The organism is Pseudomonas sp. EMN2 (genome assembly GCF_009650555.1).
In the GTDB taxonomy this organism is placed as follows: Bacteria; Pseudomonadota; Gammaproteobacteria; order Pseudomonadales; family Pseudomonadaceae; genus Aquipseudomonas; species Aquipseudomonas sichuanensis.
The window spans coordinates 1-43,158 of the sequence record NZ_VZZR01000017.1; the positions used below are offsets into that span (position 1 = coordinate 1).

A 43,158-nucleotide genomic window follows, 5' to 3' on the forward strand; every position below is an offset into this window, starting at 1 on the left:
CTAAAATCTGGCGCAGTCCCTGTGGGAGCGGGCTTGCCCGCGAACACCGGCGCAGCCGGTGCCATCCACCGCGCCGCCTGCTTCGCGGTGGTCCGGCACTCCGGTAAACCCGCTCCCACAGAGGGATCGACAACGGCAAAATTTCCCTCGTCATGGTTTGAACATCGCCCCCTTTCTGGCCTCCAACGTTTGATGCCTCGCCATCTTTCGCCAGGAGCCCTGCCATGCTCACTTGCTCTCCCGCAGCGCCATGAAGATGCCCTGCCGCGCACCCAATGCCTGCCTGCAACTGGATTACGTCCGCGACACCCTGTTCGGCCCGGTGGCCTCGAGCGTCGAATGCCAGGCACAACTCGCCGCCCTCACCCTGCAAGGCCGCCCTGCGTTGCGCCTGCATATCTGCCCGCCGCTGCCGGACAAGGTCGAGCGCGCCCACAGCGTGGCGTTTGTCTGGGATGGCCGCAACTACCGCGGCGTGGTCCGCGAGCAAGGTCGGTGCGGTGATGGTGGGTTGAATCTGCTGCTCGAGTTGCAATAAGGCGTTGTTCAATGGCGGCGAAACCGCCTGAACAGCGCCCGGTCAGCACACCTGGGCCGACCGGGCACGACGCCCTCAGGCGATAGCCTTGAACGTCTGCGCTTGCGCGTGGTGGTGCTGTTTGAGCTGCGCCACCAGCGCCACCAGGTCACGGCAACTGTTGAGGCTGGCCACCGACACCTCGGTGGTGAAGCACTCTCCCAGGTTGTCGCCCTGGCTCAGGCGGATGGTGAGGTGTTCGCCGTCCGGGCAGCTCACCTCACAGTGATCGGGCAGGCAGCCCTGTTCGATCATTTGCCGCATCTCAAGCATCGAAACGCCTATCAACGACATGGTACGACCCTCTCTATGCTGGATGGCCTGTTGTGTGTGGTTACGCCGTAAACCGGCGCAGTGCCAATTGATATTGCCCATGCCCTGGGGTTGGTCCATTCGCCCGGGCAATGATGACGCGCAAGATCCTCTAGCACCTTAGTGGAAGAAAACCACCCTGCAGGCAGGGTTCGATCAATGACGGCAACTTGGCGACAGATGGCAGGCACATGACCGTTCGTCCCCAGTCACCCGCATCGGGTAAAACTTTTCCGCCCTGGGGCGGCTCCCACAATCAGGCATGGACCCGCTTGACCAAAGGAACCCCGATGATCGACGCCAAACTCTACGTGATCGACTACGCACTGCACGGCCAGCACAAGACGTTCATCATCCGCGCCGAGCGGATGGACAACGCCGAGGCCTGGCACTGGGCCAGTTGCGATGCCGGTGTGGGTCGTATCGGTCGCTACGACCGCGAGAAGATCCGCAAAGTCAGCCGGCCGATGGCCGAGCGCTACGGCATCAGCGAAGTCAGCTGGCGCCAGTCGGGCCAGTGAGCGCCAACGATGCCCACAGGTGCTGCGCCGCATAAGCGCGCCATGGCCGCCAGGCCAAGGCCCGCTCGGCCAGCAGCGCCTGCGGCCCCTCCAGCAGGCGCAGGGCCTTGACCAGTGCCACATCGCCCAACGGCAAAGCATCTTTGGCCCCCACCTGGCGCAGGGCCAGGTAGTGGGCACTCCACGGGCCGATGCCCTTCAAGCTGCACAAACGTGCGAGCACCGCGTCCAGGGTTTGCCCAGGGTGCAGCAGGTTAGGCTGCTCGAGCAACGCCCTGGCCAGGGTGCCGAGGGTTGCCGCCCGCGCCCGTGGCATACCCAGCCCTTCGAGTTCAGCCGCTGCCACGGCCATGGCCGATGGAAATACATGGCTCAGCGCCGCCGCCTTCACCTGCAGCAACGCCCCATGCCGCGCCACCAGGCGCCCGGCCAAAGTCATCGCCCCGGCCACGCTGATCTGCTGGCCGAGCACCGTGCGCATGGCCTGTTCGAACGCATCCCAGCCCTGGGGTACTCGCAAACCGGGGCGCGCGGCGAGCAGCCCGGCCATCAGCGCATCACCGGCCAGCCCGGCGACGATTTGTGCAGGACACGCATCCAGGTCGTAGACCCGGCGCAGGCGTGCGATCAACCCCGGCAACAGCGCCGGCGCTACGTGATGCAGACGTACCTGCAGCCAGGGGCCTGCTACCGGGGTCGCTTCCAGCACGCCCTGCCGCCCGCAATGGACGAAACTGCGCCGGTACACGCCATCTATGAAGGTTTCGATACCGGGGATGCAGCGCGCAGCCAGGAACGCCTGGGTCGAGGGCCAGTGATAGGGCGGCTGGTAGCGCAGCCAGAGCAGGTGCACACCGCCCGGGCGCAGGGCGCGGCGGACGGCGTGGATAGAAGAAAGGCGGGTCATGGGAGGTCGATAAGTCCTGACAGGCAGCCTTCGGGGCTGTTGCGTGGCCCAATCGCTGGCAAGCCAGCTCCCACAGGGGATTGGCGCTGTACCTGTGGGAGCTGGCTTGCCAGCGATCGGGCCTTGAGGGCAACACCAGACGGTTGCCCCACAAGCCCCTCAAAAACTGCGCTGTGCCTATGGGCCGGCAAACCGGCGACGAGGGGTCATCATGCGCGCTGCCCAACCTAATGGCGAGCCCTCGTCAGGATCGAACCTCGACCTCCTCATCCCGCCGATGCGCCCACTGGTACAACGCTGGCAGCACCAACAAGGTCAGCGCGGTGGACGACAGGATGCCGCCAATCACCACGGTCGCCAGCGGCCGTTGCACCTCGGCGCCAGTGCCGGTGGCCAAGGCCATGGGGATGAACCCCAGCGACGCCACCAGTGCGGTCATCAGCACCGGGCGCAGGCGGGTCAGCGCGCCCTCCTCGACCGCCGCACGCAGCCCTCGGCCCTCTTCGCGCAGGTTACGGATGAAGGCGATCATCACCAGGCCATTGAGCACTGCCACCCCCGACAGTGCGATGAACCCCACCCCCGCCGAGATCGACAGCGGGATATCCCGCAGCCACAGCGCCAACACGCCGCCCGTAAGGGCGAACGGGATACCGGTGAACACCAGCAGGCCGTCCTTGAGGTTGTTGAACATCATCAACAGCAACGCCATCACCAGCAGCAACGACACCGGCACCACCACCCGCAGGCGCTCGGCGGCCGACTGCAACTGTTCGAACTGGCCGCCCCAGCGGGTCCAGTAGCCCGGCGGGATCTGCACCTTGTCGATCAGCGCCTGCGACGCCTCTTCGACGAACGAGCCAAGGTCACGGCCGCGCACGTTGGCGCTGACCACCACCACCCGCTTGCCGTCCTCGCGGCTGATCTGGTTGGGGCCCAGTTGCAGGTTCAAGGTGGCCACCTGGGACAACGGGATGAAGCCGATCTGCGTGGCGCCGCTGGCGGCACTGGCGGGCACCGGGATCAACAGGCTGGACAGCCCGTCGACATCGGTGCGCAGGGCTTCGGGCAGGCGCACCACCATGTCGAAGCGGCGGTCGCCCTCGTACAGGGTGCCGGCGCTGCGCCCGCCCACGGCGATGGCGATGGCGTCCTGCACGTCGCCCACGTTCAGGCCGTAACGTGCGGCCTTGTCGCGGTCGATGTCGATGGTCAGCACCGGCAGGCCGGTGGTCTGCTCGACCTTCACTTCCGAGGCCCCCGGCACCTGCTGCAGGCCGGCGGCGATCTGCGCGGCAGTGCGGTTGAGCACTTCCATGTCGTCACCGAACACCTTCACCGCGACATCGCTGCGCACCCCGGAGATCAGCTCGTTGAAGCGCAGCTGGATCGGCTGCGACAGCTCGTAGTTGCTACCCGGCACGCTGGCTGCGGCGCGTTGCACTTCGGCGATCAGCTCATCCCGCGGTTTGCCCGGGTCTTGCCATTGCTCGCGCGGCTTGAGCATCACGTAGGCATCGGAGATGTTCGGCGGCATCGGGTCGGAGGCGATTTCCGCGGTACCGGTACGGGCGAACACCCGCTCCACTTCCGGTACCCGCTCGATGATGGTTTTTTCCAGGCGCTGCTGCATGTCCACCGACTGCGACAGGCTGGTGCCCGGCACACGCAGGGCCTGCAGGGCGAAATCGCCCTCGCTGAGGCTGGGGATGAACTCGCTGCCCATACGGTTGGCCAGCACGCCCGACAGCAGCACCAGGGTGGCGGCGCCGGCAAAGGCCAGGTTGCGCCGACCCAGCACCCAGTCCAGCACCGGGGCATAGCGGCGGCGCGCGGCGCGCATCACCACGCCCTCCTCTTCCTTGACCTTGCCGGTAACGAACAGCGCGATGGCCGCCGGCACGAAGGTCACCGAGAGGATCATCGCCCCCAGCAGCGCCAGCACCACGGTGAAGGCCATGGGGTGGAACATCTTGCCCTCGACCCCGGTCAGGGCAAAGATCGGCAGGTACACCACCATGATGATCAACTGCCCGTAGATCAGCGGCCGACGCGCCTCGCGGGCGGCGGCGAACACTTCATGGAAGCGCTCGGCACGGGTCAGGATGCGGCCATGGCGCTGCTGGGCGTGGGCCAGGCGGCGAATGGCGTTCTCGACGATCACCACCGCGCCGTCGACGATGATGCCGAAGTCCAGGGCGCCGAGGCTCATCAGGTTGGCGCTGACCTTGTTGCTGAACATGCCGGTGAAGGTGAACAGCATCGACAGCGGGATCACCATGGCGGTGATCAGCGCCGCGCGGATGTTGCCCAGGAACAGGAACAGCACGGCGATCACCAGGATCGCGCCTTCGATCAGGTTCTTCTTCACCGTGGCGATGGCTTTTTCGACCAGGTTGGTGCGGTCGTACACGGTAACCGCCACCACGCCCTTGGGCAGGCTGCGGTTGATCTCCTCCAGCTTGGCGGCCACGGCCTGGGACACGGTGCGGCTGTTCTCGCCGATCAGCATGAACACCGTGCCCAAGACCACCTCACGGCCGTTCTCGGTGGCCGCGCCCGAGCGCAGCTCCTGGCCCAGGCCCACCTCGGCCACATGGCTGACGCGGATCGGCGTGCCATCGACACTGGAAATGACGATGTTGGCGATGTCCTCGGCCGAAGCCACCTGGCCCGGCGCACGGATCAGCAGCTGTTCGCCGTTGCGCTCGATGTAGCCGGCGCCGACGTTGGCGTTGTTGCGCTCCAGTGCCGCGATCAGGTCGTTGAGGGTGAGTTTGTAGGCCGCCAGGCGCTTGGGCTCCGGCGCGATCAGGTACTGCTTGGCATGGCCGCCGATGCTGTTCACCTCGGCCACGCCCGGCACGTTGCGCAGCTGCGGCTTGATGATCCAGTCCTGAATCACCCGCAGGTCGGTGGCGGTATAGGGCGTGCCGTCGTCCTTCAGCGCGCCGTCCTTGGCCTCCACGGTCCACAAGAATATCTCGCCCAGGCCGGTGGAAATCGGCCCCATGGCTGCCTCGATGCCTTCGGGCAGTTGCTCACGCGCCACCTGCAGGCGCTCGTTGACTAGCTGGCGGGCGAAGAAGATATCGGTGCTGTCATCGAAGATCACCGTCACCTGCGACAACCCCGAGCGCGACAGCGAGCGGGTCTGCTTGAGGCCCGGCAGGCCGGCCATGGCGGTTTCGATGGCGAAGGTGATGCGCTGCTCGGTTTCCAGCGGTGAGTAACCTGGCGCGGCGGTGTTGATCTGCACCTGGACGTTGGTGATGTCGGGCACCGCGTCGATGGGCAGTTTCTGGTAGCTGTGGATGCCCACGGCGGCCATCAGCACCACGGCGAGCATCACCACCAGGCGTTGCTCGATGGCGAACTGGATCAGGCGTTCGAACATGTCAGGCGTTCCCGGTCAGTGGCTGTGTTCGGCCGAGCCTTTACCCAGCTCGGACTTGAGGACGAAGCTGCCGGCGGCAGCCACCTGGGTACCGGCGGCGAGCCCTTCGTGGATCTCCACCTGGCCGCCATCGCGACGGCCTGGTTTTACCGGGCGGGCCTCGAAGCCTTCCTCGGTACGAGCGAACACCACGGTCTGCTCTTCCCAGGTTTGCAGGGCCGCTTCAGGCACCACCACGGCCGCGTCGAAACGCTCGACGGTGACGGCGATGTTGACGAACAACCCCGGGCGCCAGGCGCCATTGGGGTTGGCCAGGGTAGCGCGTACGGTGGCGGCGCGGTTCTGCTCGCCCAGCAGGCTGCCGACGTAGTTGACCTTGCCTTGCACCTGGGCGCCGAGGTCCGGTGCGCTGACGGTCACGCCACGGCCGCTGACCACTTTGTCCAGGTCGCGCGGGGCCACGGCAAAGGTGGCCCAGACTCGGCTCAGGTCAGACAGGGTGAAGGCGTTGCTGGTCTCGTCCACCACTTCGCCCACGGTCAGGTGTTTCTCCACCACCACCGCATCGAACGGCGCGCGCAGCTCATAGCGGTTGCCCTTGCCGGCCGGCGCCACGGCGGCGACCTTCTGCCCGGCGTTGGCGGCGGCGATCTCGGCCTCCTGCAGGGCCTGGCGGGCCTGCAGGTAGTCCTGCTCGGCGCTGATGCGCTCCTGCCACAGCTGCTTTTCGCGCTCGAAGGTCAGGCGTGCCAGTTCCAGACGGCGCTGGGCCGCCTGCTGCTCGCTGCGCAGCTCGGAGATCTGCTGACTGGCGATCACCGCCAGCACCTGGCCGCGCTTGACCGCCTGACCGAGGTCGGCATGCACCGACTCGACCACGCCGGGTACCCGGGGGACCACGTGGGCGGTGCGGTCTTCGTCGAAGCGGATCTCGCCGGGGAAGCTGATGGCGGTGCCCAGGGTTTGCGGGCCTGCGGTGACCAACTGCACGCCGGCGGCTTGGATCTGTTCGGCGCTGAGGTGCAACTGGCCCTCTTCTTCGGCGTGGCTTTCACCTTCGGACGCACCATGGCCGTGGCCATCGTCCTTTGCTTCGGCATGGCCGTGGTCTTCTTCGCCATGGTCATCGTGCTGGGCCTGGCTGCTGGAGGCCTGGCCGAGGGTGCCGGTCCAGGCCAGGCCGCCGAGGCCGAGGGCGGCCAGGGCTGCGGCGAGGATCGCGAGTTTGCGGGGGTTGGTCATGGAGGCTCCTGCTGGGGGAAATCGTCAGTTGCAATTCGGGCCCATCGCGGGGCAAGCCCGCTCCCACGCTGCTGTCTTGCGTGGGAGCGGGCTTGCCCCGCGATGGGCTGCGGCTCAAAGCTCGCCGTAGATGCGCTCCACCTGGGCCCGGGCATCGGTGGCCGAGGCCAGCGCCTTGAGGTACAACCCGCGCGCCTCGATCAAGGTGCGCTGGGCGTCGAGCACATCGAGAAACGCGAACTTGCCCATTTCGAAGCCTCGGGTCGCGGTGTCCACCGCCTGCTGCGCCGCCGGCAGGATGGTGCGGTCGTAGGCCTGCACCTCGCCCATGGCCGTGGCCCACTGGTCGAGGGCACTGCGGGTATCGCTGCGCAGGCGCAGCTCCACGGCATTGCGCAGGTCGCGGGCCTGGTCGGCGCGGCGCGAAGCGGCCAGCACGTTGCCCTGGTTACGGTCGAACAGCGGCAGCGGCATCGACAGCCCCACCACATTGACCCGCTCACGGTCCTCGCGGCTGTACTGGCTGCCGACGCTGACGGTCAGGTCGGGGATGCGCTTGGCCTTCTCCGAGCCCAGGCTGGCCTCGCCGCGCTCGATCTGCGCCGCGGCCAGGCGCCAGTCGGCGGTTTGCTCGACCTTGCCCAGCAACTGCTCGGCCTGGGGTGCCGGGCCGGGTGACAGGGTGGTGCCGTCGAGGCTGTCGAAGCCTGCCTGGGCGCTGCCGGTCAGCCGCGCCAGAGACTGCCAGGCCACGCTGCGCTCGGTACGGGCACGGCGCACCGCCGCCTCGGCCTGGGCCAACTGCACCTGGGCGCGGGTGGCCTCGACCGGTGACGACTGGCCGGCCTTGACCCGCCCTTGCACCACCCGCAGCCCGCGCTCGGTCAGGGTTTGGGACTGCTGCGCCAGCTCTAGCGCGGTCTGTGCGCGCAGGGCGGCGTGGAAGGCCTGGATCACGTCGGCGCGCAGGCCATTGCGCTGGCGCTCAAGTTCCAGTTGGGCGACCGTCTGGCCGGCCTCGGCCACGTCGATGCGCGCCCCGCGCTTGCCGCCCAGTTCCAGCGGTTGGCTCAGGGTGACGGTTGTGGTGCTGGTATCGCGGCGGGTGTCCTCGACCTCCCAGGACAGCTCTGGGTTGGGGATCAGCCCGGCCTGGCGGCGCTCGCCCTCGGCAATGCCGATCTCGCGGCCGGCGGCGGCGAGTTCGGGGTTTTCGGCGAAGGCGGCGGCGAGCGCCTGGTCCAGGCTCAGGCCCTGGGCGCTGGCTGGGCCGGCCAGCAACAGGCAGAGCAAGGCGATCTTGCGGGGGATGGGCACGGCTTGAGTCCTCGTCGACGCGCGGCGGAATACGTTGGCGAGGGACTGTAGGGAGCGGTGGTTATCGGGGGGGTGGCGTGAAGATTACAATTTTGTAATTTCGGGGGGCCTGGCCTGGATCGTAGGTGGGCCACCAGGTGTAGGGCGACAGCCTTGCAGCGCTCGATCTCATAGGCGCAGCAAAAACCCCGGCGAACCCATTCCAGCCCCACCCAGTCCGATAATCGCCCATTTTCCAAACCAGCCATTTGACGAAACTAACCGGGTAGTACAAAACTCAAGGTATCCAAAAACAACAAAGCGATACCCCGCCATGACACCCCGAATCCTCGTGCTCAACGGCCCCAACCTGAACCTGCTGGGCACCCGCGAACCGGCCCAGTATGGCCACGAAACCCTGGCCGACCTGGCCAACCTGTGCGCCACCAGTGCCGCTGAACTGGGCCTGGAGCTGGAATTTCGCCAGACCAACCACGAAGGCGAACTGCTCGACTGGATCCACGCCGCCCGTGGCCGCTGCCACGGCATCCTGATCAACCCCGCCGCCTGGACCCACACCTCGGTCGCCATCCGCGACGCGCTGATCGCCAGCGAACTGCCGGTGATCGAAGTGCACCTGTCCAACGTGCACAAGCGCGAACCGTTCCGTCACCTGTCGTTCGTCTCCAGCATCGCCGTCGGCGTGATCTGTGGCCTCGGCAGCCAAGGCTACAAGATGGCCCTGGCGTACTTCGGCGCGCACTTCAAGGAGCAGGCATGAGCACTCCAGGCATCCTCGCCGGCCTGATCGGCCGTGGCATCCAGGCCTCGCGCACCCCGGCGCTGCACGAACACGAAGGCGATGCCCAGGCGCTGCGCTACCTGTACCGGCTGATCGACGCCGACCGACTGGGCGTGGACGACAGCGCCCTGCCCCAGCTGCTGGATGCGGCCGAACGCACCGGCTTCACCGGGCTCAACATCACCTTCCCGTTCAAGCAGGCGATCCTGCCCTTGCTCGACGAACTGTCGGACGAGGCAAGGGGTATCGGCGCGGTGAACACCGTGGTGCTGCGTGACGGCAAGAGGGTCGGCCACAACACCGACTGCCTGGGCTTCGCCGAGGGCCTGCGGCGCGGTCTTCCGGATGTAGCCAAACGCTTGGTGGTACAACTGGGCGCCGGTGGTGCGGGCTCGGCGGTGGCCCATGCGCTGCTGGCCGAAGGGGTCGAGCGGCTGGTGCTGTTCGAGGTGGACGCTGCCCGGGGCCAGGCGCTGGTGGACAACCTTACCCAACGCTTCGGCGCCGGCCGCGCCGTCCTCGGCAGCGACTTGGCCTGCGCAGTGGCCGAGGCCGATGGCCTGGTCAACACCACGCCGGTGGGCATGACCAAGCTGCCGGGCATGCCCCTGCCGGCCACGCTGCTGCATGCCCGGCTGTGGGTGGCGGAGATCATCTATTTCCCGCTGGAGACGGAACTGCTGCGCCATGCCCGGGCCCTGGGCTGCCGCACGCTGGATGGCGGCACCATGGCGGTGTTCCAGGCGGTGAAGGCGTTCGAACTGTTCAGCGGGCGCACGGCCGATGCCGAGCGCATGCAGGCGCATTTCGCCAGTTTTGAATGAGGAACCATCGCGGGGCAAGCCCGCTCCCACGCTGTCTTGGCTGGTGTGGGAGCGGGCTTGCCCCGCGATGGGCGTTACGCGATCAAGCCTTGATGTAGCGCATCACCGCCTCGCAGATCACCTGCTTGTGGCGCTGCTTGACCTGCTCGTCCGACAGGTCGATCTGGAAGATATCGCCAAAGGTGTGACGGTTGGACACCCGGTAGAAGCAGAACGAACTCATCAGCATGTGCAGGTCGATCACCTCGATCCCCGGGCGGAACACGCCTTCGCGCACGCCACGGGCGAGGATCTTGCCCAGCGCATCGAGCACCATGCTGCTCATCTCACGGATCACCGGCGACTGCTTGACGTACTCGCCGTAGTGAATGTTCTCGGTGCAGACAATGCGCACGAAATCGACGTTGTTGGCGTGGTGATCGAAGGTGAACTCCACCAGGCGCTGGATCGCCTGCTCAGGCTCCAACGACTCCAGGTCGAGGCTGTGCTCGGTCTTGCGGATATCGCCGTAGAGCTTGACCAGGCACTCGACGTACAGCTGCTCCTTGCTGCCGAAGTAGTAGTAGATCATGCGCTTGGAAGTGGCGGTGCGCTCGGCGATGGCGTCCACCCGCGCGCCGGCCAGGCCTTGCTGGACGAACTCGGTGATGGCGGCCTGGAGAATGTTCTCGCGGGTCTTCTCCGGGTTGTTCTTGCGCGTTTTGCGCACCCCTTCGGCTTCTGGCTGGACTACCGAATCACTCATACCGACTCACAGGCTCATTGTAGGAATCCGCCGGATTATCCGTGAGCCGAGCGGCGCAGGGAAGCGCGCTGTTGGTCGGGTGGTCAGGTTTGACCCATCAGGCCTCATCGCGGGGCAAGCCCGCTCCCACGCAGTTGAGACAGTGGCGTGGGAGCGGGCTTGCCCCGCGATGCTTCACAACACCGGCTTGCGCCCTGCCCCGCTACGCGCCTTGGCCATCGCGGCCAAGCGCACCGCCACATTGGCCGCGCCGTAGCCGGCATAGCCACCCTTGCGCTGCAGGATCTCGAAGAAGAACCGCCCTTCGAACGGCTCGGTGTACACGTGGAACAGCTCGCCGCCCTGGGCATCGCGGTCGTACAGCACGTTGTAGTACGCCAGTTCACTCAGGAACTCATCGTCGAAATCGAAGCGCGCCGCCAGGTCGTCGTAGTAGTTCAGCGGGATCTCCAGCAACGGCACCCCGGCCTCCTTGGCCCGGGCCACTTCGCGGAAGATGTCGTCGCAGTCGAAGGCGATATGGTGCACACCCGAACCGCGATAACTGTTCAGCGCATGGGCGATGGCGGTATTGCGGTTCTCGGAGATGTTCAGCGGCACACGCAAAGTGCCGCAGTGGCTGCGCAGGGCGCGGCTCTTGACCAGGCCATAGGGGTCAGGCAGTACCACCTCGTCATCGGCGGTGAAATCGAACACGCTCTTGTAGAACAGCACCCAGCTGTCCAGCGCCTCGGCGGGCAGCGCCAGGGCCATATGGTCGATGCGCTGCAGGCCGCCGCTGGCGCTGACGCCCTGCTCCAGGCAAAAGTCGGTATCGTAGATGCTCAGGCCTGCGCCTTCGGGCTCTACCAGGTACAGCAGGCTGCCATCCGGCGCCCGCACGGACGGGATCTCCCGCTCGTTGGGGCCGACCAGGCCACGGAACGGCTGGCCGCGGTAGGCGGTGGCGCGATGCAGCGCCGCCTGGCCGTCCTTCACCCGCAACGCGGTGGCGCACAGCGACGGGCCGTGGGCCTCGAAGAAGTTGTGGGCGAACGAATAGGGTTCGGCATTGAGCACGATATTGATATCGCCCTGGCGCAGCAGGCGCACGGCCTTGCTGCGATGCGCGCCGGCCTCGGCGAAGCCCAGGCGCTTGAGCCACACGCCCAGGCGCGCGCCGACCGCCTCGTCGACCGCAAACTCAAGAAACTCCACGCCGTCGTAGGCGCTGGCGGCAGGCGGCGCAAACAGCACGCCCGGTTCGACGGCCCGAGCCTCACGCGCCAGCTGCAGGCGGGTCTTTTCTTCCAGGTACAGCAGCGAGCGCAGGCCATCGGCGGCATTCTGCCGAGGGGGCGCGGCGCGAAAACCATCGTTGAACACCTCCAGCGACAACGGCCCACGGTATCCCGTGGCCAGGATCGGCGCGAGGAAACCGGCCAGGTCCATCTCGCCCTGCCCCGGGAAACAGCGGAAATGCCGGCTCCACTCCAGCACGTCCATGGCCAGGATCGGCGCATCGGCCATCTGCACGAAAAAGATCTTGTCGCCCGGGATGTCACGGATGGCGCTCGGGTCGCCCTTGAGCGACAGGGTGTGGAAGCTGTCGAGGATCACCCCCAGCGCCGGGTGGTCGGCCTGGCGCACCAGGTTCCACACCTGCTGGTAGGTGTTGACGTGGCGGCCCCAGGCCAAGGCCTCGTAGCCGATGCGCAGGCCACGGTCACCGGCGTGCTCGGCCAGCAGGCGCAGGTCGTCCACCAGCAGTTGCTCATCGCCCAGGGCATCGGGCTGCACGTTGCTGCATACCAGCACCAGGTCGGTGCCCAGCTCCTGCATCAGGTCGAACTTGCGTTCGGCGCGGTCGAGGTTCTTGTGCAAGCGGTCGCGACGGCAGCCCTCGAAGTCGCGAAATGGCTGGAACAGGGTGATGGCCAGCCCCAGGTCGGCGCACATCTGGCGGATTTCACGGGGGCTGCCGGCGTAATACAGCAGGTCGTTTTCGAAGATCTCGACGCCGTCGAAGCCCGCGGCGGCGATGGCTTCGAGTTTCTCTGGCAGGGTGCCGCTGAGGGACACGGTGGCGATCGAACGCTGCATGGCGGGTGTTCCTTGTTATTGGCGGGGTGAATTGAACTCATCGCGGGGCAAGCCCGCTCCCACGCAGTTGAAGCGGTGGCGTGGGAGCGGCGGTGCGCCGATGCGACTTGCCCCGCGATCAGCTGGCACGATCGATTATTCGCAGGTAAAGTCGCCCCGGCAATGCACTTTGTACGAAACAGTTAGTTTTTGTTCGATTACCGAACAAAACCCGTTTCGACGAATTGATTCACCCCGCCCCGTGAACAACCATGAACACCAGTCGCAGGCCCGCCGGCCTTTCTTGCTGCCACGCCGGTCGTTCGGCGGAACCTGCGCTGTACAGCCCAACGTCACCACATAATAAGTTCAATAAAACGGGTACCGACCTATGCTCAGCTTCCTCGCCCTGCGACCCGCATCGCCTCGTTCGTCTTCTCCCCATAGCCCCGTTGCCGTGCCCCGCGCGCGCTGACCACCGGCCCCTGACAAGAACAACGGAGACAACATGGCCCACTCAAGTTCCCAAGCCAAGAAAGCCACCGCCAGCGGATGGATCGGCTCTGCCCTCGAGTACTACGACTTCTTCATCTATGCCCAGGCCGCGGCGCTGATCTTCCCGCAGATTTTCTTCCCCAACACCGACCCGAAGATGGCCATCATCGCCTCGCTGGCCACCTACGGCGTGGGCTACCTGGCGCGCCCGGTGGGTGCCTTCGTGCTCGGCCACTGGGGTGATACCCGTGGGCGCAAGAACGTGCTGCTGCTGTGCATGTTCCTGATGGGCCTGTCGACCATGGCCGTGGGCCTGCTGCCCACCTACCACGACATCGGCCTGCTCGCCCCGGCGCTGCTGGTGGTGCTGCGCCTGGTGCAGGGCTTCGCCGTGGCCGGCGAGATCTCCGGGGCCAGTTCGATGATCATGGAGCACGCCCCCTTCGGCCGCCGCGGCTACTACGCAAGTTTTACCCTGCAGGGCGTGCAGGCCGGCCAGGTAATGGCGGCGGCGGTGTTCCTGCCACTGGCCTACTTCATGCCCAGCGACGCGTTCAACGAGTGGGGCTGGCGCATTCCGTTCCTGATGAGCGCCGTGGTGCTGATCGCCGGTTTCATCATCCGCAAAGAGGTGCATGAGACCCCGGCCTTCGTCCAGGAAGAAAAACAGGACAAGGTGGCCAAGTCGCCAATCAGCGAAGCCTTCCGCCACAGCTGGAAGCACATGGTGCTGGTGATGTTCATGGCCCTGATGAACGTGATCCCGGTGGTCGCCACCATCTTCGGCGCGGCCTACGCGGTGCAGCCGGCCTACGGCATCGGCTTCGACAAGAGCGTGTACCTGTGGATCCCGGTGGTGGGCAACATCGTCGCGGTGCTGGTGATCCCCTTCGTCGGCAACCTTTCCGACAAGATCGGCCGCCGCCCGACCATGATCGCCGGTTGCCTGGGCTCGGGCCTGCTGGCCTTCGTCTACCTGTACGCGATCAGCATCCAGAACGTGCCGCTGGCGTTCGTCGCCTCGATCGTCATGTGGGGCATGGTCTACCAGGGCTACAACGCAGTGTTCCCAAGCTTCTACCCAGAGCTGTTCCAGACCCGCTACCGGGTTTCGGCCATGGCCATCGCGCAGAACATCGGCACCATGCTCACCGCCATGCTGCCGGCGCTGTTCGCCATGGTGGCGCCACCGGGCTCGGACAACATCCCGATGGTGGTCGGTGGCTTGGCGTTCTTCATTACCTGCGTGTGCGCCTTTGCCGCGTACCTGGCGCCAGAGACGCACCGCCTGGCCATGGAGGATCTGGGCAATCCGCAGGCCCAGCCCATGGAGCGCGAAGCCTATGAAGCCAGCCGCAAGGGCAGTTTGAAGGCGTTCACTCACTAACAACCAAGGGCCGCTCAGCGGCCCTTTTGCTATCCCCTTGGAACACGCGCCACTCACCAAAACGGGTGATTTCGGCGATTGCGCGGGTGTGGGAGCATTTCTCCAACCCCAGGGCCCAGGACCGGCGCCCGTTCAAGCAGAGGACCTGCCCCCGATTGCATCCCCCTTGCGCGACTTCCAAGAAAGAGAAAAAGCCATGAATGCTCCCTTCGCACCGCAACGCCAGACCCAGGACTACCAGCAGGCCGACGCCGCCCACCACATCCATGCGTTCCTGGACCAGAAAGCCCTGAACGCCGAAGGGCCGCGGGTGATGGTGCGGGGTGAGCGCCTGAACCTGTGGGACAACGACGGCAAACGCTATCTCGACGGCATGTCCGGCCTGTGGTGCACCCAGCTTGGCTATGGCCGCCGCGACCTGACCGCCGCCGCCGCCGCGCAGATGGACCAGCTGGCCTACTACAACATGTTCTTCCACACCACCCACCCGGCGGTGATCGAGCTGTCCGAGCTGCTGTTCAGCCTGCTGCCGGGCCACTACAGCCACGCCATCTACACCAACTCCGGCTCCGAGGCCAACGAGGTGCTGATCCGCACCGTGCGCCGTTACTGGCAGGTGGTCGGCCAGCCGCAGAAGAAGATCATGATCGGCCGCTGGAACGGCTACCACGGCTCGACCCTGGCGGCCACCGCCCTGGGCGGCATGAAGTTCATGCACGAGATGGGCGGGCTGATTCCCGACATCGCCCACATCGATGAGCCCTACTGGTACGCCGCCGGCGGCGAGCTGACCCCGGCCGAGTTCGGCAAGCGCTGCGCCCTGCAACTGGAAGAGAAGATTCTCGAACTGGGCGCCGAGAACGTCGCCGGCTTCATCGCCGAGCCGTTCCAGGGCGCTGGCGGCATGATCTTCCCGCCCGAGAGCTACTGGCCGGAAATCCAGCGCATCTGCCGCCAGTACGACGTGCTGCTGTGCGCCGACGAAGTCATCGGCGGCTTCGGCCGCACCGGCGAATGGTTCGCCCACGAATACTTCGGCTTCCAGCCCGACACCCTGTCCATCGCCAAGGGCCTGACCAGCGGCTACGTGCCCATGGGCGGCCTGGTGCTGAGCAAGCGCATCGCCGAGGCCCTGGTGGAGCGCGGCGGCGTGTTCGCCCACGGCCTGACCTACTCCGGCCACCCGGTGGCCGCTGCGGTGGCAGTGGCCAACCTCAAGGCCCTGCGCGACGAAGGCGTCGTCGGCACGGTGAAGGACGACACCGGCCCCTACCTGCAACAGTTGCTGCGCGAAACCTTCGCCGACCACCCGCTGATCGGCGATATCCAGGGCACCGGCCTGCTGGGCGCCCTGCAGTTCGCCGAAGACAAGGCCACCCGCAAGCGCTTCGCCAACGAAAACGACCTGGCCTGGCAGTGCCGCACCTTCGGTTTCGAAGAAGGCGTGATCATTCGCTCCACCCTTGGCCGCATGATCATGGCCCCGGCCCTGATCGCCACCCGCAGCGAACTCGACGAGCTGGTGGAAAAGACCCGCATCGCCGTCGACCGCACCGCACGCCTGGTCGGCAAGCTCTGACCTGAACCCGCCGCCCACCCCAACCAGGGTGGGCGGCTTGCGTGCACGTGCACGGCCCCGGCCGCCCCGCCTCAAGTAAAGCTCTCCAGACGGTACGCGCCCCGCGCGTACCGCGGCGTCCTGTCGTCAATTTCCAGGAGTTCGCAATGCATACAACAACAAATACAGCCGATGCTCATGCCCACCCTTCCCCATCCCAGGCCAGCGCAAGCGGGCGTTTCCGGCAGTCCATGGGCCTGACCGCCCTGGTGCTGTTCGGCCTGGCGTACATGGTGCCGCTGGCGGTATTCACCACCTACGGCCTGGTCACCCAGATGACCAAGGGCCACCTGCCCACCGCCTACCTGCTGACCCTCGCCGCCATGCTGCTGACCGCCTACAGCTACGGCCGCATGGTCCAGGCCCACCCGTTCTCCGGTTCGGTGTACACCTACACCCGCAAGGCCTTCGGCAGCTACTTCGGCTTCATGGCCGGCTGGACCTTGCTGCTCGACTACATCTTCCTGCCGTTGCTCAGCTACCTGCTGATCGGCATCTACATGGCCGAGTACTTCCCCGCCGTGCACGCCTGGGTCTGGGTGCTCGGCTCCATCGCCCTGGTGACCTTCCTCAACCTGATCGGCATCGAATCCATCACCCGGGTCAACTGCGTGCTGGTGGTGGCCCAACTGGTATTCATCGTGGTCTTCGTCGGCCTGTCGATCCAGAATATGGGCGCCCAGGCCGAGCCGGTTTCGCTGCTCAAGCCGTTCCACCATGAAGGCTTCGACATGCCGCTGATCATGACCGGCGCGGCGGTGCTGTGCCTGTCGTTCCTGGGCTTCGACGCGGTGTCGACCATGGCCGAGGAAACCGCCAATCCCAAGTTCCGCATCCCCCTGGCGATCATGGCGGTGACCCTGGTCGGCGGCCTGCTGTTCCTGATCGTGTCGTGGTGTGCGCAGATGGTGTTCCCCGAGTGGGCCATCTTCAAAGACCCGGACTCCGCCTCGCTGGACGTGATGCGCCGCGTCGGCGGCGAGCTGATGGTCACTGCCTTTACCGCCACGTACGTGGCCGGCTGCTTCGCTTCGGCGATGGTGTCCCAGGCCAGCGTGTCACGGGTGCTGTTCGCCATGGGCCGCGACGGCGCACTGCCGAAGGTGTTCGGCCGCCTGGTCACCAAGAAGCGCGTGCCCGCCACCGCGATCATGCTGGTCAGCCTGCTGTCGCTGATCGCCCTGTTCATCACCCTCGACACCGTCGCCAACATGATCAGCTTCGGCGCGCTGTTCGCCTTCTCGGCGGTGAACCTGGCGGTGGTCAAGCACTACCTGGTGGACCAGAAACTGCGCGGGGGCCGCAACTGGCTGCTGTATGGCGCGATTCCGGCGCTGGGCTTTCTGACCACCATCTGGTTGTGGACCAGCCTGTCGAGCATGTCGTTCATGATCGGCTTGAGCTGGATGGCGTTGGGGTTCCTGTGTCTGCTGGGGATTACCAAGGCGTTTCGGGTCAAGTTGCCGGCGTTGCAGATGGCGGAGTGAGGGGTTGGATTGGTGAAACTCGAGAGGAGCACATTTGTGCTCCTTTTTGTTTTCTCGCATAAGTAGAACTAATCAACAATGAGGAGAATTGATTAAACTAATGGCCCGCTGAAATGCACACTGCCGTCTTTCAAACGGGAGAAACCTTATGTCAGGGGAAAAATCGATCTCAGCTCTGCTCCGCGGCATGAGCCCAATCCTCAATGAAGGCGACTTTGTGTTCTGCACAGTGGCGGACACTTGCGCGCTTCAGGGTACCGATGTGCTTGGTACTTTCCGCGAAAAAGAAGGCCTCACTGCAATCATTGAGCGCGAACGCGCTGATGCACTGGGCCTTGAGTACAGTTTTGTGGCAGCTTGGATCACGCTCACGATCCACTCGGCGCTTGATGCGGTGGGTTTGACGGCCGCATTCGCGACCGCACTTGGAAAAGCTGGCATCAGTTGCAACGTGATCGCAGCCTTCTACCATGATCACATTTTCGTAGCCAAGGATGATGCCGCCAAAGCCATGGATGTCCTCCATGCCTTATCTCGCGCAGGCGAATCCAGTTAGCCCTCAGCCATGGTGATTGCGGTTTACCTATTGGCGCGACGCGCATCCTGTGGGAGCGGGTTTACCCGCGAAGCAGGTGCCGCGGTGGTGAGGGAGGACAAGGATAGTCAGCCCGATCCAGAGGCGCTAAACGAACCAACGCGGCCATTCGTGACGAAGGTGATCTTTGTGGGAGCGGGCTTGCCCCGCGAACACGGGCGTAGCCCGTGCCAGGCTACTCCTTTTCACGGGCCGGCCTCTTCGCGGGACAAGCCCGCTCCTACAGAATCACTGCCAGCTTCATCGGCAGCTTCGGGTCGACTGCCGCCACTTTACACGGCACACCGCATTTAATGCTCGAAGCTGTGCAGGTAGAGAGCCCATTTCATCGCTGTGTAACCTGCCGAACCCAGCTTGAGCCAAGTTAAAAAGAGGGCTGGCGAAATTGGGAGCAACATTGCCAGCCCCCTGAAAAATTTCAAGACCTAGGCTGGCTTGAGTGCAGGCCCAATCCATTTGTTCACCGTCGGGGCTTGCCACTGCTCCAGTGCGTTGATCAACACCGATGGATCCGTGTGATAGATCAGCATCTCACTGTGCTCGGCCTTCATGAATCCTTGCGCCACGGCATGATCGAACAGATGGCGCACCGGTTCGAAAAAGCCTTCGATGTTCATGCAAGCCACGCCTTTGTGGTGCTCGCCAAGTTGGGTCAGCGTTGCCACTTCAAACAACTCCTCGAAGGTTCCAAGGCCGCCGGGCAAGGCAATGAATGCATCGGCGTACTCGCTCATGCGGGCTTTGCGCGTGCGCATGTCATCGGTCACTTCATATCGCGTTAGTCGTTGATGCATATGGCCGAGTTCAAACAACAAGCGGGTGATGATGCCGACGACTTCGCCGCCCTCGGCGAGCACGCTATCGGCTATTACGCCCATCAGGCCTTTGTCGCTGCCACCGTAGACCAGGCGCAGGCGGCGCCTGGCGATCTCACGGCCCAACGCGCGAGCGCTATCAGCATAAGCGGGGTTGAAACCGTGGTTGGAGCCCGTGAATACCGCAATGCTTCGCAGTGGAGCTCTCATCATCGTATTGCTTCCTGCTGGAGGCGATTCAGGCTGTAACTCGATGGTGACGGGAAAACCAGCGCGTGCAGTATGTTCATGTGATCCATGTGTGTAGATGAGGACAGGATCCGTATGGTGCAGTCGCTGGGCCCCGCGACAAAGAGCCAAGAATCTTCCCTCGGGCTGGGCCATGACCACCTGTAGCGATAGCTGACTAGAGCAGCGCCAGAACGCGTTTCCCAAGCTGTTCGGCGCTGGCTTGCGAATCGATGTTGGCGAAGCCGAGCATCAGTCCGCTATGGCTTTGGGTGGCGATGCAACAATCGCTCAGGGCCTCGGCGTACAGCCCCGCTTGCAGCAGGCGTTCGGCCAGCGCACGGTCGGACTGCGGCTGTGTCAGGCGCATTATCAAATGCATGCCTCCCGGCTGCGCATCGAGGCTGATGTGATCACCCAGGGCCTGCTTGAGCCCCTTCGCCACTGCCTCGCGCCGTTCACCGTAGAGCTTGCGCATGCGCTGGATATGACGAGCGAAGTGACCTTCGCTCATGAAGGTCGCAACGATGGCCTGAGTCAGCTCCGGACAACCACCCAGAAAGGTCTGGCTGGCCTGTTCGAAAGGTTCGACCAAGGCCGCGGGGACCACCAGGTACGAGAGGCGAATACCGGGGAACAGGACTTTGCTGAACGTGCCGGTATAGAGCACCCGTCCATCCTGGTCCAGGCTCTTGAGCGCGGGCAATGGCCGACTGATGTAACGGTATTCGCCATCGTAGTCGTCCTCGATCACCCAGGCCTGTTGCCGGGTTGCCCACTCCAGCAGTTCCAGGCGTCGCGGCAGTGACAACGCAACGCTGAGCGGGCTTTGATGGGCCGGCGTGACGACCGCCGCACGGGCGTGTGGCCAAGCATCAATACCCTGGGCTACCCGCATCCCGTCATGGTCAACCGGGACAGGAGCAATCTGCATGTGCATGTGCTCCAGCAACTGACGCGTGGGCGGATAACCGGGATCTTCAATCAGCACCTGATCCCCCGGCTCAAGCAAGGCATGGCTGACCAGCGCCAGGGTGGTGCGATAGCCCGAAGTGACAAACACTTGCCTGGGCAGGCAGGTAATCCCTCGCGCAATCTGCAGGTAGCTGGCGATCGCCGAACGTAACGAGTCCAGGCCAAAAACCGAGGGATTGGCCATGTCGTGGATACGGGTCGTTCGCACACAACGCGCCCCCAACTGCGCCCAGATTTTTCGCGGAAAGGCATCCAGTGCGGGCAGCGCCATCTGAAACGGGAGAATCGATGCCTTGGGCCGAATTGAGATGTCACTACCCGAGCTATCACTGGGTTGCACGGGTGCGGGCGTCGTTCTGACCTTGAGCCCGAGCGCCACGACCGTGCCGGCCTGGCCACGCGACTGGAAATAGCCCTCCGCGCTCAGCAGTGAGTAAGCGGTATCGACTGTGCCGCGCGCCAACCCGAGTTCCTTGGCCAATGCCCGGACCGCCGGGACACGCTGCCCGGGCCTGAGTGCGCCGTCAGTAATCGCATGCCGAAAACGCCAGTAAATCTGCCGGTAAATTGGCTCGCTGGAGCTTGGGTCGAGCGGGGACAAGCGCTGGCCAGGCTGGGCTTTGGCTGCTCTCACGTCTGTATTCCTGATGAGGCCCGGCCCACTACCTTACACCTGTTACGCCCCACACCGATGAGCCATGAATGCAAAGTCTGACCAGACCATGTCATCGCTTTCCATCGGCGTCATGGCCTAACACAGGACCCGTTTCTTGGACCTTTGGCAGTGGTCCAAGTCGTCGCACCATGGAGCCGTCCAATCAACCACGAACGGTCTTCCAATGATTCAACGCATCAATTACTCCAACGCTGCTTTCGAAGGCTACAAGGCATTCACAGACGTTTACGCCACCTTGCAACAAGGCAGCCTGCCTGTAGAACTGGTCAACCTTGTCTACCTGCGGGTTTCGCAACTAAATGGCTGTGCGTTCTGCATCGACATGCATTCACGTGACCTGCTCAAGCTCGGTGTCACCGTTGAAAAACTGCTCATGGTCCCCGTATGGCGTGACGCCGGCTCAATGTTCACGTCACGCGAACGCATTGCACTCGCGTGGGGCGAAACCGTTACCCGAGTTGCCGAGACTGGCATTCCCGATGCCGACTACGTTGAAGCGGCAGCCGAATTCGACAACAAGGAGCTGGCGGACCTGACCTACGCCATCGGCTTGATGAACGCGTTCAACCGGTTCGGTGTGGCGTTCCGTTCGACGCCTGATTGCGTCAACCGAGTGTAAACGGGCATCACATCAACACCTTCAATACGTCTCGCACGGCCAACATCACCTGGCGAGACCTGATACGGAGTCGTCACCCATGGCATGGGCACTACTGGCAATTGCCGGAGTTCTCGAAATTGCATTTGCCTTCTGTTTGAAGGGGTCTGAAGGATTCACGCGTCTATTGCCTAGCCTGTTTGCCTTAGCCGCCGGCATATCGAGCGTGTTTCTGCTTTCACTGGCGCTACGTACGTTGCCTGTAGGGACTGGCTATGCGGTCTGGACCGGTATCGGCGCAGCAGGCACCGCAGCCCTCGGCATGGCGATATTGGGCGAGGCAATAACGCCATTGCGGCTGCTCTGCATGCTGATGATTATCGCTGGTGTTGCTGGGCTGAAGTTGGTTACGGGAACAAACTGAAGCGCTCTTCAGCCGTCACGGCCGCCCGCTTCCCTACTCTGCTGCCCGCCTTCCGCGCTTTCCACCCAGTACCGAGGCTGCGCCCGGCCAGTCAAAGGTTGCCCACCCAGTTTCAGCAGCAATTGAATCACGGGGTGGGTGCTCGGCTCCATGTGTGACCGAGCACCCGAGTGCCGCGTTCTGAGACGGGCTCACACAGTCTTATTCCAACCGGCTGTTGTGTCGTTGTTTCAAGATATATTTTCTGCGACATGGTCAATTACTTTTTGAACGGTCGTTAACTTCTCAGCGTCTTCGTCAGTAATATTTAACCCGAACGCCTCTTCCACCGCCATCATCAGTTCCACGCTGTCTAGCGAGTCCGCTCCCAGATCATCGACAAAACTGGAATTACTTCTAACTTCTTCCTCAGTTACGCCCAGGTGTTTCGCAACTATTTCCTTTACCCGTTGCTCAATATCACCACTCATACTCACCTCCTCATACCCTTTTATAGAGCCATGGCACGGGAAACTGAGGTTTTAGCTTCGAACCAAGGCTCTCGTTGGGAGATAGGATACCCATCGCCTGTATCAAGTCATTGACGGCATGCAGCACACCGATATCTTCCATACTCGCCTTGCCGTTCATAATTCGCCGCACACAGAAATAAATCTTCAACTCGCCAAATGCGGCATCATCATGCTTCACCCGTTCATCCAGGATGATGTTGGCCTTCTCATCGATCTTTACCTGTACAAACTTGTCAAGCTCAGCCCTTGTCATGATCGTGCTCCTTTGCGAGCGGTGCATTCGACCTTGAGCGTACTGAGTGCGCAGCGCGACTGACTACTGTCAAAAATCACAGGCGGCCAGACCCATTCACGATGATTGTTCGCTACTTATGCACTGCTGTTCTAAGGAAGCTTGCCACAACGCCGGTCCGCCGCTCACCCCTGCCCCAAGCCGCCGGTCCGCCTCTGCCAACTGCTGCTGGCGCACCGTCGTCACCCGGTGATCACGCGCCAGCCAGGCATAGACAGCAGGCAATACGAACAAAGTGAGCAATGTGCCAACCAGCATGCCGCAGACGATCACCACCCCCAGTCCAAAGCGGCTGTTGGCCCCGGCCCCGCTGGCGAACAGCAGCGGGATCACGCCGAAGGTCATCGCCGCCGTGGTCATCAGCACCGGCCGCAGGCGGATCTTCGCGGCATGGAGGATGGCCGATGCGCGATCGAGGTTGTCCCGCACCTGGATCTCGTTGGCAAACTCCACCATCAAGATGCCGTGCTTGCTGATCAGGCCGATCAAGGTAACCAAGCCGATCTGCGTGTAAATGTTGAGCGTGGCCCAGCCCAGCGCCAAAGGCAGCAGCGCCCCGCAGATAGATAGCGGCACGGTCACCAGAATGATCAACGGATCCACCAGGCTCTCGTACTGCGCGGCGAGCACCAGGTAGATCACCACCAGGGCCGCGAGAAACGCCCCCATCAAGGCGAAACCTTCCTGCACAAACTGGCGTGACTCCGATTGCCAGTCATGGCTGAAGCCCGGCGGCAGCTCGCCGGCGAGCTGTTCGAGAAACGCCACCGCGTTGCCCATCGAGACACCGGGAGCGGGGATCGCCTGCAGGGTGCTGGCGTTCTGTTGATCGAACTGCAGCAGGCGGTTCGGCGCAACCTCGATGTCCAACTTCACCACCGTGGACAGCGGCACCAGGCTTCCCCCTTCGACCCGCACGTACTGCCGATTCAACGCCGCAGGCGTCAAGCGTTGGTCCTGGACACTCTGCGCGATCACATCGTAGGAGCGCCCGAGCAAGGCAAAACGGTTGAGGTACTGCTCCCCCACCAGCACGCCCAGCGACTCGCCGATGTCCTGCATGCGGATACCCAGGCTGGCAGCCTTGGCCCGGTCGATGCTCACCTTGACCACCGGATTGTTGTAGTCGAGGTCGCTGTCCACCACGCTGAACAGGCCGCTATCCCGGGCCCGCTGCTTGAAGGTTTCCATGGTCTGGTACAGCACCGGGTAATCCTGCGCGCTGCGCATCACCATCTGCACCGGCAAACCACCGCTGGAGCCCGGCAGTGACGCCACCTGGAACACGAAGATGCTGCTGCCCTCGATGTCCGCGACGGCCTGCTGCAACTGCGCCTGGACCTCCACGGCGGAACGCTCGCGTGCGCCCCAGGCACTGAGGTTGATGCCGCCGAAACTGGCCGCGGGCCCATCCGTGCCATTGATGATCCAGGTATCGGTGGTTTCCGCCATCGACTTCATCACTTGGTCGAGCTTGAGGGCAAAGCGCTCGACATAGTCGAGGCTCGCATGTTGCGGCGACTTGATGGCCGTCAGTACCGCCGCCTGGTCCTCCGGCGGGGCCAGCTCGCGCTGCGGCATCAGGTACAGCCAGGGCAGGCTCAGGCACAGCAGCAGCGCCACCCCACCGCCGATCCAGCGCCGCGCCAGGGTGAACGCCAGCACCCGCGAGTAGGCCCCGGTCAGCACCGCGAAGAACCTGTCGGCCCGGTTCGCGCCCGCCCCGTGCCGGCGGGCGGGTTGCAACAGCAGCGAGCTCATCACCGGTGACAGAGTCAATGCCACCACACCGGACACCATCACCGCCCCGGCCAGGGTCAGGGCGAACTCGCGGAACAGTGTGCCGGTCAACCCGCCCATCATCCCGATCGGCGCATACACGGCCGCCAGGGTCAGGGTCATGGCGATCACCGGCCCTGCGATCTCCCGCGCACCGGCCAAGGCCGCCGCAACCGGCGTCTGGCCTTCTTCGATATGCCGGTGCACGTTTTCCACCACCACGATCGCATCGTCCACCACCAGGCCGATGGCCAGGACCATGGCCAACAAGGTCAGCAGGTTCAAGCTGAAGCCGAACAACAGCATCAGCTCCGCCGCCCCGAGCATCGACAGCGGGATGGCCACCACCGCGATCACCACGCTGCGTAGCGACCCCAGGCACAACCAGATCACCAGCACGACGATCAGCATGGCCTCGACCAGCGTGCGCAGCACCTCGTCGATCGAGGCGTCGATGAAGCGCGCGGTTTCATAGGCCAGCGCCACCGTCACCCCGGGCGGCAGGGTTTGCTGGATCTGCGGCAGCAACTGGCGGATACCTTCGACGATCACCAGGGGGTTGCCCGACGGCGTGGGGAACAAGCCCAGGTGCACCGCAGGCCGGCCATCCATGGTCGCGCTGGTCTGGGTGGCCGCCGCGTCCAGTTCGACAGTCCCCACATCCCGCAGACGCACCAGGTCCGTGCCATCGTTGCGGATGACCAGGTCACGGAAGCCCTCGATACGGGTCAGGTCGGTATCGACCTGGATATCGGCCAGCACGTACTGCCCGCGCACCTGCCCCGGCGTCGCCTGGTAGTTGTTGGCGCGCACCGCCTGCGCCACATCGGCGGCCGTCACCCCACGCCCGGCCATGCGCTCGCTGTCCAGCCACAGGCGCATGGCCAGGCGTCGCCCGCCAAAGGACTGCACCTTGGCCACGCCGTCGATGCCAGAAAACTGCGGCTCGACCACCCGCGCCAGGTAGTCGCTCAGCTCGGGGATCGACAGGCTGTCGCTGGCAAAGCCCACATAAGCCACTGCCGTCGAGTCGCCTGCCGACAGTTCCACCACCGGGTCATAGGCTTTTTCCGGCAAGCGGTAGCGCACCTGGTTGACCTTGGCCATGGTCTCGGCCAACGCCTGGGCCGGGTCACGGTCGAGCACCATGCGCAGGGTGATCAGGCTGCGCCCCTGCTGGGAGGACGAGGTCATGTAGTCGACGCCCTCGACCGAAGAGGCGGCCTGAGTGATCGGCTGGGTGACAAAGCCCTGCATCAGCTCGGCGGAGGCACCGGGGTATTCGGTGCTGATGGTGATGGTCGAGCTTGCCAGTAGCGGGTACTGGCGGATCGGCAGCTTGCCCATGGCAAACAGCCCGATCAGGATGATCAGGCTGCTGACCACCAGCGCCAGCACCGGGCGGCGTACGAAGTGATCGGTGAACCTCACGATTGCCGGCTCCCTTGCACGTCCTGGAGGCTGTCCTGGGCCACCGGCTCGACCTGCATGCCGTCGCCCAGCTTCAACTGGCCGGAAACCACCACCCGGTCACCTGGCGCCAGGCCAGAGAGGATTTCCACCCGGCCCTGCCAGCGCTCGCCGGTGGTGACCCGTACCCGGCTGACACGGGTGCCATGCACCGGGTCCTGGGTGGCGATGAACACCGTCTGTCCGTAGGCGGTATAGGTAATCGCGGTTTCCGGCACGGCCAGCACCCTTGACGGCTGCGCCGCCTCCAGGCGTACGCCGGTGTACATGCCCGGCTGCAACTGCCCGTCCGGGTTGCCCAGGGTGGCCTGCACCTGGACCAGGCGCGCCTTGCTGACCAGCGGATCGACGGCGACCACCTGAGCCTGGAAATCACGCCCCGGCACAGCATCCACGCTCAGTGTCAGCCGTTGCCCAACGCGCAGCGCAGGCGTGGCCTCCTCGCCCAGCGAGAAGTTGACCTGCAGCTGGCGGGCATCCGCCAGGCTGGCGATGGTCTCGCCGGCTCCCAGGTACTGGCCCTGATGCACCCGGCGAATGCCGATCCTGCCGGCAAAGGGTGCGCGGATGGCCTTCTGCGCGATCAGTGCTTCGACATGCTGCAGCTCGCCGCTGGCTACATCCACCACGGTCGCCGCGTTGTCGAGCAGCTCCTGGGAGACGGCATTCATCACCCGCAGCTTGCGCGCACGCTGCAACGCCACTTCGGCATTGCGCAGCTTGGCGCGCAACTGCAGGCGCAGGGCCTGCTCAGGGGCATCGTTGAGTTGCACCAGCAACTGCCCGGCGCTGACAGCCTGGCCGGACTCGAAGGCGATGCGCGTGACCCGCCCCGCTGCCTCCGCCGCCACCTGCACCTGATTGACTGCCTCCAGTTCGCCCGAGGCAAAACGCTGGCGCGCCAACTCGACCTGCTCGGCCGTGGCCAGGGCAACCTTGGTCGCCGGCCAGGCCGCCGCGGACGGAGCTGCCGAATCGCTGCGCGTGAGGGTGTATGCACCGGCCAGCACACAGGCCAGCACGGCCCCGGCCATCATGGTCCGCTTGTTCATCCATGGCTCCGATCATCAGGGGAAACGATTGCGGGAAAGATCGGACGGGACTATAAGAGCTCAACTTAACTTGAGGTCAACAACCGTGGCAGCGAAAACAACCAGCGACAGCACCCGCTTGCTTACCGTGGGGGAAGTCACCCGACGCAGCGGCGTACCGGTGTCCACGCTGCACTTCTACGAGGCCAAGGGGCTGATCGCCAGCACCCGCACGGCGGGCAACCAGCGGCGCTTCCCCGCGCTGGTACTGCGCACCATCGCCATCATCAAGGTGGCGCAGCGCACGGGTATTCCCCTTGAGGAAATCAAGCGTGCCCTGGGCCGCTACGCCCCCAACAGCAAGCTCACCGCCGCCCAGTGGGGTGAAATGTCATCGGCCTGGCGAGAGGACCTGAACGCACGTATACGCACGCTGGAAGCCCTGCGCGACAGCCTCGACAATTGCATTGGTTGCGGTTGCCTGTCGCTGGAGGATTGCCCATTGCGCAACCCGGGTGATGTGCTGGGCCAGGAAGGTGCCGGCCCCAGGATCCTCGAAAACGGCAGCCGGACAGCCAGCGAGTCTTGATGGCGAGGGTGGCTCAACCGCCCACACGTAGCCGGAGGTTCCTGTGAGTCTGATCACCGATCTGCCCGGATCAGCCAACGCCCTGGTCTGCGGCGCCAGCCAAGGCATCGGCCTGGCGCTGTGCACGCAGTTGCTGGCACGCGATGACGTCGTGCAAGTCTTTGCCGTTTCGCGCCAGGCAAACCAATCACCGGAGCTGGCAGCCCTGGCCCGGCAACACGGCCAACGCCTGACCCGCATCGACTGCGACGCCCGTGACGAACACGCGCTGGAAAACCTGGCACGGCAAGTGAGCGCCACCTGCCCGCACCTGCACCTGGTGCTCTGCACCCTGGGCGTACTGCACGACGCACCGGCACGGGCAGAGAAGTCGCTGGCACAACTGGACCTTGCCAGCCTGCAGGCCAGTTTCGCCACCAATGCCTTCGCCCCGATTCTGCTGCTCAAGCATTTGCTGCCGTTGCTCCGCCACCAACCCGTCACCTTCGCCGCGCTGTCGGCGCGGGTCGGGTCGATCGGCGACAACCGCTTGGGCGGCTGGTACAGCTACCGGGCCAGCAAGGCGGCGCTCAACCAGTTGCTGCGCACCGCCAGTATCGAACTCAGGCGGCTGAACCCGGCGGCGACGGTGCTGGCCATTCACCCCGGTACCACCGATACCCGGCTGTCACGACCATTCCAGGCCAACGTGGCACCGGGCAAGCTGTTCGAGCCGGCCTTTGCTGCGCAGTGCATCTTGCAGTTGGTGGGCAGTCATGGGCCGGAGGACAGTGGGACGTTCTGGGCTTGGGATGGGAAGTCGGTTGACTGGTGAGGCGACCGTGGCCACGTACAAGACCGCTTGTTGGCCCACATGCGATTGCAAGGCAGGCGCTAGCCCATCACCCGCCCGGCCGCTGCTCGGCAAACAGCACCTGCATAGAATCCAGAAAGTGATGCAGCTCCGGCACCTTGGTATTCAGGCTGCGCGCCCCATCATCCTCCACCCTGATCGCCACATTGCCAGTCTCGAACTGTTCGACCAGCCACTCCACAAAGGCCTCCACAGAACTGGCCACCACGAATTTCTCTTCTTCGTCGCGACCAAAGTTGATGACCTGCCCCACGCTGCCGTGCTCTGCAGGGTCCAGGTCAACCCCCAGATGATTGCCGCCATAGTCGTAGGCAAACGGAATCCAGTAGCGGTTGGCATAGGATGGCTTGATGGCGCCGGGCCGTGCCGAGGTGCAGAAGTCGCTAGCCGCCGCCATGTCTTCGTCAGACCACTCCTCGACCAGGTCCTTCCACGACGCCCAGTGTTTAAGGGCCTCTGCCAAAGGCAGGAAAGTCAGCCCAAAGAACGGGCCAGTGCTCGCCTTGCCTTTTTGCCCGTCATGCCATCGGTAGAGTGCTTTCAAGCCCTCTGGAAAGTCCCGTCCTACCAGCGCTTCGAACTCGGCCAGCGCGGCCTCCGAGCAGCCTGGCGCCAGGTCGGCATGTACTTCGTCCAGGTTGCCTTGCAACCACTTATCCAGTCGCTCTAACGTCGCTTTCATCACAGACTCCCTATGGACGAAGGCTTCAGCATAGAGCAGGACTGGGCACACCGCGGTCAAAACTACCCGGCCCGAGGGTTTGAACTCGCCGATCAGCTCACATCTCCACTTGCGTCCCGAGCTCGATCACCCGGTTCAGCGGCAACTGGAAGTACTTGAGGTTGCTGTTGGCGTTCTTGAGCAAGAACGCGAACAAGTGTTCACGCCACCTGGCCATGCCCATGCGCTTGCTGGCGATGACGGTTTCCCGGCTGAGGAAATAAGTGGTACGCATGGCGGCGAACTCAAGGTCGTCGCGCTGGCAGCGGCTCAGGGCCAGAGGCACGTTGGGCTCTTCCATGAAACCGAAATGCAGGCTTACCCGGAAGAAACCCTCACCGAAGGCTTCGACCTCGAAACGCTTGCCAGCGCTGACCCGCGGTTCGTCCTCGAACACCACCGTCAGCAGCACCACCTGCTCGTGCAACACCTGGTTGTGCAGCAGGTTGTGCAGCAGCGCGTGCGGCACCGCTTCGGGCCTGGCGCTGAGGAACACCGCAGTGCCCGTGACCCGGTGGGGTGGCTGGTACTGCAGGCTGGCGATGAACAGGTCCAGTGGCAGCGCGCCTTCGTCGAGCCGCTCGACGATAAGCCTGCGCCCGCGCTTCCAGGTGGTCATCAGCACGAACAGGGCAACCCCGGCGATCACCGGGAACGCACCGCCTTGCAGGATCTTCGGGGCGTTGGCGGCAAAGTACAGGCTGTCTACCAGCAAAAAGCCCAGCAACAGCGGGATCGCCAACCAGCGTGGCGTCTTCCACAGCAAAAGCACCACCGCCGAGGCCAGCAAGGTGGTGATCAGCATGGTGCCGGTCACCGCAACGCCATAGGCGGCGGCCAATGCACTGGACGACTCGAAGCCCACCACAAGCAATACCACGCCGACCATCAACGCCCAGTTGACCATGCCGATGTAGATCTGCCCCTGCTCTTCGCTGGAGGTGTGCTGGATGAACATGCGCGGCACATAACCGAGCTGGATGGCCTGGCGAGTAAGGGAGAAGGCGCCGGAGATCACCGCCTGGGAGGCGATGATGGTGGCCAGCGTGGCCAGCCCGACCATGGGCAGCAGGGCCCACTCGGGGGCGAGCAGGTAGAACGGGTTGCGCACTGCGTCCGGGTTGCCAAGGATCAGCGCGCCCTGGCCGAAGTAGTTCAGCACCAGCCCCGGCAGCACCAGCAGGAACCAGGCCCTGGCGATGGGCTTGCGGCCGAAGTGGCCCATGTCGGCATATAGCGCTTCGGCGCCGGTCAACGCCAGCACCACGGCGCCCAGGATGGCCACGCCCATGCCGGGGTGGACCACGAAGAACTGCACCGCCCAGGCCGGGTTGAGCGCCTGCAGCACCTCGGGGCGCTGGGCGATGCCATGCACGCCAAGCGCCCCAAGCACGACGAACCACAGCACCATGATCGGCCCGAACAGGATGCCGATGCGCGCGGTGCCGTGCTTCTGGATGACGAACAGCGCCACCAGCACCACCACCGACAACGGCACCACCCAGTGCTCGATCCCGTCGAAGGCCAGTTGCAAGCCCTCCACCGCCGAAAGCACCGATATCGCCGGAGTGATCATGCTGTCGCCGTAGAACAACGCGGCGCCGAACAGCCCCAGCAGCACCAGCCCCTTGCCCAGGCGCGCATAGGGCGCCGCGGCCCGGTGCGCCAGTGCGGTCAGGGCCATGATGCCGCCTTCGCCCTGGTTGCTGGCCCGCAGAATGAACAGCACGTACTTGATCGACACCACCCAGATCAACGACCAGAACACCAGCGACAACACGCCGAGCACACCGGCGGTATTGGCCTGGACGCCGTAGTGGCCGGCGAAGACTTCCTTGAGGGTGTACAACGGGCTGGTGCCGATGTCGCCATAGACCACGCCGACCGCGGCAACGAGGGTGCCGATGGCGGTGGTCTTGCCGGGGTGGGTTGGGGTTGCAGCGGTAACGCTCTGGCTCACGGATGACGTCTCTGGGCTGGCAGGTGGAAAGCGCCTGCCCTCCCTGTGCATGACGACCTCGCGTGGCGCCCGCTCCGCCCCCGGCTACCTGCCTGAGGCCCTGCGGACCGGGCAGCAGAGGCGGCCAGTATCCTTGCACGCGATCTGGCCGGCCGTAAAAAGAGCGTAAAAAAGCACGGCATCCACGCCACCAGGCCAATCGCCACGGCTGATGGACACCGCGGATGTGGGTCGTCCAGTGAAACCGGGCTTTCGACTTCGAGCAGATATCGATTAATGTCCTGCGCAACCCTCACCACCCACTGCGCCGCTCGGCAGCCGAAGGTGAGCGACCCCGGCTGACGGTTTTGCCACACGAGGACATCGACAATGAGTGAAGGCAGCACGCCGGTCAGCGAACAGCCACTCGCGGCCAGGCCGCCGATAAGCCTGGCCGAAGCCCTGCGCTTCTGGCTCAAATTGGGCTTCATCAGCTTTGGCGGGCCTGCCGGGCAGATCGCGATCATGCACCAGGAGCTGGTGGAGCGCCGGCGCTGGATCAGCGAAAAACGCTTCCTGCACGCACTGAACTACTGCATGTTGCTGCCCGGCCCCGAGGCCCAGCAATTGGCCACCTACATTGGCTGGCTGATGCACCGCGCCTGGGGCGGCGTGATTGCCGGCGCCCTGTTCGTGCTGCCGTCGCTGTTCATCCTGATCGGCTTGTCGTGGGTCTACCTGGCCTTTGGCGAAGTGCCGGTGGTGGCCGGCATCTTTTACGGCATCAAGCCTGCGGTGACCGCGATCGTGTTGCATGCGGCCCACCGCATCGGCTCGCGCGCGCTGAAAAACGGCGGGTTGTGGGCCATCGCCGGCGCGTCGTTCGTGGCCATTTTCGCCCTGAATGTGCCCTTCCCGCTGATCGTGCTGGTGGCCGCCATAGTCGGCTATGCGGGCGGGCGACTGGCCCCCGGCACCTTCGTCATCGGTGGCGGTCAGGGCGCCGCCCGCCATCACTACGGGCCGGCGCTGATCGATGACGATACGCCGCCCCCCGAACATGCGCGTTTTCGTTGGCGGCACCTGCTGCGCCTGATGCTGATTGGCGCCGCGCTATGGCTGCTGCCCATGGGACTGCTGACCCTGGCATTCGGCTGGGACGGCACCCTGACGCAAATGGGCTGGTTCTTTACCAAAGCCGCCCTGTTGACCTTCGGCGGTGCCTACGCAGTGTTGCCCTACGTGTACCAGGGGGCTGTCGGCCATTACGGCTGGCTGTCGCCCACGCAGATGATCGATGGCCTGGCGCTGGGGGAAACCACGCCAGGGCCGCTGATCATGGTGGTGGCGTTCGTCGGCTTCGTCGGTGGCTACCTGCAACCAATGTTCGGTGCCGACCATCCGTTGCTTGCCGGGGCGGTCGCGGCAAGCCTGGTCACCTGGTTCACCTTCCTGCCGTCGTTCCTGTTCATCCTGGCCGGCGGCCCGTTGGTGGAGTCCACCCACGGCGAAATGCGCTTCACGGCGCCACTGACCGCGATCACGGCTGCCGTCGTGGGCGTGATCCTCAACCTGGCGCTGTTCTTCGGCTACCACGTGCTGTGGCCCAACGGCTTCGCCGGGGCATTCGACTGGCCTTCGGCGCTGATTGCGGCGGGCGCGGCGCTGGCATTGTTCCGCTGGCACCGAGGGGTGATTCAAGTGCTGCTCGCCTGTGCCTTGGCGGGCCTGGCGGTGCACCTGTTGCGGGGGTGACCGCACAGGCGCTGCATCAGCCCGGACCTGGTCGGCACGCCCGGCACTCGTTGCTTGACGATCCTGTGGGAGCGGCGGTTCGCCGCTGCGATTTACCCGCGAAGGGCTGCAAAGCAGCCCCAATTGGCTTAACTGACCGGCATTACCCCACTGCCTTGCTTTTTCAGCGCCATTGACTTGACTTCAATCAGTAGCGTTGAAACGTTTCGCCCGCACGGCCCGATCTGGATTGCGGCCGCGCGGTCCTTTCATGCGCAGCTATCTCGCCCAGAGAAGGGTAAACGACGACCCTGAGCAGTTCGCTAGACGGAACTTGTTTCAGGGAGACGTTCATGTCGCCTTTTGTGCTTCCAACGGCGTATGAGCACGCACCGCAGCGTGCCGACCATCATCTGCCCGCCCCCTCCATACGCCTCACGCCCTGTGCGCTCAGCCATGGCGATTGGCCCGCCCCTGAGAAATACCCCCGCACCGTCCGCAACCGCCCCTTCCCCGGAGGGTTCTGACATGCCAGGCACTCAGGATATTCGCTGGTTCAAGGAGCAGTTTCAGCAGGACATGGCCCAGGCGATCATCGGCACGCCCTTGACGGTGGACCACCTCACCGCACTGGCCTGCCAGGAAACCGGCAGCATCTGGCCGTTCCTGCGCAAGGCCAAGCTGCCCTTGCCCCAGGTCACCGCGCTGTGCGTCGGCGATACGCTGGACGACACCGCCGGGCGCAAGGCCTTCCCGCGCAACAAGGCCGAACTGCTGCTGCGCCCGCGTGGCGACCTGATGTTCGCCATGGGCCACCAGGCACTGGTGGACATGGCCAGGTTCGTGCCGGGTTACCAGGACGTGGCCAAGAAACCCAACAAGTTCTGCCACGGCTATGGCGTGTTCCAGCTGGACCTGCAGTTCTTCAAGCCCGAGCCCGATTTCTTTCTCGACCGCCACTGGGCGACCTTCAGCGGCTCCCTTGGCCGCGCGATGGATGAACTCAAGGGCGCACTTCGGCAACTGGGCTTCGAGCAGCGCCGGCAACCGCTCAGCGACCTGGAATTCGCCCAGGTCGGCATCGTCTACAACACCGGTGGTTTCGTCCCCTCGAAAGGGTTGAAGCAGGGCCACAAGAGCGATGATCGTTTCTACGGCGAGAACCTGTTCGACTTCATTCGCCTGTGCCACACGGTACCGACCGACCCGGCACCGCCTGCCCTGCCCACGCCAGCACCCGGCCAGGCCATCGTGGCCGCGCCCAGCCCGCTTTCCGGCATGGGTACGGCGATGCGGGTGGATACCCGCGAAGGCATGCTGCGGGTGCGCAGCCAACCCGTCATCAGTACCCCGGCACAGGCCAACGTCGTGGCGAACCTGCCGGATGGCCATCCGGTACGGGTGTTGAGCAAAACGGCTGAAAACGGCTTCGTCAGCATCGAAACCAGTTTGTCCGGCGCACGCGTGCGCGGTTTCTGCGCCAAGCGTTTCCTGGTGCCGGCAGCTGACGACGCGGTGATCGAGATCACCCAGCCCTCCCCTCAACCCAGCACCGTGCAAGACCAGAACGCCCGGTTGCCGAGCCTGCCACGCGGCTCCGCTATCCCCGCCGTGTTCATGCCGCGCAAGAACGGCGTGGTCACCCGCCGGGCCAACCCGGCTGACGCCCATTCGCTCAACGAAGCCAGGCAGCCAACCCGCCAGGGCACCAGCGCAGGCGAGTTGCGTGAGTCGCTGGCAGCCATCATCCAATGGCTGGCCGTCGACAACACGGCACACCTTCGCTACCAGCCGCATGACGGGCTGACCTTCTGCAACATCTACGCCCACGACTACTGCCTGCTCGCCGGTGCCTACCTGCCGCGCTGCTGGTGGAGTACGCCGGCCCTGCTCAAGCTGGCCGCAGGCCAACAGGTCACGCCACTGATCGGCGACACCCTGCGGGAAATGCGCGCCAACGACCTGTTCAGGTGGCTGCGTGATTTCGGCCCTGGGTTCGGCTGGCGTCAGACCGGCACGCTGACCACCCTGCAGGCCGAGGCCAACCAGGGCGCCATCGGCCTCATCGTCGCGCGGCGCAAGGAAGATGGCCGGTCGGGGCACATCGTCATGATCGTGCCCGAAACCGCCGAGCAATCCGCGCGCCGCGACACGGCCGGCAATGTCATCGCGCCGCTGCAGAGCCAGGCCGGCGCCAAGAACTTCCAATATGGCCGCGGGACCGCTAACTGGTGGAACGGCGAGCAGTTCGCCGAATTCGCGTTCTGGCTGCATGCCTAGCCCGAGACGCTACTGGAGAAGTGGAGCGTTTACAGCTCCAGTGCGCCCCTGAGCAAAGCCGCAAGCTTGGGCCCGGCCTCGGCGCCCTGCCCCTCCAGCAGCGCCAGCGGGATGCCCTGCAACAGCGGTGCAAATTCGGCCAGGCCGTCGCCCAGCAACGCCATCGGGCAGGCGATTTCCATCTGCAGGCTACGCAACCGCGTGGCCAGGGCCGGGCTGATCGGGCCCTGCACCCTGATCACCAGTGCCGCCGGGCGCATGGCCACGCACAGCAGCGGCAGCTCATCCAGCGGCTGGGCGTTGCCGAGCACCTCGATACGCTGCTGTTCCCCACCCAGCAACAGGGCGCTGCACAGCAGTTCCAACTCGCTAATGCCATTGGCTGCGCTCAACAGCACGCGCGGCGCGGCTGGCTGGTTCAGTTGCAGGCGCAGCAACAGCCGAGCGCGCAGGAAGGTATCGAGGAACAGCCACTGGCTGCGCTGGCCGAACGCGGTGCCCGCGGCCAACTGGTGCCACACCGGCATCAGCACTTCGCGCAGTGCGACGGTTTTGGGGAACAAGGTGAACACCTGGCCATGCAGGGCCTCGAGCGCCTGTCCATCGAAGGCCTGGGTGGCCCGCAGCACGGCCGCGCGCCAGTCGTCGAAGGCATCGCTGCCCTGCTCGACCGCCCGAGCCCCCTGCTCGTGCTGACGGGCCAGCAACTCGCCGACCTTGCTGATCGGCAGGCCACTGCCCGTCCAGTGCAGGATGTCGCGGATGCGCTGTACATCCTCGGGCGTGTACAGGCGATGGCCGCCTTCGGTGCGCTGGGGGCTGATCAGCCCGTGGCGGCGCTCCCAGGCGCGCAGGGTCACCGGGTTGATGCCGGTCAGGCTCACCACGTCGCGCATGGGCAGCAAATCAGGGGAAATCGCTTCGGTCATCGGGCAGGTGCGGATCCAGGGGCCGGGGACGCCATTCTAAACCCATCCCCGCCTTTTTCGCCGAGCGTTCGTGCGTCATCATGGCGGCAAGCGCGCACGCCACCATTACCCGAGGTCCACATGATCGATGCAAAGCTTCTGCAACTGATGGTCGAAACCTCCAACGACGGCATCGTCGTCGCCGAACAGGAAGGCAGCGACAGCATCCTGATTTATGCCAACCCGGCGTTCGAACGCCTGACCGGCTATGCCGTCGACGACATCCTCTACCAGGACTGCCGCTTCCTGCAGGGCCAGGACCATGACCAGCCAGGGCTTGCCGCCATCCGCGAGGCGATCCGCGACGGCCGCCCTTGCCGCGAAGTGCTGCGCAACTACCGCAAGGACGGCAGCCTGTTCTGGAACGAACTGTCGATCACCCCGGTCCACAACGAGGCCGACCAGTTGACCTACTTCATCGGCATTCAGCGCGACGTCAGTGCACAGGTATCCGCCGAGCAGAAAGTCCGCGAGCTCGAAGCCGAGGTGGCGCACCTGCGCCAGCAGCTATCGAACGGCAACGAATGATGTACACGCCCGTGGGAGCGGGCTTGCCCCGCGATCACCGGCGAAGCCGGTGCCATTAAACTTGTGATTCCCTGACCTGGCCCTTCGCGGGGCAAGCCCGCTCCCACGTTCTAGGCGCCCCTCTAAAACTATACAATTTGGTTGACTTGTACAGTTTTACACATAGGCTTCAGATATACCTGTACAAAAATAGTTCCGTGTACAGGATTGCCTGGAGCCGCGCATGTCCGACTACCTGCAAACCTTCGCCGAACGCTTTGCCGGCTTGCACGCTGGCAACCTCCAGCGGCTCGACGAGCTGTACAGCGAAGCGGTGACCTTCCGCGACCCATTGCACCAGATCGAGGGCCTGCCCGCCCTGCGTGCCTACTTCGCCACGCTGTACGCCAACGTGCAGGACATCCGTTACGACTTTCACGGCGCCGACCAGGTACAGCCAGGCCACGGCTACCTGCGTTGGACCCTGCATTTTTGCCACCCGCGCCTGGCCGGCGGAAGGCCGATCAGCCTTGACGGTTGCACCCACCTGCGTTGGCGCGATCGGGTCGACTTTCACCAGGACTACTTCGATGTCGGCGCATTGCTGTACGAGCACGTGCCCGTGGTCGGTGGGCTGATCGGCTGGCTCAAGGGCCGGCTGGCATGAACCGCTGCTGGTTGACCGGCGCCAGCAGCGGTATCGGCGCCGCCCTGGCGCTGCGCCTGCTGGAACAAGGCCATCAGGTCGCGCTGGGTGGCCGCCAGGCCAGCAGCTTGCAAGCGTTGGCCGAGCGCTTTGCAGGCCAGACGTTATTGGCCGTCGGTGATATCAGCGAAGCGCCGCAAGTGGCGCAGATCGCTGCGGCTATCGAGCAGCACTGGGGCGCCCTCGATCTGGTGATCCTCAATGCCGGCACCTGCGAGTACCTGGAGCCCGGCCACTTCGACCCGGCCCTGGTCGAACGGGTTATGCGCACCAACCTGCTGGGCCTGTGCCACTGCATCCAGGCCGCCCTGCCCCTGCTGCGGCGCGGCCAACGGCCACATCTGGTGGTGGTGGGCAGCTCGGTAAGCTGGCTGGCGCTGCCACGGGCCGGTGCTTACGGCGCCTCCAAGGCTGCGGTGCGCTACCTGGTCGAGTCGCTGCGCATCGACCTGATCAACCAAGGCATCGATGTCACCCTGGTCAGCCCCGGCTTCGTCGATACGCCGCTTACCCGGCGCAACGACTTCGCCATGCCGCAAATGTGGAGTGCCGAGCGCGCCGCCCGGCATATCGCCGCCCGCCTGGCGCAGCGGCCACTGGAGATCAACTTCCCCGGCCTGTTCACCTGCGTGTTGCGCCTGCTCGGCGCGCTGCCCGTGCGCTGGCGCCTTAAGCTGGGCCAGCGCATGGCCCGCCGTGAACAGGGGTAGCCGAACATGCGGATCGCCATCATCGGCAGCGGCATCGCCGGCCTGACCTGCGCCCACCTGCTCTCGCGCCGGCATGAAGTCACGGTGTTCGAGGCCGCCGACTGGATCGGTGGCCACACCCACACGGTCGATGTGCAGTGGCGCGGCCGGCACTATGCCGTGGACACCGGGTTCATCGTGTTCAACGACTGGACCTACCCCAGCTTCATTCGCCTGCTGGGCTACCTGGGGGTGGCCTCGCGGCCCACGCAGATGAGCTTTTCGGTGCACGATCCGCGCACGGGCTTCGAGTACAACGGCCACACCCTCGACAGCCTGTTCGCGCAACGGCGCAACCTGCTGTCGCCGGGCTTCTGGGGCATGCTGCGAGACATCCTGCGCTTCAACCGCCAGGCCCTCGCCGACCTGGACAACCAACGCATCGAAGCCACCACCACCCTTGGCGCCTACCTGCGCACGCAGCGCTACGGCCAGCGTTTCATCGACCATTACATCGTGCCCATGGGCTCGGCGATCTGGTCGATGTCGCGCAGCGACATGCTGGGCTTCCCGCTGCAGTTCTTCGTGCGCTTTTGCCGCAACCACGGCTTGCTGTCGGTCAACCACCGCCCGCAATGGCGGGTGATCGAAGGCGGTTCGCGCAGTTACCTGGCGCCGCTGTGCCGGCCGTTCGCCGAGCGCATTCGCCTGAACTGCGCAGTCAGGCAGGTGTGCCGTGACGATGGCGGCGTGACGCTGAACAGCACGGCCGGCACCGAACGCTTCGACAACGTGGTGTTCGCCTGCCACAGCGATCAGGCCCTGGCGCTGCTGGAGGCCCCCAGCAGCGAGGAGCGCGCGGTGCTCGGCGCCATCCGCTACGCCAGCAACGATGTGCTGCTGCACACCGACACCCGCCTGCTGCCAAGGCGGCGCAAGGCCTGGGCTAGCTGGAACTACCGCCTGGGCGGCAGCGAACAGGCCCCCGCCGCGCTGACCTACGCCATGAACATCCTGCAGGGCATCGAGGCGCCGGTGACGTTCTGCGTAAGCCTGAACCAGACCGCCCTGGTGGACCCGGCGCAGATCCTCGCCCGCTTCCAGTACGCCCACCCGCAATACAGCCTGGCGGCACTGGCCGCCCAAGCCCGCCAAGGCGAGTTGCAGGGGCGCCAGCACAGCTATTACTGCGGTGCTTACTGGGCCAACGGCTTTCACGAGGATGGCGTGGTCAGCGCGCTGCAAGTGGCCGAACACTTTGGAGAGCGCCTGTGAACAGCAGCCTGTGCCGCGGCTGGGTCAGCCACCGGCGCCTGACCCCGCGCCCGCATGCCTTTCGCTACCGCATCGGCATGCTCTACCTGGACCTGGCCGAACAGCCCTGGCTGCTCGGCCTGTCGCGCTGGCTCGGGCACTCGCGCCTGGCCCCGCTGTGCTGGCGTGAAAGCGACTACCTGCCGGCCCTCACCTGCAGCGGCATGCCGTTGGCCCAGGCGGCCCGCCAACTGGTCGGCCAGGCGACCGGGCAGGCACCCGAGGGCGCCGTGCACCTGCTCACCCAGCCACGCTGCTGGGGGCTGTCGTTCAACCCGGTGAGTTTCTACTTCTGCCATGACCGCGACGGCCAGCTCGCGGCGATCCTGCTGGAGGTGCGCAACACCCCTTGGCGCGAACGCTTCCACTACGTGCTGCCGGTGCAGCCAGGTCTGCCGCGACAGTTCTGCGTGGCCAAGGCCTTCCATGTGTCGCCGTTCATGCCGCTGGACATGGAGTACCGCCTGCGCTTTTTCCTCGATGCCCAGCGAGTGCGCATTCACATGGAAAACCGCCGCAAAGGGCAGCCGGTGTTCGCCGCCGACCTGACCCTGGAGCGCCGGGAGCTCAACCGCAGCACCTTGCACCAGCACCTGCTGGCCTTCCCGTGGATGAGCCTGCGCACGCTGTCGGCCATCTACTGGCAAGCCCTGCGCCTGCTGTTCAAGCGCACGCCCATCCACGATCACCGCGCAAGCCAGGGCACGCTGCGCCTTGGCCAAACCACCCGCGAGGAGCCCGAACATGCCCGAACCCACGTTGAGCGTTAGCAAATCGGCGGGCCTGACACCGCTGCTCGGTGGCCTGGTCAGGAGCGCCGTGCTGGCCCAGCTGCGCCGGATCAGCCGCGGCCAGCTGCGGCTGATCGGCAATGACCGCCAATGGACCTTCGGCGAAACCGGCAGCGCGCTGTACGCCGAAGTCGAGATCCTGGACGAGGCCGCCTGGGGCATGGTGGCCGGCAATGGCTCGATCGGCGCCGGCGAAGCCTATATCCACGGTTACTGGCGCAGCCCTGACCTGGCGGCAGTGACCCGTCTGTTTGTCGCCAATCTCGACGTGCTCGATGCCATGGAACGCGGCCTGGCGCGCTTCGGCCGCCCGGCCCTGCGCCTGCTGCACAGCCTCAATCGCAACAGCCGGCGCGGCGCGCGGCGCAATATCCTGGCCCATTACGACCTGGGCAATGCCCTGTTCGAACGCCTGCTCGACCCAACCATGATGTATTCCGCCGCGCAGTTCGACAGCGCCGAGCAAAGCCTGGAACAGGCGCAGTTGAACAAGCTCGAACGCATCTGCCAGAAGCTCGAGCTCAAGCCCCACGACCACTTGCTGGAGATCGGCAGCGGCTGGGGGAGCCTGGCCATCCACGCCGCCACCCGCCATGGCTGCCGGGTCACCACCACCACGCTGTCCCAGGCGCAGTACAGCCATACCCTGCAGCGGGTCAAGGCGCTCGGCCTGGAGCAGCGCATCACCGTGCTGTGCGAGGACTACCGCGACCTGCGCGGGCGCTTCGACAAGCTGGTGTCGGTCGAGATGATCGAGGCCGTGGGCCACCGTTACCTGCCGACCTATTTCCGCCAGTGCGCCGCGCTGCTCAAGGACGACGGCCTGATGCTGCTGCAGGCCATCACCATCCGCGACCAGCGCTACGCCCAGGCGCGCCGTTCGGTGGACTTCATCCAGCGCTACATCTTCCCCGGCGGCGCCTTGCCCTCGCTGAGCGTGCTGCTCGACACCGCCAGCCGGCAGACCGCGTTGAACCTGCTGCACATGGAGGACTTCGGCCAGGACTATGCACGCACCCTGCGCCACTGGCGCGACAACCTGCGCCTGGCGCGCGGGGCGCTCAGTGAAATGGGTTACGACGACACCTTCCAGCGGCTGTGGGAGTTCTACTTGTGCTACTGCCAGGGCGGCTTCGAGGAGCGGGTAATAGGTGTGGCGCAACTGCTCTGGGCCACACCCCAGGCACGCCGGGCACCGCTGCCGGGCGCCTGAACATGCCCCGCATGTGGCTGCTGGGCAATGCGCTGTGGCTGCAGGCTGGTTGGTGGGCCTGCGTGCTTGGTGCAACGCGGCCCTGGCTGCTGTTGATCGTACCTGTGGGGCTGGCGCTGCACCTGCGCTGTTGCCACGACCGCGTGGGCGAAGCGTGGGCGCTGTTGCGCGTTACGCTTGCCGGTTGCCTGCTCGACAGCCTGCTGGGCGCGCTGGGGGTCTTCAGCTTTGCGCAATGGCCGCTACCCGGCTGGCTGGCGTTGCTGTGGCTGGTGCTGGCCAGCGGCCTGCGCCACAGCCTGGCCTGGGCCACACGACCGGCCTGGCGCGGGGTGCTGCTGGGTCTACTGGGCGGCCCGCCAGCCTATCTGGCTGGTGCGCAGCTCGCGGGCGTCAGCCTGCCGCTGGGCCCGCTCGCCACGGCCCTGATACTGGCGCCGCTATGGGCGCTCGCCTTGCCGTTGGCCTTGCGCCTGGCCGCGTGGCGCTGAGCGACGGCAGCGCTCGGAGCAGTAGCGCACCTGCTGCCAGCAACGCGCCCAGCGCTTGCGCCAGGTGAACGGCCGGCCACAGGCCACGCAGACTTTGCTCGGCAACAGGCTTTTGTTCATTCGACGGCCTGGGGCAAACGCCGGAAGAACAAGGTGATCTGCCCGATCTCCACGCCGAACTTGCGCATGCTCGAGCGGTTGATCAGGGTGTCTTTATCCATCAGGTACATCCAGTCGTCCAGGTCCACCTGCCAGTGATTGCCATCCACCGGCAGATCCAGGCGGTATTGCCAGCGCAGCGCATTGCCCGCTACCTCGCCACGGGCCTCGCCGATCACATCCCCTGCCCGCCCGCGCCAGCGCCCGGGGCCGTCTGGCGTGAGCGTCCAGGTGCGCTGCTGGCGGGTGCCGTCGCTGTAGACGAAGTGCTCGTCGAGGATCAGCCGCTCGCCTTCACGGCGGCTGTCGATGCGCACGTGGAAGCGCTTGACCACTTCGCCGTTGCGCTTCTGGAACATGCCCCAGGCTTCTACCGGAGTGGCAAAGAACGCCACCAGGTCCAGGCCCGGTTTCTGCCCGCGGTAGTGTTCGACGCCGACATTGCCGCAACTGCCGAGCAGCAGGCAGGCAAGCACGAGTGCAAGGTTACGCATGGTCAGCCTCCACGATCGTCTTCAGCCAGCCCGAGCAGGCGTTGGCGCAACTGTGGGTCTCGGGCTCGCGGGTCCAGCCAGATGGCGAAGAACGCCCGGGCGAAGGCTGGGTCGGCGACCTCGGCGCGCAGTTGGCCGTCGACGTAGAAACTGCAGCCTTGCCTGGGCAGGTACAGCCCGGTGATGCGCATGCCCGGCCGCACATCGACGAACGCGGCGCGCATGTTGTTTGCCCAGCGCTCGAGGGTTTGCGGGCTTGGCGGCTGCGCGGCAAGGCGGCGCATTTCGCTGAGGCTGGCGTCGATCAGGGTGTCGCGGGACAGTGCGCGGTGGTAGCGCAGTTCTAGGGCGAAGGGCTTATTCCAGCCTTGCGGCGAGCCGGCGCTGTACAGGCGGGCGCTGTAGAGGCGCAGGCCGAACCAGCTGAAATCGCCGCTGCCGGTCAAGTGGGTCTGTGGCATGGCGGTGCGCCAGTCTGCGCAGGCGGGCTGGGTCAGGGCCAGGAGGATGGCCAGGGTGATCAGCTTTCGCCTTGCGGGGCTGGGGGGCATGTCGCGAGCACCTGGGTGTGTGCGGATACTGTACAAGTATATTTTCTTGTATAGATATTCCCAGGTGAAATCTTGGTTTTGTATAGATTTTTG

General features: G+C 65.0%; 39 protein-coding genes and 1 pseudogene. 21 read left to right on the plus strand and 19 right to left on the minus strand.

Going from position 1 to position 43,158, the window contains the following annotated elements:
* The first annotated feature begins 250 nt into the window (after positions 1 to 250).
* Positions 251 to 538, plus strand: a complete 288-nt coding sequence (locus F6X61_RS06685) for a hypothetical protein (RefSeq protein ID WP_153785929.1) — start codon at positions 251 to 253, stop codon at positions 536 to 538.
* A gap of 75 nt (positions 539 to 613) precedes the next feature.
* On the opposite strand, the gene F6X61_RS06690 is transcribed toward F6X61_RS06685, so the two are convergent.
* The gene (locus F6X61_RS06690) at positions 614 to 871 is read right to left on the minus strand and encodes a DUF1652 domain-containing protein (protein ID WP_125463799.1); all 258 of its coding nucleotides are present in this window, start codon (positions 869 to 871) and stop codon (positions 614 to 616) included.
* A gap of 308 nt (positions 872 to 1,179) precedes the next feature.
* Here F6X61_RS06690 and F6X61_RS06695 point away from each other — a divergent pair, with 308 nt between their 5' ends.
* The gene (locus F6X61_RS06695) at positions 1,180 to 1,410 is read left to right on the plus strand and encodes a DUF6555 family protein (RefSeq protein WP_110995934.1); all 231 of its coding nucleotides are present in this window, start codon (positions 1,180 to 1,182) and stop codon (positions 1,408 to 1,410) included.
* Here F6X61_RS06695 and F6X61_RS06700 read toward each other — a convergent pair.
* From F6X61_RS06700 to F6X61_RS06715, 4 genes are all read right to left on the minus strand, one after another.
* Positions 1,385 to 2,317, minus strand: coding sequence for a DNA-3-methyladenine glycosylase (locus F6X61_RS06700; protein ID WP_153785930.1), 933 nt, complete (start codon positions 2,315 to 2,317; stop codon positions 1,385 to 1,387). The two genes, F6X61_RS06695 and F6X61_RS06700, sit on opposite strands and share 26 nt — an antisense overlap.
* Positions 2,318 to 2,561: 244 nt before the next feature.
* Positions 2,562 to 5,714, minus strand: coding sequence for an efflux RND transporter permease subunit (locus F6X61_RS06705; RefSeq protein ID WP_153785931.1), 3,153 nt, complete (start codon positions 5,712 to 5,714; stop codon positions 2,562 to 2,564).
* Positions 5,715 to 5,729: 15 nt separating this feature from the next.
* Entirely contained in the window at positions 5,730 to 6,956 is a 1,227-nt protein-coding gene (locus F6X61_RS06710; RefSeq protein ID WP_153785932.1) for an efflux RND transporter periplasmic adaptor subunit, read from the minus strand.
* A 114-nt stretch (positions 6,957 to 7,070) separates the two neighbouring features.
* Positions 7,071 to 8,273: a TolC family protein gene (locus tag F6X61_RS06715; RefSeq protein ID WP_153785933.1), complete on the minus strand. Its 1,203-nt coding sequence runs from the start codon at positions 8,271 to 8,273 to the stop codon at positions 7,071 to 7,073.
* Positions 8,274 to 8,586: 313 nt separating this feature from the next.
* On the opposite strand from F6X61_RS06715, the gene aroQ reads away from it, so the two are divergent.
* Both aroQ and F6X61_RS06725 read left to right on the plus strand, forming a co-directional pair.
* Positions 8,587 to 9,033 carry a type II 3-dehydroquinate dehydratase gene (gene aroQ, locus F6X61_RS06720; protein ID WP_110995939.1) on the plus strand — a complete coding sequence of 149 codons (447 nt, stop codon included), beginning with the start codon at positions 8,587 to 8,589 and terminating at the stop codon, positions 9,031 to 9,033.
* Positions 9,030 to 9,878: a shikimate dehydrogenase gene (locus tag F6X61_RS06725; protein ID WP_153785934.1), complete on the plus strand. Its 849-nt coding sequence runs from the start codon at positions 9,030 to 9,032 to the stop codon at positions 9,876 to 9,878. The genes aroQ and F6X61_RS06725 overlap by 4 nt, the downstream gene beginning before the upstream one ends.
* An 82-nt stretch (positions 9,879 to 9,960) precedes the next feature.
* Here the strand turns inward: F6X61_RS06725 and F6X61_RS06730 are convergent, their stop codons facing one another.
* Positions 9,961 to 10,623 carry a TetR/AcrR family transcriptional regulator gene (locus F6X61_RS06730; protein ID WP_153785935.1) on the minus strand — a complete coding sequence of 221 codons (663 nt, stop codon included), beginning with the start codon at positions 10,621 to 10,623 and terminating at the stop codon, positions 9,961 to 9,963.
* Positions 10,624 to 10,797: 174 nt separating this feature from the next.
* Positions 10,798 to 12,705, minus strand: a complete 1,908-nt coding sequence (gene quiC / locus F6X61_RS06735) for a 3-dehydroshikimate dehydratase QuiC (protein ID WP_153785936.1) — start codon at positions 12,703 to 12,705, stop codon at positions 10,798 to 10,800.
* Positions 12,706 to 13,192: 487 nt separating this feature from the next.
* Between quiC and F6X61_RS06740 the strand changes: the two genes are divergently transcribed.
* The 4 genes from F6X61_RS06740 (at position 13,193) to F6X61_RS06755 (ending at position 18,227) form a co-directional block, all read left to right on the plus strand.
* Positions 13,193 to 14,566: an MFS transporter gene (locus F6X61_RS06740; RefSeq protein ID WP_153785937.1), complete on the plus strand. Its 1,374-nt coding sequence runs from the start codon at positions 13,193 to 13,195 to the stop codon at positions 14,564 to 14,566.
* A 196-nt stretch (positions 14,567 to 14,762) separates the two neighbouring features.
* Positions 14,763 to 16,145 (plus strand): aspartate aminotransferase family protein, encoded by a 1,383-nt coding sequence (locus F6X61_RS06745; protein ID WP_153785938.1) that lies wholly within the window; start codon positions 14,763 to 14,765, stop codon positions 16,143 to 16,145.
* Positions 16,146 to 16,291: 146 nt separating this feature from the next.
* The gene (locus tag F6X61_RS06750) at positions 16,292 to 17,671 is read left to right on the plus strand and encodes an APC family permease (RefSeq protein ID WP_153785939.1); all 1,380 of its coding nucleotides are present in this window, start codon (positions 16,292 to 16,294) and stop codon (positions 17,669 to 17,671) included.
* 148 nt (positions 17,672 to 17,819) lie between these two features.
* Entirely contained in the window at positions 17,820 to 18,227 is a 408-nt protein-coding gene (locus tag F6X61_RS06755; RefSeq protein WP_153785940.1) for an ACT domain-containing protein, read from the plus strand.
* Between the two features lie 464 nt (positions 18,228 to 18,691).
* Here F6X61_RS06755 and F6X61_RS06760 read toward each other — a convergent pair whose 3' ends face one another.
* Both F6X61_RS06760 and F6X61_RS06765 read right to left on the minus strand, forming a co-directional pair.
* Positions 18,692 to 19,291, minus strand: coding sequence for a TIGR00730 family Rossman fold protein (locus F6X61_RS06760; RefSeq protein WP_153785963.1), 600 nt, complete (start codon positions 19,289 to 19,291; stop codon positions 18,692 to 18,694).
* 196 nt (positions 19,292 to 19,487) lie between these two features.
* Positions 19,488 to 20,918 carry a PLP-dependent aminotransferase family protein gene (locus tag F6X61_RS06765; protein WP_153785941.1) on the minus strand — a complete coding sequence of 477 codons (1,431 nt, stop codon included), beginning with the start codon at positions 20,916 to 20,918 and terminating at the stop codon, positions 19,488 to 19,490.
* A gap of 205 nt (positions 20,919 to 21,123) precedes the next feature.
* On the opposite strand from F6X61_RS06765, the gene F6X61_RS06770 reads away from it, so the two are divergent.
* A complete protein-coding gene (locus tag F6X61_RS06770) occupies positions 21,124 to 21,579 on the plus strand; it encodes a carboxymuconolactone decarboxylase family protein (protein ID WP_153785942.1) in 456 nt (151 codons plus the stop codon).
* Positions 21,580 to 21,658: 79 nt separating this feature from the next.
* Entirely contained in the window at positions 21,659 to 21,982 is a 324-nt protein-coding gene (locus F6X61_RS06775) for a multidrug efflux SMR transporter (RefSeq protein WP_153785943.1), read from the plus strand.
* 230 nt (positions 21,983 to 22,212) lie between these two features.
* Here F6X61_RS06775 and acpP read toward each other — a convergent pair whose 3' ends face one another.
* The 4 genes and pseudogenes from acpP to F6X61_RS06795 all read right to left on the minus strand — a co-directional run bounded on the left by acpP (position 22,213) and on the right by F6X61_RS06795 (position 27,087).
* Positions 22,213 to 22,452 (minus strand): acyl carrier protein, encoded by a 240-nt coding sequence (gene acpP, locus F6X61_RS06780; protein WP_153785944.1) that lies wholly within the window; start codon positions 22,450 to 22,452, stop codon positions 22,213 to 22,215.
* 10 nt (positions 22,453 to 22,462) lie between these two features.
* Positions 22,463 to 22,747, minus strand: a complete 285-nt coding sequence (locus tag F6X61_RS06785; RefSeq protein ID WP_153785945.1) for a hypothetical protein — start codon at positions 22,745 to 22,747, stop codon at positions 22,463 to 22,465.
* A 186-nt stretch (positions 22,748 to 22,933) separates the two neighbouring features.
* Positions 22,934 to 25,996, minus strand: a pseudogene (locus F6X61_RS06790) (MexW/MexI family multidrug efflux RND transporter permease subunit); the annotation flags it as partial.
* On the minus strand, positions 25,993 to 27,087 hold the full coding sequence (locus F6X61_RS06795) for an efflux RND transporter periplasmic adaptor subunit (protein WP_153785946.1): 1,095 nt from the start codon (positions 27,085 to 27,087) through the stop codon (positions 25,993 to 25,995). The gene F6X61_RS06795 and the pseudogene F6X61_RS06790, both read right to left, overlap by 4 nt.
* 118 nt (positions 27,088 to 27,205) lie before the next feature.
* Between F6X61_RS06795 and soxR the strand changes: the two genes are divergently transcribed.
* Positions 27,206 to 27,655 carry a redox-sensitive transcriptional activator SoxR gene (gene soxR / locus F6X61_RS06800; protein WP_347881692.1) on the plus strand — a complete coding sequence of 150 codons (450 nt, stop codon included), beginning with the start codon at positions 27,206 to 27,208 and terminating at the stop codon, positions 27,653 to 27,655.
* Positions 27,656 to 27,698: 43 nt separating this feature from the next.
* Entirely contained in the window at positions 27,699 to 28,469 is a 771-nt protein-coding gene (locus F6X61_RS06805) for an SDR family NAD(P)-dependent oxidoreductase (RefSeq protein ID WP_153785948.1), read from the plus strand.
* Positions 28,470 to 28,536: 67 nt separating this feature from the next.
* Here the strand turns inward: F6X61_RS06805 and F6X61_RS06810 are convergent, their stop codons facing one another.
* Both F6X61_RS06810 and F6X61_RS06815 read right to left on the minus strand, forming a co-directional pair.
* Entirely contained in the window at positions 28,537 to 29,190 is a 654-nt protein-coding gene (locus F6X61_RS06810) for an SMI1/KNR4 family protein (protein ID WP_153785949.1), read from the minus strand.
* A 97-nt stretch (positions 29,191 to 29,287) separates the two neighbouring features.
* On the minus strand, positions 29,288 to 31,189 hold the full coding sequence (locus F6X61_RS06815; protein ID WP_178125785.1) for a potassium transporter Kup: 1,902 nt from the start codon (positions 31,187 to 31,189) through the stop codon (positions 29,288 to 29,290).
* A gap of 369 nt (positions 31,190 to 31,558) precedes the next feature.
* On the opposite strand from F6X61_RS06815, the gene chrA reads away from it, so the two are divergent.
* Both chrA and F6X61_RS06825 read left to right on the plus strand, forming a co-directional pair.
* Positions 31,559 to 32,923 carry a chromate efflux transporter gene (gene chrA / locus F6X61_RS06820; protein WP_153785950.1) on the plus strand — a complete coding sequence of 455 codons (1,365 nt, stop codon included), beginning with the start codon at positions 31,559 to 31,561 and terminating at the stop codon, positions 32,921 to 32,923.
* A 507-nt stretch (positions 32,924 to 33,430) separates the two neighbouring features.
* Positions 33,431 to 35,182 (plus strand): SH3 domain-containing protein, encoded by a 1,752-nt coding sequence (locus F6X61_RS06825; RefSeq protein ID WP_153785951.1) that lies wholly within the window; start codon positions 33,431 to 33,433, stop codon positions 35,180 to 35,182.
* A 29-nt stretch (positions 35,183 to 35,211) separates the two neighbouring features.
* Here F6X61_RS06825 and F6X61_RS06830 read toward each other — a convergent pair whose 3' ends face one another.
* On the minus strand, positions 35,212 to 36,111 hold the full coding sequence (locus F6X61_RS06830; RefSeq protein ID WP_153785952.1) for a MerR family transcriptional regulator: 900 nt from the start codon (positions 36,109 to 36,111) through the stop codon (positions 35,212 to 35,214).
* 120 nt (positions 36,112 to 36,231) lie between these two features.
* Here F6X61_RS06830 and F6X61_RS06835 point away from each other — a divergent pair, with 120 nt between their 5' ends.
* From F6X61_RS06835 to F6X61_RS06865, 7 genes are all read left to right on the plus strand, one after another.
* Positions 36,232 to 36,678: a PAS domain-containing protein gene (locus F6X61_RS06835; RefSeq protein WP_153785953.1), complete on the plus strand. Its 447-nt coding sequence runs from the start codon at positions 36,232 to 36,234 to the stop codon at positions 36,676 to 36,678.
* A gap of 223 nt (positions 36,679 to 36,901) precedes the next feature.
* Positions 36,902 to 37,324 (plus strand): nuclear transport factor 2 family protein, encoded by a 423-nt coding sequence (locus tag F6X61_RS06840; protein ID WP_153785954.1) that lies wholly within the window; start codon positions 36,902 to 36,904, stop codon positions 37,322 to 37,324.
* Positions 37,321 to 38,073, plus strand: coding sequence for an SDR family NAD(P)-dependent oxidoreductase (locus F6X61_RS06845; protein WP_153785955.1), 753 nt, complete (start codon positions 37,321 to 37,323; stop codon positions 38,071 to 38,073). Before F6X61_RS06840 ends, F6X61_RS06845 begins: the two co-directional genes overlap by 4 nt.
* Before the next feature lie 6 nt (positions 38,074 to 38,079).
* Complete coding sequence (locus F6X61_RS06850) at positions 38,080 to 39,327, plus strand: NAD(P)/FAD-dependent oxidoreductase (RefSeq protein WP_153785956.1); 1,248 nt, start codon at positions 38,080 to 38,082, stop codon at positions 39,325 to 39,327.
* Positions 39,324 to 40,136, plus strand: coding sequence for a DUF1365 domain-containing protein (locus F6X61_RS06855; protein WP_153785957.1), 813 nt, complete (start codon positions 39,324 to 39,326; stop codon positions 40,134 to 40,136). The genes F6X61_RS06850 and F6X61_RS06855 overlap by 4 nt, the downstream gene beginning before the upstream one ends.
* On the plus strand, positions 40,111 to 41,370 hold the full coding sequence (locus F6X61_RS06860) for a cyclopropane-fatty-acyl-phospholipid synthase family protein (protein ID WP_153785958.1): 1,260 nt from the start codon (positions 40,111 to 40,113) through the stop codon (positions 41,368 to 41,370). Before F6X61_RS06855 ends, F6X61_RS06860 begins: the two co-directional genes overlap by 26 nt.
* A 2-nt stretch (positions 41,371 to 41,372) precedes the next feature.
* Positions 41,373 to 41,861, plus strand: coding sequence for a DUF2878 domain-containing protein (locus F6X61_RS06865; protein WP_153785959.1), 489 nt, complete (start codon positions 41,373 to 41,375; stop codon positions 41,859 to 41,861).
* Here F6X61_RS06865 and F6X61_RS06870 read toward each other — a convergent pair.
* From F6X61_RS06870 to F6X61_RS06880, 3 genes are read right to left on the minus strand one after another with little or no spacing between them, the layout of a single operon-like run.
* Positions 41,811 to 41,981, minus strand: coding sequence for a DUF2256 domain-containing protein (locus tag F6X61_RS06870; protein ID WP_153785960.1), 171 nt, complete (start codon positions 41,979 to 41,981; stop codon positions 41,811 to 41,813). The two genes, F6X61_RS06865 and F6X61_RS06870, sit on opposite strands and share 51 nt — an antisense overlap.
* Entirely contained in the window at positions 41,978 to 42,514 is a 537-nt protein-coding gene (locus F6X61_RS06875; RefSeq protein WP_153785961.1) for a DUF3833 domain-containing protein, read from the minus strand. The genes F6X61_RS06870 and F6X61_RS06875 overlap by 4 nt, the downstream gene beginning before the upstream one ends.
* Positions 42,515 to 42,516: 2 nt before the next feature.
* Entirely contained in the window at positions 42,517 to 43,065 is a 549-nt protein-coding gene (locus F6X61_RS06880; protein ID WP_153785962.1) for a chalcone isomerase family protein, read from the minus strand.
* Between the last annotated feature and the right edge of the window lie 93 nt (positions 43,066 to 43,158).

Coding starts and splice junctions, on each gene's coding strand:
- F6X61_RS06685 (WP_153785929.1), top strand. CDS start 251: ATGAAGATGCCCTGCCGCGCACCCAATGCCTGCCTGCAACTGGATTAC.
- F6X61_RS06690 (WP_125463799.1), bottom strand. CDS start 871: ATGTCGTTGATAGGCGTTTCGATGCTTGAGATGCGGCAAATGATCGAA.
- F6X61_RS06695 (WP_110995934.1), top strand. CDS start 1,180: ATGATCGACGCCAAACTCTACGTGATCGACTACGCACTGCACGGCCAG.
- F6X61_RS06700 (WP_153785930.1), bottom strand. CDS start 2,317: ATGACCCGCCTTTCTTCTATCCACGCCGTCCGCCGCGCCCTGCGCCCG.
- F6X61_RS06705 (WP_153785931.1), bottom strand. CDS start 5,714: ATGTTCGAACGCCTGATCCAGTTCGCCATCGAGCAACGCCTGGTGGTG.
- F6X61_RS06710 (WP_153785932.1), bottom strand. CDS start 6,956: ATGACCAACCCCCGCAAACTCGCGATCCTCGCCGCAGCCCTGGCCGCC.
- aroQ (WP_110995939.1), top strand. CDS start 8,587: ATGACACCCCGAATCCTCGTGCTCAACGGCCCCAACCTGAACCTGCTG.
- F6X61_RS06725 (WP_153785934.1), top strand. CDS start 9,030: ATGAGCACTCCAGGCATCCTCGCCGGCCTGATCGGCCGTGGCATCCAG.
- F6X61_RS06730 (WP_153785935.1), bottom strand. CDS start 10,623: ATGAGTGATTCGGTAGTCCAGCCAGAAGCCGAAGGGGTGCGCAAAACG.
- quiC (WP_153785936.1), bottom strand. CDS start 12,705: ATGCAGCGTTCGATCGCCACCGTGTCCCTCAGCGGCACCCTGCCAGAG.
- F6X61_RS06740 (WP_153785937.1), top strand. CDS start 13,193: ATGGCCCACTCAAGTTCCCAAGCCAAGAAAGCCACCGCCAGCGGATGG.
- F6X61_RS06745 (WP_153785938.1), top strand. CDS start 14,763: ATGAATGCTCCCTTCGCACCGCAACGCCAGACCCAGGACTACCAGCAG.
- F6X61_RS06750 (WP_153785939.1), top strand. CDS start 16,292: ATGCATACAACAACAAATACAGCCGATGCTCATGCCCACCCTTCCCCA.
- F6X61_RS06755 (WP_153785940.1), top strand. CDS start 17,820: ATGTCAGGGGAAAAATCGATCTCAGCTCTGCTCCGCGGCATGAGCCCA.
- F6X61_RS06760 (WP_153785963.1), bottom strand. CDS start 19,291: ATGAGAGCTCCACTGCGAAGCATTGCGGTATTCACGGGCTCCAACCAC.
- F6X61_RS06770 (WP_153785942.1), top strand. CDS start 21,124: ATGATTCAACGCATCAATTACTCCAACGCTGCTTTCGAAGGCTACAAG.
- F6X61_RS06775 (WP_153785943.1), top strand. CDS start 21,659: ATGGCATGGGCACTACTGGCAATTGCCGGAGTTCTCGAAATTGCATTT.
- acpP (WP_153785944.1), bottom strand. CDS start 22,452: ATGAGTGGTGATATTGAGCAACGGGTAAAGGAAATAGTTGCGAAACAC.
- F6X61_RS06785 (WP_153785945.1), bottom strand. CDS start 22,747: ATGACAAGGGCTGAGCTTGACAAGTTTGTACAGGTAAAGATCGATGAG.
- F6X61_RS06795 (WP_153785946.1), bottom strand. CDS start 27,087: ATGAACAAGCGGACCATGATGGCCGGGGCCGTGCTGGCCTGTGTGCTG.
- F6X61_RS06810 (WP_153785949.1), bottom strand. CDS start 29,190: ATGAAAGCGACGTTAGAGCGACTGGATAAGTGGTTGCAAGGCAACCTG.
- chrA (WP_153785950.1), top strand. CDS start 31,559: ATGAGTGAAGGCAGCACGCCGGTCAGCGAACAGCCACTCGCGGCCAGG.
- F6X61_RS06825 (WP_153785951.1), top strand. CDS start 33,431: ATGCCAGGCACTCAGGATATTCGCTGGTTCAAGGAGCAGTTTCAGCAG.
- F6X61_RS06830 (WP_153785952.1), bottom strand. CDS start 36,111: ATGACCGAAGCGATTTCCCCTGATTTGCTGCCCATGCGCGACGTGGTG.
- F6X61_RS06835 (WP_153785953.1), top strand. CDS start 36,232: ATGATCGATGCAAAGCTTCTGCAACTGATGGTCGAAACCTCCAACGAC.
- F6X61_RS06840 (WP_153785954.1), top strand. CDS start 36,902: ATGTCCGACTACCTGCAAACCTTCGCCGAACGCTTTGCCGGCTTGCAC.
- F6X61_RS06845 (WP_153785955.1), top strand. CDS start 37,321: ATGAACCGCTGCTGGTTGACCGGCGCCAGCAGCGGTATCGGCGCCGCC.
- F6X61_RS06850 (WP_153785956.1), top strand. CDS start 38,080: ATGCGGATCGCCATCATCGGCAGCGGCATCGCCGGCCTGACCTGCGCC.
- F6X61_RS06860 (WP_153785958.1), top strand. CDS start 40,111: ATGCCCGAACCCACGTTGAGCGTTAGCAAATCGGCGGGCCTGACACCG.
- F6X61_RS06865 (WP_153785959.1), top strand. CDS start 41,373: ATGCCCCGCATGTGGCTGCTGGGCAATGCGCTGTGGCTGCAGGCTGGT.
- F6X61_RS06870 (WP_153785960.1), bottom strand. CDS start 41,981: ATGAACAAAAGCCTGTTGCCGAGCAAAGTCTGCGTGGCCTGTGGCCGG.
- F6X61_RS06875 (WP_153785961.1), bottom strand. CDS start 42,514: ATGCGTAACCTTGCACTCGTGCTTGCCTGCCTGCTGCTCGGCAGTTGC.
- F6X61_RS06880 (WP_153785962.1), bottom strand. CDS start 43,065: ATGCCCCCCAGCCCCGCAAGGCGAAAGCTGATCACCCTGGCCATCCTC.